This window comes from Chelativorans sp. M5D2P16, from assembly GCF_034427935.1.
Lineage (GTDB): Bacteria > Pseudomonadota > Alphaproteobacteria > Rhizobiales > Rhizobiaceae > Chelativorans.
On the sequence record NZ_JAXQNM010000038.1, the window covers coordinates 331,965 to 384,413 of the forward strand.

A 52,449-nucleotide genomic window follows, 5' to 3' on the forward strand; every position below is an offset into this window, starting at 1 on the left:
CCTACACCCACCAGCACCTGGTCTCTCCCAGTGAATGGCGCAGCGTGACTGGAGAGTTTCTGTTGCAGTGATCCCGACCGCCGCACCGCGGCGGCCGAGGCTCGTCCGGGCGTCAGACGGCGGCGGGATTGAGGCGCGCGAAGCCCTCCTGGCGCCGGTACGGGAAATAGGGATAGGGCGCGGCGGCCCGGCTCGCCTCATCGAGCCGCGCCACCTGCTCCGGCGTCAATGCCCATCCTGAGGCCCCGAGGTTCTGGCGCAGCTGTTCCTCGTTGCGCGCGCCGATGATGACGGAGGAAACCGTCGGGCGGCGGGTAAGCCAGTTCAGCGCCACCTGGGGGACGGTCTTTTCGACCTCCTCCGCCACGGTTTCGAGAGCGTCGACGACGTGGAAGAGATACTCGTCCTCGACCGGCGGGCCGAACTGCGCCGTATCGTGCAGGCGGCTTTTCTCCGGCAGGGGCGCACCGCGGCGGATCTTGCCGGTCAGCCGGCCCCAGCCGAGCGGGCTCCATACGAGAGCGCCCACGCCCTGGTCGAGGCCGAGCGGCATCAGCTCCCACTCGTAGTCGCGGCCGATCAGCGAATAATAAACCTGATGTGCGACATAGCGCGGCCAGCCGTGCCGTTCAGCGACCGACAAGGACTTCATCAACTGCCAGCCGGAAAAGTTTGACACGCCGACATAGCGCAGCTTGCCGGCGCGCACGAGCGCGTCGAGCGTGGCGAGCACCTCCTCGACCGGCGTTCCGGCGTCGAAGGCGTGAAGCTGCAGAAGATCGATATAGTCGGTCTTCAGGCGGCGCAGCGAATCCTCCACCGCCCGGACGAGGCGCCAGCGGGAAGAACCGGCATCGTTCGGTCCCTCGCCCATGGGCAGCGTCGTCTTGGTGGAGATCAGCACGTCCTGGCGGCGCCCCTCGAGCGCTTCCCCGAGCACCGCTTCCGAGGCACCGTCCGAATAGACGTCGGCCGTGTCGAAGAGGTTGACGCCGGACTCCAGGCAGATGTCGATGAGACGCCGCGCCTCCGCAACGCCGGTGTTGCCCCAGGCGCCGAAGAGTGGGCCGGTTCCGCCGAACGTTCCGGTGCCGAAACTGAGAAGGGGAACGTTCAGGCCGGAAGCGCCGAGACGTCGATATTCCATGTCGTTTCTCCATTTGTGCATCTGTTGGCGCGAAGAATTCATGCGCAGCCGCGGGGTGCCAGGACGGCGGCACGTTCACGGCGAATGCTCGCCACGGCGACGGCAAGGGCGGCGAGCGGCACCAGCCCCGCAACCAGCGGCAGGGCGGAAAGCCCTGGCCCGTGGTCGATGACGACGCCGCCGAACCAGGCGCCGATGGCGTTACCAAGGTTGAAGGCGGCAATGTTGAAGCTGGAGGCGAGCCCCTGGCCCGCGCCCTCGGCCTTCTCCAGCACCCACATCTGCAGGGGCGGAACCGTGGAAAAGGCGGCCGCGCCGAAGAGCCCGACGGCAATGACGAGAAGGATGCGGTCATGCACCGCGAAACCGAGAAGGAAGAGGGCGGCCGAAAGCGCGACGAGCGTGCCGAGCACCGCAGGAACCAGCCGCCGGTCGGCGAAGCGCCCACCCAGGAGATTGCCGGCGATGAGACCGCCGCCGAAGACGAGCAGGACGGGCGAGACCGCGGCCTCGGGAAAGCCCGCGACCTGCGTCAGGATCGGCGCGACATAGGTGAAGGCGGCGAACACGCCGATCCAGCTCAGGACGGTCGTCAGAAGGCCCAGCAGGACCTGCGGGCGGGCGAGAACCGAGAGGCCGTTTCCGGCGGCGGACTCGCCGGGCCCGGCCTTTTCCTCGCGCGGCACGAGCACGGCGATGACGGCGAATGCGGCAAGCCCGATGAGCGTGACCGCCCAGAAGGTCGCGCGCCAGCCGAAGGCTTGGCCAAGCCAGGTGCCGAAGGGAACCCCCAGAATGTTGGCGACGGTGAGCCCGGTGAACATGATGGCGATCGCCGAGGCCTTGCGGTGCGGCGCGACGAGGCCGGTCGCCACCACGGAGCCGATGCCGAAGAAGGAGGCGTGCGCGAAGGCGGTGAGCACCCGGGCGGCCATCAGCGTCCAGTAATCCGGGGCGAGCGCGCAGGCGAGATTGCCGAGCGTGAAGACGACCATCAACGCCATGAGCAGCGTCTTGCGCGGCCACCGACCGGTTAAGGCGCCGAGCAGCGGCGCGCCGGCCACGACACCGAGCGCGTAGCCGGTGATCAGCAGGCCCGCAGCCGAAATCGACACACCGAGATCGGCACCGACCTCCAGCAGCAGCCCCATGATGACGAATTCGGTGACGCCGATGCCGAAGGCGCCGGCGGTGAGCGCATAAAGGGCAAGTGGCATGCGGTATTCCCTCGCTTGGATGGGTGGAACGCACCGCGCCGACAGCACGCGGCGGTGAGTGGCCCATAGATGGACGACGGGGAATTGTTGATGTAGACCGCTTGAAGGAAAATGATTTGTGACCTGGTTTCACGAATGGCGCGAAACGAGACCAACCGGCTGCGGGAAATCGAGGTGTTCGTTGCTGTGGTGGAGGCGGAGAGCTTCTCCGCGGCCGCGCGCCGCCTGCGGATGACCCCGTCGGCCGTCAGCAAGCTGATCGCCCGGCTGGAGGAGCGGCTGGGCATCCCCCTCATCCGCCGCTCGACGCGGCGCCTGCAGATCACGGCCGAGGGTGCGGCCTTCTACGAATCCGGCGTGCGTATCCTGGGCGAGGTCGCCGCCGCCGAGCGGGAAGCTGCGGCCGGTGCCGTCCCGCGTGGACGCCTGCGCGTCAACAGCAACGTCCCGTTCGGCCATCACTGGCTGATTCCCCTCCTGCCGAAATTCCAGGCGCTCTATCCGGAGGTGGCCGTCGACGTGGTGCTGACGGATCACGTGGTCGACCTGATCGAGGAGCGCGCTGACCTGGCCATCCGCACCGGACCGCTCAAGGCGCCCAACCTGATCGCGCGTAAGCTCATCCAGACCCGGATGGTCGTCGTGGCCGCACCCTCCTATCTCCGGACGCACGGGACGCCGAAAACGCCCGCCGATCTGGAAGGGCACCGGATGTTGGGCTTCTGCTTTCCGCGCTTCTTCGAGGGCTGGCCCTTTGTCGACGAGTCGGGAAAGCCGATCATCATCCGGCCGAGTGGCGGCTCGCTGATCAACGACGGCGAGAGCATGCGCCTGGCCGCGCTCGCCGGCGCGGGGATCGCACGCCTTTCCCATTGGCACCTGCGGGCCGATATCGAAGCGGGGCGGCTCGTTCCGCTGCTGCAGGACCACAATCCGGGCGACGAGGAGACGTTCTATGCGGTCTATGTCGGCCAGGGCAAATACTTGCCCGCCCGCGTTCGCGCGTTGTTGGATTTTCTGGTGGCGAACGTGAAGACGGGCTGAGGCGGAATGCGGTGCAGGAGAGGCCGCCGGCTCAATCGCGCGCGCCGAAAATGGCCGAGCCCACACGAACGCTGGTGGCGCCAAAAGCGATGGCCGTCTCGAAATCCGCCGACATGCCCATGGAGAGCTTCGCCACGCCCGCCTCGCGCGCGATCTTTTCCAGGAGCGCGAAATGCGGGCCGGGGTTCTCGTCGAGCGGCGGAATGCACATCAGCCCCTCGATCCCGAGCCCGTGCGTCTCCCGACAGCGGGCGACGAAGCTGGCGGCCTCGCGCGGATCGATGCCGGCCTTCTGCCCCTCCAACCCGGTATTGACTTGGACATAGAGCCGCGGACGCCGGCCCTGCTTGGCCATCTCCGCGGCGAGCGCGCCGGCGATCTTTTCCCGGTCCACCGTCTGCATGACGTCGAAGAGCGCGACCGCGTCCTTCGCTTTGTTGGATTGCAGCGGGCCGATCAGGTGCAGTTCGATATCCGGATGCTCTTCCTTGAGCGCCGGCCACTTGGCCTGCGCCTCCTGGACGCGGTTTTCCCCGAAGACCCGCTGGCCGGCCTTGATCACGGGCCGGATCGCCTCGGCGTCGAAGGTCTTGGAAACCGCGACCAGTCCTATATCTTCCGCAGCGCGGCCGTTCTCGCGCGCGGCTTCGGCGATCCTGTCCCTGACGGCTTTCAGATTGCGGGCGGCATCAAGCATGGGTCGGTGCAATCTCCTCTAAATCGCGTTCCTGCCGCCGGGAATGGCGGCACGGAGTTGACGGTTCCCGCAAACCATGGTGAAGGTCCGCCGGAAATTTCTCGTTCTTTGTATGTGAAAAAGCGGTCATGGCAACCGAACGTTACAATCCACGCACATCCGAACCCCGCTGGCAGAAGGCGTGGGAGGAGGCGCGCCTCTACGAGACCTCCAATGAGGACGGGCGGCCCACATATTATGTGCTGGAGATGTTTCCCTACCCCTCCGGCCGCATCCATATCGGCCACACGCGCAACTACACCATGGGCGACGTCGTCGCCCGCTACAAGCGCGCCAGGGGGTTCAACGTGCTGCATCCGATGGGCTGGGACGCCTTCGGCATGCCGGCCGAGAACGCGGCCATGCAGAACAAGGTCCACCCCAAGGAGTGGACCTACCAGAACATCGCCACCATGCGCGCCCAGTTGAAGATGATGGGCCTGTCGCTCGATTGGAGCCGCGAGTTCGCCACCTGCGACGTGGACTATTATCATCGCCAGCAGATGCTGTTCCTCGACTTCCACGAGAAGGGGCTGGTGACGCGGAAGACGTCCAAGGTCAACTGGGACCCGGTGGACCAGACAGTGCTCGCCAACGAGCAGGTGATCGACGGCCGCGGCTGGCGCTCCGGCGCGCCGGTGGAACAGCGGGAGCTGGCGCAGTGGTTCTTTAAAATCACCGACTATTCCGAGGATCTGCTCAAGGCCATCGACGAACTTGACGAATGGCCGGAGAAGGTGCGGCTCATGCAGCGCAACTGGATCGGCCGTTCCGAGGGCCTGTCGATCCGCTGGGCGCTGGTGGAGGACACCGCCCCCGAGGGCGCGGACGAGCTGGAGGTCTACACCACGCGTCCCGACACCATCTTCGGCGCCTCCTTCATGGCGATCTCGGCCGACCACCCGCTGGCACGCAAGGCCGCCGCGGACAATCCGCAAATTGCCGCCTTCATCGAGGAATGCCGGCGCATGGGAACCTCCGCCGCCGCGCTCGAAACGGCGGAGAAGAAGGGCCTCGACACCGGCATCCGCGTGCGCCACCCCTTCGATCCCGACTGGACGCTGCCGGTTTACGTCGCCAACTTCGTGCTGATGGAGTACGGCACGGGCGCCATCTTCGGCTGTCCGTCGGGCGACCAGCGCGACCTCGACTTCGCCAACAAATACGGCCTGCCGGTGATCCCGGTCGTGATGCCGGAAGACGCCGATGCGGCCACCTTCCAGGTCACGGAAGAGTCCTATTCGGACGACGGGATCATGATCAACTCGCGCTTCCTGGACGGCATGACGAACCGGGAAGCCTTCGAGGAGGTCGCCCGCCGGCTGGAGAAGGAAGCGCTGACGGGCCGCCCCGTGGCCGAGCGCCAGGTGAATTTCCGCCTGCGCGACTGGGGCATCTCGCGCCAGCGTTACTGGGGCTGCCCGATCCCCATGATCCATTGCGATGCCTGCGGCGTTGTTCCCGTTCCGAAACAAGACCTCCCGGTGGAACTGCCGGAGGACATCGATTTCGATAAGCCCGGCAACCCGCTGGACCGGCATCCCACCTGGCGCCACGTTCAATGTCCGAAGTGCGGTGGCGATGCGCGGCGCGAGACCGACACGATGGACACCTTCGTCGATTCCTCGTGGTATTTCATCCGTTTCGCCACACCCGATGCCGAAACGCCGACGGTGCGTGACATCGCCAACCGCTGGCTGCCCGTGGACCAGTATATCGGCGGCATCGAGCATGCGATCCTGCACCTGCTCTACTCGCGCTTCTTTACCCGCGCCATGCGCGATACCGGCCACCTGGATTTCGACGAGCCGTTCAAGGGCCTGTTCACCCAGGGCATGGTCGTGCACGAGACCTATCGTGCGCAGGACGGGCGCTGGCTCGCACCGAGCGAGGTGCGTGTGGAAGGCTCGGACGGGGGACGCAACGCCATCGAGATCGCCACGGGCAACGGCGCTGTGATCGGTCCACTTGAAAAGATGTCGAAATCGAAAAAGAACACGGTGAGCCCCGAAGACATCACCGAATCCTTCGGGGCCGACACGGCGCGCTGGTTCATGCTGTCCGATTCGCCGCCCGAGCGCGACGTGGAGTGGACCGACGAGGGTGCGGCCGGCGCGCATCGCTTCGTCCAGCGCGTCTGGCGCCTCATCTGCGAGGCCGCACCCGCCATCGAGGCAGCACAGCCGCGCTCTGCAAAGGAGGGTGAATACGCTGCGATCTCGAAGCCGGCGCACAAGGCGCTGAAGGCCGTGGGTGAGGACATCGAGCGCTTGGCCTTCAACCGCGCCATCGCCCGCATCCACGAACTCGTCAACGAGTTACAGGGGCCGCTCGGCGCGTTGGATGTCGATGCCGCGCAGAGCGCCCGGGCGGCGGCCCGCGAGGCCGTCGAATTCGTCATCCAGATGATCGCACCCTTCATGCCGCACCTGGCCGAGGAGTGCTGGGCACGGATCGGCGGCGAGGGCTTCGTCGCCGCCAGGGCGTGGCCGGACTTCGATCCCGACCTCGTTGTGGATAACGAAATCGTGCTGCCGGTCCAGATCAACGGCAAGAAGCGCGGGGATTTGACAATCGCGCGCGATGCGGATCAAGCTACGGTTGAAAAGGCGGTTCTCGGGCTCGATTTCGTGCAGAAGGCGCTGAACGGTGCCGCTCCGCGCAAGATAATCGTCGTCCCGCAGCGAATCGTCAACGTCGTCGCCTAGGGCCCTAAGCTGTCAGGGAGCACCCGTGAACGCCATTCTCAGAGCTTCGGCCCTTGCCGGCCTGATCGTCATGCTGTTTTCCGCCGCTGGCTGCACGGTCCGCCCCATGCTGGCGAGCCAGCCGGGATTGGCCGGCGAAGAAAAGGCGGCACTCTCGGCGATTTCCGTCGACCCCGTTTCCACCCGGCACGCGCAGGAGGTGCGTAACCACCTGATCTTCCTTCTGAACGGCGGCGCCGGCCAGCCCGAAAATCCGCGCTACCGGCTCGGCCTGACGGTTACGACCGCAGCCCTCGACGCCGCCCAGATACAACAGGGCAGCGAGAGCGAGCCGTCCGCGGGCATCGTCACAGTCACCGCACAATACCGGCTGATCGACAGCCAGACCGGCAATGTCGTCGCCGGCGGCCAGGAGCAGGCGAGCGCCTCCTTCGACCGGCCACTCCAGGAGTTCGCGGTGATGCGCGCCGAACGCGATGCCGAGGACCGGGCTGCGCGCGAGGCCGCCGAGTTCATCCGCCTGGCGGTCGCCCAGGACCTGGTGCGTCTGGACACGCGCTAGGCAGGCTGTGATATTGTGCAACATCGTTTTTTCGCTTCAGGAACAAAGCCTGCCTGCTGCCTCTTGAGTAGTGTCGTCATTGCGTCGTCATAGTTTTCGGTGAAACAGCCGCTAACGGAGTGCTTCGCTCATGGATCTTCATACGACGCTGATGTCGGTTGCTGGAGTGCTTGGGGGGCGCGTGCTCAGGCGCGAGGCGACCCCGGCCCATGAAGCGCCGCATATCGTCGATCAGCTGATTGCGGAGCGGACCTTCCATCTTTCCCGGCACCCCCTATGGCCGGTGGCGCGGCCGTTGCTTTACCGCTATTTCCATTATCGGCAGGCGCTCGTCATGGCCGACGAGATCGCCGAGCTGTCGGGTCATGATGCCTTCGCCTATATAAGCGCGCTGTTGTCGCTGAACGTCTCCAGCGAGGGCATACGGAACATCCCCGACAAGGGTGGCTTCATCCTTGCCCCCACACACCCGACCGGAATCGCCGATGGGATCGCCATCTACGACCTCATGAAGGAACTGCGCCCGGATTTGGCCATTTTCGCCAACCGCGATGCACTGCGCGTCAATCCCAATTTCCGCGATCTCATCATTCCGGTCGAGTGGCGGCCGGGCGAGAAATCGCACGCCAAGAGCCGCGACACGCTGGAGAAGACCGCCAAGGCCTTCACCGAGAACAAGGCCGTCGTCCTGTTTCCCGCCGGCCGCATCGCCTACTGGAACGACGACAAGCTGACGGAGCGCCCCTGGCAACCGTCGGTGGTGGCCCTGGCGCGGCGTTACGAGGTGCCGGTGATCCCGGTCAACATCACGGCGCGCAATTCGGGTCTGTTCTATCTCCTGTCGAAATATTCGACGGAGCTGCGCGACATGACGCTCTTCCACGAGCTCCTGAACAAGAAAGGCCGGGGCTTCGACATGAAGATCGGCAAGCCGATCGCCCCGGAAAGGCTCATAGGAGAGCCGGTGGAGATCGCTGCACAACTGCAGGAGCACGCGGTGTCGCGACTGCGCGAGGATCCCGAGGCGGAGTTTGCGTGCACGCCGGTTCCGGCCTGAGTTCACCCCCCTGCAGCCAGCACTCCCGAAGCCGGAGTGTATGAGCGCGGGTTTCGTTTCCTAACGCCTCCAAGTGGGCACGTTTGCGGCAAAGCTGCGATATGCCGGCCGCCGGAGGGCGCGAATCGGCCAAACTATCGGAAAGCACGCGAGAGACTTCACACCTCATGCAGGTCCGCCCGCGAGCCTTATCTCACGCGTGCCCGTTGCCGCACCCCTCGCGCAGTTCGAGGCGGCGATAGAAATCGGCAAGCTGCTTTCCACGCTCCGGCTTGAAGCTGTGGCCGGCCTCCTCCATCAGCACGATGCGGTCGATGCGGAAGGCGCGGAAGTCGTTGCGCAGCTCGCACCAGGCGACCAGGGTCCACACCTTCCCCCAAAACCACAGGCCAAGCGGCCGCACATCGCGCTGGGTCGTGCGGCCCGCCTCATCGCGATAATCGAGCCTCAGCACCCGGCGCTTCTCCACCGCGCGATCGAGAACGTCGATGGTCATGCGCTCGGCATCGCTGATCACCCAGTCGGGCGTATGGATCTCCGTGCGCGAGATGCGTTCGCGCTCGTTCTCCGGCAGTACGGTGCCGATCTTGACCAGCGCCTCCTCGGCCGCCCGCGCCATGGTCACACCGCCAAAGGCGCGCACCATGCGTGCGCCCGTCACCAGTGCGACGATCTCGTCACGGGTGAACATCAACGGCGGCAGTTCGAACCCTTCGCGCATGAGGTAACCGACGCCGGCCTCGCCGTCGATCGGCACACCCGTCGACTGCAGGTCCGCGATGTCGCGATAGATCGTCCGCTCCGAGACCTCGAGCCGCTCCGAAAGGATGCGGGCGGTGACCAGGCGGCCGCCACGCAAGTGCTGAACGATTTGGAAAAGTCGATCTGCGCGACGCATGAAGACCGCTCCTCACGCAAGCGATCCGGGATGAGGATCTTCGGAGCCGGAAGGATACACAAAACGATCGGCGAAAATAGTCACGGCCATCAAATCTGCCCTCTGTGTCGTCATCCGGCACACTGCCACAGCCCTCCTGACAACATTGCGTCAGGAGGGTGTCAGGGCGGGAGTCGCTTGTTCGGCCGAACGGCATCATCGTGTTTTGCGCGAGAAGTGAGCGGAATCCATTCCGCGGTATTGACCGTTCGGAACGGTTCCCGCGCACGGCTATGGCTTTCCTGGACGGTTCCTGGTTCGCTCACGTGAATGCCTAAACCCGCCGCGGCGGCCTTGTGGGTTCCCAGCCGATATCCCTTTGCAGGCTGGGAGGCAGGTCGTTCATGATCCGCTCGCCGATTCGGCGGCGCCGGCGCTGCCTGAGGAATTCGGCAAAGCGAACCATGACTCGCAGTACTGGCTGACCGACGATTGCCATGGCTTCTCATCCTCCAGCTGAAATGCCGCCGAAGGATCGCACAGCCATGGTGACAACGTTTGGTCAGGAGACCCCGGGCAGGACCGGTGCGAACATTCCTGCCTGACAGCAGGGCCGCCCGCTGCCGCCAGGTCGCGAAAAGGTGCGACGGTTCGGCAGCGGGGAAGTCGATTGTCGGAAGGGGCGACCCTTCAGGGACGGACCGCAGTCACTTCAATCTCGACCAGAAAGCCCGGATTGGCGAGCCCGGCGACCTGGACAACGGACCGAGACGGCAGGTTCGGCTGTTCTTCCGTACCAAAGAATTGCGTGTAACCTTCCATGAAGCCGTCGAAATCCATCCGGCCGCCGTTTTCGGGATCGCCCACCAGGAAAACCTGCATTTTCACAACGTCGCCCATCGTCAGGTCGAGGCGCTCGAGTGTCTTTTCAATGGACTCCAGCACGGAAACGGTCTGGGTTGTCGTATCTCCAAAGGCAGCCACGCTGGACCTGTCGGCCTGCTCGTCGACCACCGAGGGGATCGCGCCGCTCAAATAAACCGTGGTCTTGCCGGCCGGGATTTCGACCGCCTGGGCAATCGGGAAATCCGAGTTAGGGATCTTGTGGCGCACGATGTCCTGAGCCATCGCACTTCCGGCCACGAGCATGCCAGCCATCAGCATGGCAGCACCGATCCGCACTTGAATCATACGCTTTCTCCTCTTTTGCAGATGGATCGGGGCGACAACGAAGGTCCGCGCCGCCCCCAGGCACTTTACCGGCTGGCGGCCACGTCTTCGGGTTTTACCGCATCCTGGTAATCGTTGCCGAAGTGGGTACGCACGTAATTGACCACGGCGGCCACCTGCTCGTCGCTCATCATCTGGCCGACGGCCGGCATGTTCTTGAAGCCGTGCAGCACCACATAGACGGGATAGCTGCCCGCCGCCAGGTTCTCGTTTCCGGCAAGGGCCGGATAATTGCCGGCGCCGGTCGCGCCCTGCCCCTGGTCCATATGGCAGGCGGCGCAGACGCTGGCGTAGAGTTCTTCCCCGCTCTTTTCACCGAACTTGTCACCTTCACTCAGCGTTATACCTGCCGAATCGGCGAGCGCGGCCGGTCCCGCGAGCGCGGTTGCGAAGAGGGAAGCGGCGAGGAGGCCGAAAGACCGTAAGGATTTTTCTGTCATGGTGGCACGCCCTTCAGTTGAAGAGGAAAAAAGGACCGACATGATCACCCCGCCACGACGCGCTGGTGGAGCCGTGTGATCGCATCCAGGGACGACAGGATCGCCCCCTCCATCCAGGCGGGGATATAGGATGCGTGCTCGCCGGCAAGCACGATGCGGCCATCGATCTTGCAGAGATTCTCGTAGTGCTCCTTGCGCATCTCTTCCGTCCAATCGCCGGCGCAACCGAGCGTGAACGGCGAACGGTGCCAGGCCCACGAGACGCCGTTCTCGAACTCCTCCTTGTATTGCGGGTGGATCTGCGCGCCGTATTCGACGGCCCGCTTGACCCGTTCGTCGGGCGCCATGGAGGTGAACTCATAGGAGTTCGGCCCCTGCCAGGTGTAGCACCCCAGAAGAACGCCCTTGCCCTTGGTGTTGAAGTCAGTGCTCGGGTAGGAAATCTGGGAGATCGGCAGGTCGGTGTAGCTGACGCCGCCGAAGATCAGGTCGTCCTCCTCCCAGAAGCGGCGCTTGAACTGAAGACCGACCTTGACCGAGGAGGCATAGGGCACGGCTTCGATCGCCGCCTGCATATCGGCGCCGACATTGATGTCGATCTGGCTGAGGATCGTCAGGGGAATGGTGCACACGCACCAGTCGGCGCTCGCCTGCTGGGTGGTTCCGGGATTCTCGCTGTCCTCGTAATAGGCCGTGACCCCGTTGTCGCCCTGCTCGATCTTGGTGACCTTGGCATTGTAGGTGATCAGGTCGCCGACTTCCCTGACAAAGGCCTGGGCGATCATGTCGATGCCGCCGACCGGCTGGAACATGGTCGTCTGGAATTCGTAGAGCGCGAAGTTGGCAAGGTTGCCCCAAAGACCCGAATTAAGAATCGCGGAAAGACCGAGCGGTTTTCCAGGCGTGGGTGCCGCGCCGAGGCCTCCACCCGGATCTTGTTCGAAGCCGCGGTACTCGCTGGTATGGATGCTCTCCTTGTAGGCGTAGTTCTCGTCGAGCACGCCCCAGGAGCGAAGAGCCTCCAAAAGCATCTCCTGGTCTTCCTTGGTGACATCGCCTTCAAGTGCGCCCTTCTGGGTGACCTTGGCCAGCAGTTCCGATGTATGTCCCCGAAGATCGGTCTTGATGTGGCGCACGCGCTGCGGCTTGCCGCCGAATGCGTCCTTGGAGTGCAGGAAGGCGTTGTGGTTGAGCTGCTGGAAGGGCTCCAAGGTCACACCGAGGCGCTTGCAGTAGTCAAGCAGACCGTGGTGATGATAGGGAATCCGCCACGGGCCGGGATTGAGGTAGTGCCCCTCGTCGAATTCGCATTTCTGAGTGGCACCGCCCAGCTCCGTCACCGTGTCGCCACCGCGTATGGTCCAGTTACGGCCGCCGGCCCGGTTGTTGTATTCCAGTATCTGCACGCTGTAGCCGGCCTGACGCAGCTCGAGCGCGGCCGTCAGGCCGGCCAATCCCGCGCCGAGGATCAGGACGGAAGCGCCCTTCGGATCGCCTTCGAGCTTGATGGGGCCCTTGTAGCCGGACTCAGCCGCCAGTCCGAGGGTGGTCATGGCATGGTACATGGCCGCGCTGCCCGCGGACATGCCGATCAAGGAAAGGAGATTGCGCCGGGTCAAGCCGGTAACGAGCTGATGGTCCTGCATTTTTTGATCCTTCTGAGCGACGGTCTGCCGAACGGCAGCGCAATGCCCGATGAGAACTCCCTCTCGTGACGCAGGTCACGAAGGCAGCCTATGCCTGCCACCAACCAAGTCAACCGAAGCAGTCGCGATGGAACAATAGTCCGTTAAACTCTGGCGCAAGGAGAAAAGTTTCCGCCGCAAGTCTTGCGCGTAAGGAAAGTTCGAGAATGGATCACGCGGCATTCGCTCGCGCAGATGATCCTGCGCGATGCGGTTATCCGGAAAAGTTCCGCCGAAAGCGGTTCACTCTCGGCCACCGGCTTCCCGCCCCTATTCCTCTTCCCGCACGGGAACCGTGTAGTTGAGCGGCAGACGCCCGCCATCCGCGTAGATGGTCTGGCCGGTGATGTAGCTCGCGTCGTCTGAGGCCAGGAAGGCGGCGATTCCGGCGATTTCGTGCGGATCGCCGATGCGGCCGAGCGGCGTGCGCGATAGGATCCGGTCGCGGGCGGCAGAGTCGGCGTTCACGCTGGCCAGGATGTCGGTCATGATGGAGCCGGGGCCGATGGCGTTGACGCGGATGCCGTGCGGCGCCAGCGACAGCGCCATCACCTTGGTGAGCTGGTTCACGCCGCCCTTCGAAACGGAATAGGGTACCTGGTTGGCGATGGCGAAAACGGCGTTCACCGACGACATGTTGATGATCGCGCCCGCCGCGCCGCCGCCCTTCACCTTGTCGACCATATAGCGGGCGACGGCCTGGCCGACGAGGAAGGTGCCCTTGAGATTGACCGCCAGCACGCGGTCGAAGTCTTCCTCCTTGAGGTCGAGGAAATCCGCCCCGTGCACGATGCCGGCATTGTTGACCAGGATATCGATATCGCCCAGCGACTCGACGCTGGAGGCGACCAGGTTGTGCACGTCCAGGCTTTTGCCCACATCGGTCTTGACGAACCGCGCCTCGCCCAGCTTCTCGAGATCCTTCAGCGCCCGCTCGCCCTTTTCAGAGTCGATATCGGCAATGACGACGCGCACACCCTCGCGCAGGAAGCGCTCGGCTATGGCATAGCCGATGCCGCCGGCCGCTCCCGTCACGATCGCCGTTTTTCCGTCCAGAGCCATGATCTCACCTCGTCAGTATCCTGCGCCGGAAACTGAGCCGCCCGCGCTGCAAGGTCAAGCTGCATCTCGCCGACTCCCGGCCACCTTTTGACAGCGCGGCGCAAAGAAGGGCACAAGGAGGAACACTCATTCACCGGTTTGCCCGCGCAATGACCAAAATCCTCTCGCTGCTGATCATGGCCATGATGGTCCTGCACCTCATCAGGCCACTGGGCCTTCCCGGCCTGAAGAGGCGGCAGGACTTCTGGAAGCTCGCCGTGGCCGCCCTGGCCGCGATCATGGTGACTGTCGGCATCAGCCATAGTTGGTAACCGTCGGGAGCCGCCGCCTCAGGCGACCAGCCGTCCCGGCCGGTGGGTCTGTTTCTCTTCCTGCATATAGGCCAGAAGATGCTCGGCCCAGGCACGGTAACCGTCGGCCGAGGCGTGAAACCCGTCATCGGAGAATCCGGCTTCGGGATCTTCGATCGGCAACCGCTCGGCCGGCACAGCGCCGCGTTCCAGGCACAGCGCCGTGCCCATCCGGTTGATGAGCGAGGCGCGGATTTCCAGGATCTGGCCGAGCGCCGGCGGCAGGGCCGGCACGCTGCGCATGTCGACCACCGGCGACCAGACGATCAGCGCCTCCGGCCACCTGGCCCTGAGTGCATAGAGAAGGCCGCCGAACTCACGCTTGAAGCGGCGCACCGTATGGAAGTTTTTTACATCGTTGGTGCCGACGGCCAGAACGATGTGCGTCCATTCCTCGGCCGCCAGATTGGGCACCACGTGATCGCGGATCTCGCCCGCCGTGGCGGAGTTGAAGCCGGCCGCCCGCCAGACCACCGCGCGCTCGTGGCGCAGCGCGATGAGACGGGCGAGCTGCGCCGGCAGCCCAACGTCGGTATCGGCGATGCCGACGCCGGCAACCGAGGAATCGCCCACCACCAGGAGGCGCACCGTCGGCTCGGCCCCGTCGATGCGGTGGCGTACCCAGCCGGTTGGCGGCAGCATGCGGCGCACACGCAGGCGAACGCCGATGCCCTGCCAGGCATAGACGGGAAAGGCGAGCCAGGACAAAAGCGCGGCGAAAAAGCCCATCCCCTCCTATATCTCAGCTTTGCGACGGGCGGCAACGCGGGCCAACGCCGCGCCGGATGGCTTCAGGCGGCCTTCTCCAGATCCGCATTCCATTCGCCGCGTGCGGCGAGCGCGTTCATCCGGGCACGGTGCGCGAAGGCGCGCTGGCCGGCAGCCACATTCTCGTCCCGGCCGCTCCACGCCTTCAGGGCCGGCGCCTGCAGGGCCCGGCCGTAGGAGAAGGTGAGCGTCCAGGGAAGGTCGTGACCGGCGTTCATGATCGACAGGTGCGCCGTCGCCTCCTCGTCGGACTGGCCGCCGGAGAGAAAGGCAATCCCGGGAACGCTCGCCGGCACGGTGGCCTTGAGACAGCGCACGGTCTTCTCCGCCACTTCCTCCCGCGAGGCCTTGCGCAGCTTCTGGCCGTCGATGACCATATTCGGCTTCAGCACCATGCCTTCGAGCACAACGCGTGCATCGTAGAGTTCCTGGAAGACCGTCTTCAGAACCCACTCGCTGACGTCGTAGCAGCGGTCGATCGTGTGACCGCCGGGTGTGCCGTCCATCAGCACCTCCGGCTCGACGATCGGCACGATGCCGGCCTCCTGGCAAAGGGCGGCATAGCGCGCCAGCACCTGGGCGTTCTGCTTGACCGCACCCCATGACGGCAGGCCCTCGGAAATGGAGATGACGGCGCGCCATTTGGCAAAGCGCGCGCCGAGCCCGTGATACTCTTCGAGCCGCTCGCGCAGTCCGTCGAGCCCTTCGGTGATCTTCTCTTCGGGGAAGCCGGCCAGCGGCTTGGCGCCCTTGTCCACCTTGATGCCGGGCACCGCGCCCGCGCGCGCGATCAGGTCCACCAGCGGTGTGCCGTCCCGCGCCTGCTGGCGGATCGTCTCGTCATAGAGGATGACGCCGGAGATATAGGTCTGCATCGCCTCCTCGGCGCTGAACAGCATCTCCCTATAGTCCCGCCGCGTATCGGCCGTCGAGTCGACGCCAACCGAATCGAGGCGCTTCTTGATCGTGCCGGTGCTCTCGTCCGCGGCCAGAATGCCCTTGCCCGGGGCCAGCATCCGGGCTGCGATGTCCTCAAGGCGTTCACTCATCTTACCTGCCTCCTGCATACTATCTAGAAGCCGTTACCAGATGAAAGGACAAAACGGAATGCGGACAGGATTCCCCTAATCGATTGAAATGAAAAGATGTTCCTTTATTTCGCCAGAGCCGCCACACCGGGCAGGACCTTGCCTTCCATCCACTCCAGGAAAGCCCCGCCAGCCGTCGACACATAGGTGAAATCGTCCGCCACACCGGCCTTGTTGAGCGCCGAGACCGTGTCTCCGCCGCCGGCGACGGAGACCAGTAGGCATTCCCGCGTGCGAGCAGCCGCATGGCGCGCTGCGGCGACCGTCGCCCGGTCGAAGGGCTCGATCTCGAAAGCTCCGAGCGGCCCGTTCCAGACCACGGTATCGGCCCGGTCGAGCCATTCCTTCACCGTCTCGATACTCTTTGCTCCGACATCCAGGATCATGGAGTCTTCGGGGACCGCCGAGACGTCGACCACCTCGCTTTCCGCGCCGGCCTTGAATTCCCGCGCCACGACGACGTCGACGGGCAGGACGATGGCGCAGCCGGCGCTCGCCGCGTCGACCATGATCTGCTTGGCGGTTTCGCCGAGGTCGTGCTCGCACAGCGACTTGCCGACACCCGTGCCGCGTGCGGCGAGGAACGTGTTAGCCATGCCGCCGCCGATCACCAGGGCATCCACCCTCTTGACCAGGTTGAGCAGGAGATCGATCTTGGTCGACACCTTGGCACCGCCGACGATCGCCAGGACCGGGCGCTTCGGATTGCCGAGTCCCTTCTCCAGCGCCTCGAGCTCGGCCTGCATGGTGCGCCCGGCATAGGCGGGCAGGAGATGCGCCAGCCCCTCGGTCGAGGCGTGCGCCCGGTGGGCCGCGGAAAAGGCGTCGTTCACATAGATGTCGCCGTTTTCGGCGATGGCCCTTGCGAATTCGGGATCGTTCCCTTCCTCGCCTGCGTGGAAGCGCGTGTTCTCGAGAAGCAGGATATCGCCCGATGTCATGTCGTCGACCGCCGCCTTCGCGGCCTCGTCCACGCAATCCGCGGCGAAAAGGACCCGCCTGTCGAGCGTGGTCTCCACCGCCCTGGCGATCGGCTCAAGCGAGGCTTCCGGGTCACGCTTGCCCTTCGGCCGTCCGAAATGGGCGAGCAGGATCACCTTGGCCCCTTTGTCCGCAAGTTCGACGATGCCCGGCGCCACGCGCTCGATACGTGTCGTATCGGTTACCGAACCGTCTCGCACCGGTACGTTCAGGTCGACACGCATGAGCACGCGCTTGTCCCGCACGTCGCCCAGATCGTCCAGGGTTTTGAAATCGGCCATCGATGCGTTATCTCCTCGCTTTGCCGGTGCCCGGGAGGAACATACAACCCGCGGCGCGGGAGGCAAGACCGTCGCTAGTCGCTGCTCGCATCGGTCGCAGCCGCCCCGCCGCGCTTGCGGCGCGCGATCCACCACCGGCGAAGGAAGGCCCACAGCCGACTCAAGGCCTCACCGGCACTGATGAAGACCGGCACCGGCGCGGGCGGCGGCGGTGGCTCCACGGAAAGGCCGATGCTGATGATCCGCCCGTTCTCGTCGACGTCGCGCACGATGAGTTCGATGCTGCCGAGCGGCAGGCGGTCGCCATATTCGGCCCGCCCGCCGAGACGCTTGCGCACGAAGTCGGCGATTGGCAGCGCCTGATCCTCTTCGCTCAGGCCGAGCGCATAGGCCGCCTCGATATCCTCGGCGGGCCGCTCGGGATCGACCGCGAAGGCGCCGAAGAATTCCGTATCCTCCGAATCCACCTCCGCGGGGCTGGCGAAGAGCCGGTCGAGCAGGCGGGGATAGCGGTCGGGCACGAAGATGTAGACCCGGTCACCGGCCATGAGCCGGCCGGCATACTGGTAGGTCATGGAGCGCCCCTCGCGCACGACGAGAGACGGGCGTGCCCAGCGCGGGATGCGCTCGCCCCGCTCCACCGGACTGCCGGCGACGACGCGATAGGCCAAGAGCTCGTGCCGGACCGAGCCGGGCAGTTCCAATTCCACCTTGTCGACCGGTCCCGAGCGCGGCGGCACGATCATGCCGAGCCTGCGCGCCACCGGGCCGATGCTCCAACCCTGCACCATCAGCGAGACGAGCACGATGAGAAAGGCGATATTGAAGATGTTGCGGCCGTTCTCCAACTCGTCGATGAGCGGCAGGAGCGCAAGCAGGATCGACACGGCGCCCCGCAGACCCACCCAGGAGATGAACGCGGTCTCCGCGCGCGAATACCGGAATGGCGCCAGGCACACCGCCACCGCCACCGGTCTGGCCACGAAGATCAGGAACAGGCCGATAAGCAGGGCGGGTAGCGCTATGGTCGGAAACTGCGACGGAGTCGCGAAGAGTCCCAGCACCAGAAACATGATGATCTGCGCCAGCCAGGTGACCCCGTCCTGGAAGCGCTTCAACATGGCCGTGGAACGCATCTGCACATTGCCCGCCACGAGCCCGGCGACATAGACCGCCAGGAAGCCCGACCCGCCGACGGAACCGGCAAGCGCGAAGACAAGCAGCGAGAGCGCCAGCACGAAGATCGGCAGAAGCCCCTGCTCGAGGCGCAGCCGCGTCACCAGCCGCACGATGAGATAGCCGCCGGCCAGCCCGGCGACGAGCCCGATGCCCATCTGCTGCAGGAAACCGAGCGCCACTTCCCGCGCCAGCGCGCCCCCGTCGATCTGCACGCCGGCGGCAATGACACTGACCAGAGATATGGTGAGGAAGATGGCCATCGGATCGTTGGAGCCCGACTCCACTTCCAGGGTGGAGCGCACCCGGTCGCGCACAGAGATATTGCCGACCCGCAGCAGGAAAAACACCGCCGCGGCGTCCGTGGAGGCCACGGTGGCACCGATCAGGAAGCCTTCCAGCCAGTCGAACCCCGCGAAGTAGCGCGCGGCAAGTCCAACCAAAGCGGCGGTGAGGACGACGCCCAGCGTTGCAAGCACGATTGCCGGCGCGGCGGCCGCGCGAAAGCTGGCTAACTTCGTGCCGAAACCGGAGTCGAAAAGGATGACGGCAAGTGCCAGCGAGCCGATGAAGAAGGCCACCGAGGCATTGTCGAAATCGAGCCCCAGCCCGTCGGTTCCGGCAGCAAGGCCGATGCCGAGGAAGACGAGCAGAAGGGGGGTGCCGAAGCGGAAAGCGATCAGGCTTGAAAACGCGGCAAACAGCACGAGTGCCGTGGCTATCAAGATAATCAGATAGACTGCCTGATCCATGGTCCTCTCTGAAGCGAGTCAACCGCCGCTAAGGTGCGGCGAATGCTCCGCTCGTGCAAGCGGGCGGTACAAACAAAAATACCCGGCACCATGGCCGGGTATTTCCGTCCAAAGCTTTTTCCGAAATCAGCCGAGCGTCTTGCCGATCACCACCGCCACATCGGCCATGCGGTTGGAGAAGCCCCACTCGTTGTCGTACCAGGACATCACCCTGACCAGATCTCCCTCGATGACCTTCGTCTGGTCGAGCGCGAAGGTGGAAGAGGCGGGGTTGTGGGAGAGATCGATGGAAACGAGCGGCTCATCCGTATAATCGAGGATGCCCTTGAGCGGACCTTCCCTGGTGGCTGCAACCAGCGCCTGGTTCACTTCCTCGACGGTCACCTTCCGCTTCGGCACGAACTTGAAGTCGATGACCGACACATTGGGAACCGGCACGCGGATCGACACGCCGTCGAGCTTGCCTTTCAGTTCCGGCAGCACCAGGCCGACGGCGCGCGCGGCCCCCGTCGACGTCGGGATCATCGACATGGCGGCGGCCCGGGCGCGGTAGAGGTCCTTGTGCATGGTGTCCAGCGTCGGCTGGTCGCCCGTATAGGCGTGCACCGTCGTCATGAAGCCCTTGTCGATGCCGAAGGCATCGTGGAGCACCTTGGCGACCGGCGCCAAGCAGTTGGTCGTGCAGGAGGCGTTGGAGATGACCTCGTGCTCGGCGGTGATCTTGTCGTGGTTGACGCCGTAGACCACCGTCAGGTCGGCACCGTCGGACGGCGCCGAAACGAGCACGCGCTTGGCGCCGGCGGTAAGATGCGCCGAGGCTTTCTCCTTGGAGGTGAAGATGCCGGTGCACTCCAGCACGACATCCACGCCAAGCTCGCCCCAGGGCAGATTGGACGGATCGCGCTCGGCCAGAACCTTGAAGGAATCGGAGCCGACGACAATCGAGTCGCCCTCGACCTTGATCTCACCGGGAAAACGGCCGTGCACGCTGTCGTAGCGCATGAGATGCGCGTTCGTTTCCACCGGGCCCAGATCGTTGACGGCGACGACATCGATGTCCTTGCGGCCGGACTCATAAATGGCGCGTACGACATTGCGCCCGATGCGGCCAAATCCGTTGACGGCTACTTTGACAGTCATGAACTACCTCCGGCGTGCATGGTGCCGCGCCCATGCGCGGCGGAATGATTGTTCTTGGCGGCGCCCATTACAACAATACAGAACTTGCAGGCGCCGCGGCCAGTGATCAAACGCCGCACCTCAATCAGCGGCCGGCATGAAGTCGCGCCTCGACCGCCCGCACGGCGGCCTCCGCGGTGATGCCGAAATGCTTGTAGAGTTCCGGCGCCGGCGCGCTGGCGCCGAAGCCGCTCATGCCGATGAAGATTCCATCGATTCCGATGAAGGAATCCCAGGCTTGGCGGACGCCGGCCTCGATCGCGACTCGGATGGGGGCTTCGCCGAGGATAGCCTCGCGATAATCCTCCGGCTGGCCCTCAAACAGCTCGAAACAGGGCACCGAGACCACCCGGGTCGGGTGGCCGCGCTCCTCGAGCATGGCCTTTGCCTGAACGGCGATTTCCACTTCGGAACCGCTGGCGAAGATCGTCACCTCCGGCGCGTCGCTCGCGGGAGCCAGTTCGTAAGCGCCGCGGGCGCAAAGATTGTCGTCTTCGAATTCGCGCCGCACTGGCTCCAGCTTCTGGCGCGTCAGCGCCATCGTGGAGGGCGTCTTCCGGGAATTCAGGGCGAGTTCCCAGCATTCGGTCGTCTCCACCGCGTCCGCTGGACGGAAGACCTGATGGTTCGGGATCGCCCTGAGCGCCGCCAGATGCTCGACCGGCTGATGCGTCGGGCCGTCCTCGCCGAGTCCGATGGAATCATGCGTCATGACGAAGATCGAACGGATGCCCATCAGCGAGGCGAGCCGCATTGCCGGACGCGCATAATCGGAGAAGGTGAGGAAGGTGCCCCCATAGGGGATAAGCCCGCCATGCAGCGCAATCCCGTTCATGGCCGCCGCCATGGCGTGTTCGCGAATGCCGTAATGGATGTAGCGGCCAGTGAAGTCGTCGGGAGTGACGGAAGCGGTCTGGCTCGTCTTCGTATTATTGGAGCCGGTGAGGTCGGCCGAACCGGCAATGGTCTCGATCACGCAGTCATTGATGACCTCGAGCGCCATTTCCGAGGCGTTACGTGTGGCGACCTTCGAATTCTCCTGCGCCAGCTTCTTCTTGTACTCGAGGATTGCCGATGGCAGCGCCTCGGGCAGGTCGCCGCGCATACGTCGCTCGAATTCGCCGCGCGTCTCCGGATCGGCCGCGGCAAGCCGCGTCTTCCAAGCGCCGCGCTCCTTGGCCGAACGCAGGCCGGCAAGCCGCCAGTCATCCAGAATGTCCGAGGGCACGACGAACGGGTCAGCCTCCCAGCCAAGCGCTTTGCGCGTGGCGGCGATCTCCTCCGCACCGAGCGGCGAGCCATGCGCCTTGTTTGTGCCGGCCCGTGTCGGGGCGCCGTGCCCGATAACCGTGCGGAAGGCGATCATCGTCGGCCGGTCGGACTGGCGCGCTTCCTCGATCGCTGCGGCGATGGCATCGGGGTCGTGCCCGTCGACCCGAATGGTCGACCAGCCCGAAGCGGCGAAGCGCGCGCACTGGTCGGTCGAATCAGCCAGCGACACCGGGCCGTCGATGGAGATCTGGTTGTCGTCGAAAAGCACGATCAGCTTGGAAAGCCGCAGATGGCCGGCAAGCGCCAGCGCCTCCTGGCTGATGCCTTCCATCAGGCACCCGTCGCCCACGAGGGCGTAAGTGTGGTGATTGACGAGATCGTCGCCGAAGCGGGCGTTCAGGAGCCGCTCGGCGATCGCCATACCCACGGCGTTGCCGAGACCCTGGCCGAGCGGACCGGTCGTGGTCTCGATGCCGGCGGCATGACCGTATTCCGGGTGGCCGGCCGTGCGCGAGCCGAGCTGGCGGAAATTCTTGATCTCCTCGAGCGTGATGTCCTCATAGCCGAGAAGATAAAGCAGCGAGTAGAGCAGCATCGAGCCGTGCCCGGCCGACAGCACGAACCGGTCGCGGTCCGCCCACTGGGGGTTCTTCGGATCGTGCTTCATGAAGCGCGTGAACAGCACGGTGGCAATGTCGGCGGCGCCCATCGGCAGGCCGGGGTGGCCCGATTTGGCTTTTTCGACGGCGTCCATGGACAGGAAGCGGATCGCGTTCGCCATCCGGTCGTGTTTCTCGCGTGAAATCATCTCTGCTCGCTGAATCGGCTGCCGGTTGTTTTCAGGCAAAGGGCGCTCTCGCTCACCCAGGAAAGCAGGCGACACATAGCAGCTAGGCGGCCCAAGTCAATAAACGGCGACAGCGTTGGAAGGTTCATGCCCGCAGCGTCACGAAAGGCGGCAATTTGCGCAAAGCGGGGGATAGCCGCCAATCGAGTTGACGGCCCCTTAACCCGCCGCGTAATCTTTCGGTTATAAAATCTTATGATTGCGCGCGATTCGCAGGCGGGTGGGCCGGGAATGGGTTGCAATGTCTGGCGATACCACACTCAAAGATGCAATCGGCCGCCTTGGAAAAGCCGTTGAGGCGCTGGAAGCTGCCGCCGAGGATCGGCTGGAGAAGGAAAGGGACTTCGCGGAGGCCGAGGCGGAGGTCCAGCGCATGGGCGCCGACCGGGCGCGCCTCGCCCAGGAAATCGACAAAACCGAAGCAAGAGCGGAGCGCCTGGCGGAAGTGAACCGCGAGGTCTCACGGCGATTGGTCGCCGCAATGGAGACGATCCGCGCCGTGCTTGATCGCTAGAGCATTTGCAGGCGAGTGGCCTCGCTTGCCGTTGCACAAATGCAGCAGAACAAACAGATAGAGCGAAGGTGTAGCGAGAGCGAGCGCATCACGCTTCAGGCCCCGGGTGGAAGGAATGGCACAGGTAACTGTCACGATCGATGGAAAAGCCTACCGCATGGCCTGCGACGAGGGCCAGGAGGAGCATCTGTTCAACCTCGCCCAGCGCTTCGACCGCTATGTAGGACATTTGAAGGACTCGTTTGGCGAAATCGGCGACCAACGCATCACCGTGATGGCCGGAATCATGGTCATGGATGAGCTGGTGGAGCTGCAGAGGCGCATGCAGGCCCTGGAAACCGAAATCGGCGCATTGCGCAAGACCCGTGACGAGGCACTTTTGAAGGTCGATGAGAACGACGTCACGCTGAGCAGCACGCTGGCCGAACTGACCGAGCGCATCGAGGCGGTGGCCTCCAAGCTCGCCAGCTCTTGAGTGATCTTCGCAGGAAGCCAGAGCGGAATGGCGCGCCTCGGCGCGCGGGGAAACGGCGACAGGATGACCAGACCGCGCAACCCGGTTCAGCTTGCCATCGTGGGGGCCGCCCACGGCATACGCGGGGAGGTGCGGGTGAAGCCGTTCACCGAGGACCCCCTGGCGCTCGCCGATTACGGCCCGCTCTACACAGGCGACGGCCAGCCGCTCACGATAACCGCCATCCGGCCCGCGAAAGACGTGGTGATCGTCCGTTTCGACGGAATTGCAGATCGTAACGCGGCCGAAACATTGACTGGAGAAGCCCTTTTCGTCGACCGTTCGGCCCTGCCCGCGGAATTGGAGGAGGAAGAATTCTACCACGCCGATCTGGTCGGCCTGAGGGTCTTCGACGAAGCGGATGCTGAACACGGGACGGTGGTCGCCATCCACAATTTCGGCGCCGGCGACATTCTGGAAATCCGTCCCGCCTCCGGCCCGACACGGATGATTCCCTTCACTCGCGCGGCGGTGCCCGCGATCGATTTCGGCAACGGCACGATCCGCATCGACAGGGAAGCGGCGGGGTTTGACATCGAGGAGCGGCAACCCGGCGAGATCATGCAACCGACCGCGCGCGGACGGAAAACCGGGAGCGGCCGTTGAACTTCCGTGCCACCATCCTCACGCTCTATCCGGATATGTTCCCTGGTCCGCTGGCCCTTTCGCTCGCCGGCCGCGCACAGGAGGCCGGCACGTGGGCCCTGGAGACGGTACAGATCCGCGACTTCGCCACCGACAGGCACCGCAGCGTCGACGACACGCCCGCCGGCGGCGGCGCCGGCATGGTGATGCGGGCGGACGTGCTTGCCAGCGCCATCGATCATGCCGCGCCGCCGGGCGATCCCCGCCCAAAGCTCTTGATGAGCCCGCGCGGCCGGCCACTCACCCAGGCGCGCGTGCGCGAACTGGCCGCCGGCCCCGGCGCCGTCATCGTCTGCGGGCGCTTCGAAGGCGTGGACCAGCGCATCATCGAGGCGCGGGCCCTAGAGGAGGTCTCGGTTGGCGACTACATCCTGTCCGGCGGCGAACCGGCTGCGCTGGTGCTTCTGGATGCCGTCGTGCGGCTTCTGCCCGGCGTCATGGGCAACCAGGCCTCGGGCGCGGAGGAGAGCTTCGAAAGCGGGCTCCTCGAACATCCGCATTACACCCGGCCCTCCAACTTCGAAGGCCACGCGATCCCGGATGTCTTGCTGTCGGGCAATCACGCCAGGATCGGGGCATGGCGCCACGCCGAGGCCGAACGACTGACGAAGGAGCGGCGGCCGGATCTTTGGAAGGTCTACAAGGATCCGAAATAAACGCTTTCGGCCACCGATCGGAGGCACGGGGTATGCGACAGATCAAGATCAAGCGCCTTTACGACGCGCCCGCTCCCGAGGACGGGTTTCGCGTCCTTGTCGATCGCCTCTGGCCACGCGGTATCGCGAAGGAGAAGGCGGAGATCCACCACTGGGCGAAGGAGGCCGCCCCGTCCACGGAACTGCGCAAATGGTTCCATCACGACCCGGAGCGGTGGAACGAGTTTGAACGCCGCTACCGCGCCGAACTCGCGACGCGAACGGATCTGCTCCGCGAGATCGTGGCGTTGGGCGGTGACCGGCCGCTGACCCTTCTCTATTCCGCAAAGGATCGCACCCATAACCAGGCGGTCGTCCTGAAGGATGTGCTGGAACGGATCTGAACCGGCACAAGGCCCGTGCCGGCGCGGCCAGCGGTCGCCACCCGCAGGCCCTTTCGGAACCTTCCACGGACATGCGCCGTTCGATGCGCTCGTAAACGGATCGCAAGGCGTAGCTCACGGATGTCCGGAATCTCTTCGAGCAGAACCGTCTACACGCACGGATGCGTGCAGGATGGGCACGAGGCGGCAACGCACGACTTGCTGGCCCGGCGGCTTGCCGGCCTGCTCGGCTTCGCCTTCGGTGGCGCCTGCGAAAATTTCGGGATCGACGAGACCTCCTATCTCATTCCGCGCACCTCCCTCAGTGGCGCCGAGACAGCATCCCGCTACCGGATTGGCCACGAGGGCGATTTGCTCGGCGGCTGGGTGCCGGAGGCCTACATGGCGACAAAAGCGATCCTGCACCCACTCGTCTCGCCAAGGGCGGCAGCCCCGCCGGGATGGCCGGAACGGCTGACACGGGCGGCCAGCGACGTGACGCTGCCCGGCTTCACCGCCTTTTCGCTCGATGATGCCCGCGCGGCAGGTGAGATCCTCCGCCCGCACGGACCCGTCCGGGCCAAGCCGGTCCACGGCACGGGCGGGCATGGCCAGGCGGTCGCCGCCACCGCCTTGGAACTGGAGGACGCGCTCGCCCACCTTGCCGCACAATACCCGCCGGGCGATGGCCTTGTTCTGGAGGCCGACCTTTCACAGGTGATCACCTATTCCGTCGGCCAGCTGCGTCTCCCGCATCTAACCGTCAGCTATTGCGGCACGCAGTTTCTGACGACGGACAATACGGGCCATGCGGCCTATGGCGGCTCGGAGCTTACCGCCGCCGTGGGCGGGTATGAGAACCTGCCGGCCGAGATCCTGCCGGCCGCAATGGCGCGGGCGGCCGCTTGTGCCGCACGTTTCGACGGGCTGGCGGACCGGCATCTGTCCGGCCTGATCGCCTCCAGGCGCAATTACGACGTCGCCGCTGGCCGACTGGCCGGCGGCGCGCCGGCAATGGGGGTCATCGACCAGTCCTGGCGTGTCGGCGGAGCGACCGGGGCGGAGATCGTTGCCATCGAGGCGCTTTCACGCAACCCCGACGCCCGGGCCGTGCGTGCGCGGTCCACCGAGGTTTACGGAGCCGGACAAATACCTCCGGAGGGCGCCCTGGTCTGCTATCATGGTGAGGACCCCGCGGTCGGACCACTGCTCAAATACGCTTTCGTGGAGGATGTCCTTGCGCGTTAGCCCACTGAAAGTCCCCGTCGCACAGGATCTGCTCTCGGGCCAACTCGTCGAGCCGCAGACCGGGCTGCCCGGCGTTCTCTTCATCCATGGCTGGAACGGCAGCCAGGAAAGGGACCGCATAAGGGCACGGGCCCTTTCGCAGTTCGGCTTTGTCAGCCTCACCTTCGATCTGCGCGGCCACGGCGCATCGACCAACGACATTCACGCCATGACCCGGGAAGACCATCTCCAGGACATCTGCGCAGCCTATGACACGCTCGCAAGGCAGCCGCAGGTGGACCGGTCCTCCATCGCCGTGGTGGGCAGCAGCTATGGCGCCTATCTCGCCACCGTGGCAACCGCGCGGCGGCCCGTCCGATGGCTGGTGCTGCGCGTGCCCGCCCTATACCGGGACGAAGACTGGGACCGGCCGAAAGCGCAGCTCGACAGGGAGGATCTTGCCAGCTATCGGCGCTTCCTTGTTTCATCTGACACCAACGTGGCGCTTCGCGAATGCAGCCGCTTTACGGGAGACGTGCTTATCGTCGAATCGGAACACGACGAGATCGTTCCCCATCCGGCGATCGCCAGCTATCTCACGTCCTTCGTCCAGGCCTGCTCCGTCACCTACCGCATCATCGCGGGCGCCGATCATGCACTTTCGGACGAGGCGAGCCGCAGGGCGTACGATCAGTTGCTGTCGCACTGGCTGCGCGAGATGATCTTCGGCGCCCGCTGACCGTCATCGTTCCGAATAAGCGATCGCGGACAGCAACGCGTTCTCCGCCTGGCGACTGTCAAGCCGCGTGTGCTGAACGGCGATCGGCTCGTCCGAGGTGATCACGCTCGCACTCCGCCTGGACATCCGCCGCGGTTGATTCCCCACTCCACATGGTGTATGTGCCCGGCACATTAAGGCTGCCATGGAGGTCCATGGCCGGATATTCAAGCAAAGAAACGTGCATCCGCTCCTGCGCTTCCTTGAAGCGCACTCTTCAGACGGTCGAAGGACTGTCGTCGGGACGAGCGCTCTGGCGTCACAGAACAAGAGGACAGGACGATGGACCTTATCCGTCAGCTCGAGGCCGAGCAGGCCGAAAAGATTACCGCGCAGCGCACCCTTCCCGATTTCTCGCCCGGCGACACGGTGCGCGTTCAGGTGCGTGTCACGGAAGGCACCCGCACCCGCGTTCAGGCCTATGAGGGCGTCTGCATCGCACGCTCGGGTTCCGGGCTCAACGAGAACTTCACCGTTCGCAAGATCTCCTACGGTGAGGGCGTGGAGCGCGTGTTCCCCGTATATTCGCCGCTGGTCGAGGGCGTCGAGGTCGTGCGCCGCGGCAAGGTGCGGCGCGCCAAGCTCTATTACCTGCGCGACCGCCGCGGCAAGTCCGCCCGCATCAGCGAGAACACCGGCGCCCGTGCCCGCAAGCTGAACGAGGCCGAGCGCCGGGCCGTCGCCGACGAGAAGGCGCGGATCGAGGCCGAGAAAGTCGCCGCCGCCGAGGCGCTTGCCGCCGAAAAGGCTGCGGAGGAGGCCGCCAACAATGAAGCGGCCAACCAGGAGGCCGCGCCGGCCGAGAACAAGGGCGAGTAGTCGCTCCTCGTTGTTTTGAAGTCTTCAAGGAGCGCCTTCGGGGCGCTCCTTTCGTTTTGCCGGCCGTCTTTACTACGAGGCGTGGCCGCCGATCGGGCAAGAGGAAGGGACCCCGCGGCGTCTCCATACGGCACCTGAAATCACGCTGTCCGGAGTCGCGGCAAACACGCCAAAGTGGAACCGCGCGCGCTTCGTCGCGTTCACCGCCGCATGGACGTTCTTCTCCAGGAATTCACGCCGCAGACGACACTGCCCTGGCAGGTGATCGCCGTGCGTCTTGTGTTGTCGATCCTCCTCGGCGGCATTCTGGGATTCGAGCGCGAGCTCGCGGAACGTCCCGCCGGGCTGCGCACGCACATGCTCGTCTGCCTCGCCTCAACCACCTTCGCCATCGTATCGGTGGAAATCGTCTCCTTGCCCGTCTTCGACGAAGAGCATGTACGGGCGGATCCCATCCGCCTCGTCGAAGCGATCACGGCGGGCGTGGCCTTCCTGGCAGCCGGCTTCATCATCTTCAAGCGCGGTCACGTGCGCGGCCTGACCACCGGGGCCGGCATGTGGCTCGCCGCGGCGATCGGCCTTGCCGCCGGCCTGGGCCTGTGGCTCGTCGCCGCCCTCTCCTGCCTTCTTGGAGCGCTGGTCCTTGCCGTCCTCCGGCAGGTTGAGGTCCGCCTTGCGCTCAAGGACGCGTCCGAGGAATAGGCCCATCGCGTTTCAATTGCCCAAGCTGCCAAACGCTGGTATGACACCGGCCATGGAAAGAGCCTTTGGACAGTCGGCTTGCAAGAATGTCGTTCTGCAGGATGTGAAGCGCCTGCCGGGCCGTTTCTTCGCGCGCATTTCCGGCGCGCTCCTGTGCCGACTTCCCTGAGCGGCGACTCCGCCCGGCTTCCGGGCAACTCCGTTTCTCCGCATTCAAGGTTTTCGCAAAATGACCAAACCCCGCACGCTCTATGACAAGGTTTTCGACGATCACGTGGTCGACCGGCAGGAGGACGGCACCTGCCTGCTCTATATCGACCGGCATCTGGTGCACGAGGTGACCAGCCCGCAGGCTTTCGAGGGCCTGCGTCTGGCTTCCCGCGCGGTGCGCCACCCCGATAAGACGCTGGCCGTCGTCGATCACAATGTGCCGACTTCGCCGGACCGCAAGTTCGGCATCAAGAACGAGGAAAGCCGCATCCAGGTCGAGGCGCTGGCCAGGAACGCCGCCGACTTCGGCATCGAGTACTATAACGAGGCCGACAGCCGTCAGGGCATCGTCCACATCGTCGGGCCGGAACAGGGCTTCACCCTGCCCGGCATGACCATCGTCTGCGGCGACAGCCACACTTCCACCCACGGCGCCTTCGGTGCGCTCGCCCACGGCATCGGCACCTCGGAGGTCGAGCACGTCCTGGCCACCCAGACGCTCATCCAGCGCAAGGCCAGGAACATGCTGATCCAGGTGGACGGCAAGCTGCCGGAAGGGGTGACCGCCAAGGACATCATCCTGTCCATCATCGGCGAGATCGGCACCGCCGGCGGCACCGGCCATGTGATGGAATATGCCGGCGAGGCGATCCGCGCGCTCTCCATGGAGGGCCGCATGACCATCTGCAACATGTCCATCGAGGGCGGCGCGCGCGCCGGCATGATCGCCCCGGACGAGACCACTTATCGCTATATCAAGGACCGCCCGCGCGCACCCAAGGGCGAAGCCTGGGAGATGGCGCGCGCCTATTGGGAGACGCTGCGCTCCGACGAAGGTGCGCATTTCGACCGGGTGGTGAAGCTCGACGCGGCCAACCTGCCGCCGATCGTCACCTGGGGGTCCTCGCCCGAGGACGTGGTATCGGTCACCGGCGCTGTACCGGACCCGGACGAGATCCCGGACGAGAACAAGCGCCAGTCGAAGAAGCGCGCGCTGGAATATATGGGCCTGACCCCGGGCACAAAGATCACCGACATCGCCCTCGATCGGGTGTTCATCGGCTCTTGCACGAACGGCCGCATCGAGGACCTGCGCGAAGTGGCGAAGATCGCCGAAGGTCGCAAGGTCAACGATCGCGTCAATGCGATGATCGTTCCGGGCTCCGGGCTGGTGAAGGCCCAGGCCGAAGCCGAGGGGCTGGACAAGATCTTCACCGCGGCCGGCTTCGAATGGCGCGAGCCCGGCTGCTCCATGTGCCTGGCCATGAACGACGACCGGCTGAAGCCGGGCGAACGTTGCGCCTCGACCTCGAACCGCAATTTCGAGGGCCGGCAGGGCTTCAAGGGCCGCACGCACCTGGTCTCCCCCGCCATGGCCGCTGCCGCCGCCATCGCCGGCCATTTCGTCGATATTCGCGAATGGCAGTAAGCTGAGGCGCCGCCGTGTCTCCCTTCCCCTGTGGGAGGGGAGGCTAGAACAGGGTGCGCTCACATTCGTTCGTTTGGCTGCTCTATCTGTTTGTTTCGCCGCATTTGTGCCACGCCAAGTGATTCCACTTGGCTGCAAAATGCTCTATGGCGCGAGGTGACGAAACGTCTTTATCACATCCTCATAGACCTGCCGCTTGAACGGCACGATCAGGCCCGGCAATTCGTCCATCGGTTTCCAGGCCCAGGCGTCGAACTCGGCCGCGTGGCCATCCGGAGGCGGATTGATGGCGATCTCGCTGTCGTCCCCGTCGAAACGGAAGGCGAACCACTTCTGCTTCTGCCCGCGATAGCGCCCCTTGAGTGCCACGCCGACCAGATGAGCGGGCAATTCGTAGGTGATCCAGCCTGGCGTCTCGGCAAGCAGCGAGATGCTGCGGATGCCCGTTTCCTCGTAGAGTTCGCGCCGCGCCGCCTGCAGCGGATCCTCACCCTCGTCGATGCCGCCCTGGGGCATCTGCCAGAGCATCGCGGCCCCGTCCATCTCGCCCTTGGCCTCGGCGATGCGCCGTCCGACCCACACCGCGCCTTCCGGGTTGAGCACCATCACGCCCACGCAGGGGCGATAGGGCAAGTCCTCCGCTTTCACTTTCGTCTTCTCCATTCCACCTCTCCAGAGCGATTCCAGGACGGACGCCCCAACAGCCTCTAGGACAAGATCGTCTCACCGGGACGAAGCGGTCTAATCTTCTTCCGGATCGTCCGCCAGGGCCGAGACCGGAACTAGTTCAATCCCCCTCTTGCGGACCTCAGCCGCCCAGGCCGCAACAGTATCCACCGTCACGTCGAGCGCCGAGCCGCTGCCGATCGCGAAACCGCCGGCCCGGGCGGTCCGCTCGAGTGCATCCAGCTTGTCCAGAATGGCGTCCCGCGTGCGTTCGCCGTCGATGACCGTGTCAGCAGCCGCAAAGGGCACGCCCTTCTCGCGCGCCATTTCCTCCGCCAGGCTGCGCGCCGACGTCCCGTCGTCGAGATAGGCAAGGCCCCGCTGCCGCAACTCCTCCATCAGCAGCGCCATCGCACCCTCATCCCCCGTAAAGCGCGCACCCATGTAATTGACCACCCCGGTATAGTTGGTGATTCGCCCCAGATTCCAGTGCAGCTCGCGCAGAACCTCTCCTGCCGGGGCCTCCGCACGGAGCATGTGCCGCCCAGACCCACCGGCGGAATCGTCGAAGGGCTCCAGCGGCACCTGCAGCATGATCTCATGCCCCTCGCGCCGGGCGGTCTGCATCCAGCGTGTCAGGCTGTTGCCCAAGGGAGCGAAGGCCAGCGTGATCTCCGGCGGCAGCTTCCGGATCGCCTCCTGCGTGCCCGTTTGCGAGATGCCCAACCCGCCGATGAGAATGGCGATGCGCGCGCCGCGCGCGCCTGACCACGGCCGGGCATAGTGGTCGAACGGCCGCCGGCCCGCGGCATCCCGCACGGGCAGCGGTCCGAATTCCGTTTCCTCGACCAGCTCGGGATCGGGCAGATGCGCGAGCAGCGTGCTCTGCCCGAGCGCCGACGGGTCGCGTACGATGACGACGCTTTCGCCCGGAGATCCTGCAGCGGGGTTGAGGCGGGTGATGGAAGGGGTCGCATCTCGTGGCGCGGACGAGCGCTCCGGTTGCGGCGCAGCATGCGGCTCGGACACCGCAACCGGTACAGGCTGCCGATATGGCCGCTCACGCAAGGCAATGGCGCCGGATGCGGCGAACACCGCGACGGCACAGAGGGTCAGAAGGATGTCCCGCCAGCCGGGGCGCCGGTCCCGCGGACCTTGAGGCGCATTCCGGCCCAGCGGCCGGTCGATATCGCTGCGAACCGGTTGCATGCCCCCGCGATCACCCCGAACGCTGCCGCACGGGCAGGCGGCGCACCCCTGTCGTGAAGGGGTGCGCCGGCCCCATTACTGGTTCATGACCGCCTTGTCCGGATTGGGCGGGAAGGCGGGATCGCTTTTGACCCCGCGCAGAAGATCCAGCGCGTAGCCGAGTTGGAGGTCTTCCTCCGGATCCTGCGGCACATAGGCAACGGAGCCGGAACCTTCCTCGCTTTCGGCCTCGCCGCGGATGTGTCCGCGCAGCTCGGACTCGCCGCTCGTCACGTCCATCCCGGCGAGATCCTCCGGCAGGGGCTGCTCGACCTCGATGTCGGGCACGATACCCGTGCCCTGGATCGAGGTCCCGGAAGGCGTGTAGTAGAGCGCCGTCGTCAGGCGCAGCGCCCCGTTCTCGCCGAGCGGAATGATCGTCTGCACCGAACCCTTGCCGAAGGACTTGGTGCCGACCACCGTAGCGCGGCGATGGTCCTGAAGCGCACCGGCGACGATCTCCGAGGCGCTGGCCGAACCGCCATTGATGAGAACGACCAGCGGCTTGCCGTCGATGAGGTCGCCCGGCTGGGATGCGAAGCGGGCGATGTCATCAGCCTCGCGGCCCCGCGTGGAGACGATCTCGCCCTGGTCCAGGAACGCGTCGGAGACGTTGACCGCCTGATCGAGCAGTCCGCCGGGGTTGAGCCGCAGATCGAGCACATAGCCCTTCAACTCGTCTTCCGGAATGTCACTCTGGATGGCGTTGATGGCCTCGCGCAGGTCGTCGGTCGTCTTCTCGGTGAAGGAGGTGACCTTCATATAGCCGATGTCGTCCTCGAGGCGATATTTGACCGCCTTCACCTTGATGATGTCGCGGATGATGGTGATCTTCAGCGGCTTCGTCTGGCCCTCGCGCAGGACGGAGAGCTCGATCGGCGTGTTTGCCGGGCCGCGCATCATGTCGACGGCATCGCTGAGCGATATACCGCGCACGTTCTCGCCATCGATCTTCTCGATCAGGTCGCCCGCCAGGATGCCGGCGCGTGCGGCCGGTGTGTCGTCGATCGGCGAGACCACTTTCACGAGTTCGTTCTCCATCGTCACCTCGATGCCGAGGCCGCCGAACTCGCCCTTGGTCTGCACCCGCATATCCTTCGCCGCATCGGCGTTGAGATAGGATGAATGCGGATCGAGGGAGGTGAGCATGCCGTTGATGGCGCTCTCCACCAGCTCCTTCTCGTCCGGCGGCGTCACATACTGCGCCCGAACCCGCTCGAAGATGTCGCCGAAGATGGCGAGCTGGCGATAAGTGTCCGAATCCGCCGCGTTGGCGGCCGTGCCATTCGTCCCGTAAACGAGGCTAACGGCGGATGCGCCCATGAGCGCGCCGGCGAACAGCAGCGACAATTTACGTACCATTTCCCGTCCTTCCAGATAACTCCCGAGCCCACCAAGGCTTCGGATTGATCGGTTTCCCGTCTTTCCTGAACTCAATATAAAGCTCCGGCATCGCTTCGCCTACCGTTGGGACGGCAATACTTGCCAACCGTGCCTCGCCCATCATGCCAATCGGTTCTCCCGCCAGCACGGATTGCCCGAGAGAGACGTTCAACCGATCCATTCCCGCCAGCACGACATGATACCCGTCGCCAGCGTTCAGTATCAATAGCTGGCCATATGACCGGAAAGGCCCCGCATAGAGCACCGTTCCATCCGCCGGCGCGGTAACGATTGCGCCCGATTGTGTTCTTAGAATGTCGCCTTGCAGCCGCCCTCCCGTGCCGTCGTCGTCACCGAAAAGGGCGCCGAAGCTTCCCGCCACCGGCAGTGGCACGAGGCCTCTCCGCTCCGCGAAGGGCAGGGTCTCGGACAAGCTGTCCTCACCCGTCCCCGCGCGGTGCTGCTCGATCGCCTCGTGCAGGGTGGCGATCTCCTTTTCGAGCGAAGCGATCAGCTCCTGCAGGCTTTGGGCGCGGCCGGCGAGCTCTTCGGCCCGGGCGCGCTCGTCCTCCATGCGCGCCACGGCCTCCGCCTGGACGCGCCGCTTCTCCCGCAGGAGCAGCGTAAGGCGCTCTTTCTCTTCCGCCTGCGCCATCTTCTTTGCCTCCAGGCGCTCCCGCTCGGTGCGGATGGAGGTCGTCACGCGGCCGAGATCGGTAAGATCCGCGACGAGCATTTCCGTCTCGGCACGGATTTCGGGCACCACCGCGCCCAGCAGAATTGCGCTGCGGATGGAGGCGAGCGCATCCTCGGGGCGCACCAGAATGGCCGGCGGCGGGTTCAATCCCATCCGCTGAAGCGCGCCCAGAACCTCGGCCAGCGTCCCGCGCCGGTTTCTGAGCGACTTGCGCAGGCTTTCTTCCTGGCTGCTCAGGTCCTCCAGCCGATTTTCGATATCGTCGATATCCTCCCCGAGCTTGCGCTCGGTCTTCACCGCCTGGATCAGCGCCGCCGTCAGCGCCGCGCTGTCGTCCTTGATCGCGGCAATCTCGGCTTCTAGCGCCGCCTGGCGCTTCTCCGACAGCACAAGCGCGCGCGACAGGCGCCGATACTCCTCGACGCTCTCGCTCTGCTTCTGTTCAAGCCCGTCCAGCCCTTGCGCGCCGGAGCGGCCGCCCGGCACGGCCAGGAAAAGGGCTGCCGCGAACATGGCAACCTTCCATCCGGCATGGCTGAATCCTGGGTTTGTCATCTGTCTTCGCCGCGGATCTCCTGAACCTCAGTGTAGCCGAAATTTCGTTAAGGAAGCATCAACCATGACATTTACGCTGTAGCACAACCCATGGTAGATGAATCACATCGAGATACAAGCGTCTTTGACGCAATTATCAGACGCGATGATACGGGTGACCGGCCAGAATGGTCGCAGCACGATAGAGCTGCTCCGCCAGCATCACCCGCACCAGCTGATGCGGCCAGGTCTGCGCCCCGAAGGACAGGCGCAGCGCCGCCCTGTCCCGTAGCGCCTCATCGTGACCGTCCGGCCCGCCGATGGCAAGTGTCAGCCGCCGCTCGCCCGCATCGCGAAAGGCCGCCAGCCGCTCGCTTATCTCAATTGAAGTAAGATTCCTGCCGCGCTCGTCCAGAAGGATCAACGTGCCGTCGCCAATGAATTCCGCAAGGCGGTCGGCTTCCTCGCGCTTGCGCGCGGTCGTTGCGCGGGCGCGGCTCTCCGGTATCTCCCTGACGCCCGCATATTCGAGCCCCACCGCCGGACCGGCTTTTGCCAAGCGCTCGAAGTAGCGCTCGGCAAGCTCCTTTTCGGCTCCGGCCTTCATACGGCCAACGGCATGGACGTCTATACGAATTACTCGACCTCGCCTTGGCGCTCCGCGCCGGAACACAAATCCGCCCCGATGTCCGGGAAACCCTTCCCGGAAGCAAAAGTCATCCCGATGCGCACCCCGCGGAGCGCTTGGTGCACCGCCAGTGCGCCATCTCCGGCGCGGGCTGCTAGTGCAGCGTCTCGTCCTCCAGATCCGGGGCCTGCCACATCTTTTCGATGTTGTAGAATTCCCGGACTTCCGGGCGAAACACGTGAACGATGATATCGCCCGAATCGATCAACACCCAGTCGGCCCCCGCAAGGCCTTCCACCCGCGCGGAGCCGAAGCCGGCGTCCTTGAGCGCGCGGATCAGGCGTTCCGCCACAGCCCCGACATGCCGGTGCGACCGGCCGGAGGCGACGATCATGTAGTCCGCCAGCGGAGACTTGCCCTGAATGTCGATGGAAACGATGTCTTCGGCCTTGGAGTCTTCCAGACTCGCCAGCGCGGTTTTTACGGCGCGAGACAGGCTGTCATCAGGTGCCCCGGCCGGCGAAGGCATAATGTCTGCCTTCTTCTGTAGTGCTGTTCTCAGTGTCTTTCCTTTCCAATAAGAACAACGAAACCGCACGGCACCCTGCCATGCGATACCCAATAGATAGGCAGACATGCTTGTCAGTTTCAAGACAAGACCTGTTGTGCATCGCAGCGCCCCACGCGCGGGCGCCGTCAGTTCCCGCGGCCGCTCTCCCGCAACAATCTTTCCGCGTCCCGCAGTGCGGTCGAGGAGAGCGAGGAGCGTGGGCCGTGAATGAACGTCCACACAGGCGGCGCCATGCGCGCCAGCCGCGGCGCGTCGCTCTCGTCGAGACGCGCGTGGTCGAAAGTCTTGGCCATGGTCGAGGAGAGAAAGGAAAGCGTGGCCCCCGGACGGTCGAAAACGGCGATCGGCACGCTGCGCACGATCTTGCGCCAGCGCTCCCAGCGGTGAAAGCTGCGCAAGCTGTCGGCGCCCATCAGCCAGACGAAATCGACGCCCCGGTTGCGTTCCTTGACGAGCTCGATCGTATCGGCGGTAAAGCGAACACGATGACCGGCCTCGAAGGCCGTCACCTTGATGCGTGGGTCCTTGGCGCAGGCTTCGGAGAGCGCAATGCGATTTGCCAGCGGCGCCAGCCCGCTATTGTCCTTCAGCGGATTGCCCGGGGTGACGATCCACCAGAGCTGGTCGAGCCGCAGGCGGCGCAGGGCCGTCTCGGCGACCAGCGCATGCCCGGCATGGGGCGGATTGAAGGACCCGCCGAACAGTCCGACGGCCATGCCCTTCTCCACGTGGGGCATGCGCAGATAGCGCTCCTGAATAGCCTCCCGCGGCGGATTCATGGGATCACGGCCGGGTCTGGCCTGAGCCGCGAACACGGTATTTGAAGGAGGTGAGCTGCTCCACCCCGACCGGGCCGCGCGCATGCATCTTGCCCGTGGCGATGCCGATCTCGGCCCCCATGCCGAACTCGCCGCCATCGGCAAACTGGGTGGAGGCGTTGTGCAGGAGGATCGCCGAATCGATCTCGTTGAAGAACCGTTCCACCGCTAGCGCATCGTCGGCGACGATGGCTTCGGTGTGATGGGAGGAATAGGTCTCGATGTGATCGATGGCCCCGGCCACACCGTCCACCAGCCGGACGGAAATGATGGCGTCCAGATACTCCGTGCGCCAGTCTTCTTCCGTCGCGGGCCCGGCCGCCGGGAAGCACGCCCGCACCTCTTCTTCGCCGCGGATCTCGCAGCCGGCCGCCGAGAGCGCGTCGAGCACCGGCCGGAGATGTGTATCGGCCGCCGCGCGGTCCACCAGCAGCGTTTCGGCCGCGCCGCAGATGCCGGTGCGGCGCATCTTGGCGTTCACCGCGATCGAGACCGCCATGTCGCGATCGGCGGATTTGTCGATATAGAGATGGCAGATGCCTTCCAGATGCGCGAACACCGGCACGCGCGCCTCGTTTTGCACCCGCTCGACCAGGCTGCGGCCGCCGCGCGGCACGATCACGTCAAGATTGCCGCTGAGCCCCTTCAGCATTTCCCCGACGGCAGCCCGGTCCGTCACCGGCACGCGCTGGATCGCGTCCACCGGCAAGCCGGCCTTTTCCAAGCCCTCGACCAGACAGGCGTGAATGGCCGCGGAAGAATTGGCCGAATCCGAGCCGCCGCGCAGGATCGCCGCATTGCCGGCCTTCAGGCACAGCGCACCGGCATCCGCCGTCACATTCGGCCGGCTCTCATAGATCACACCGATGACGCCAAGCGGCGTGCGCACGCGCTCGATCTGAAGCCCGTTCGGCCGCTCCCATGCGGCGATCATCTGGCCCACCGGATCGGCGAGCGCAGCGATCTCGCGCAGCCCCTGCGCCATGGCGGCGATGCGTTTCTCGTCGAGCTGCAGCCGATCGAGAACGGCCGCCGTCAGCCCCGCGGAACGGCCGCGTTCCATGTCGACGGCGTTCTCGGCGAGGATGTCCTTCGTACGCGCCTCCAGCGCCTCGGCCATAGCGAGGAGGGCTGCGTTCTTCCGATCCGGTGCGGCAATCGCTAGCGGCCGCGCGGCGGCACGGGCGCGCGCGCCGACATCCGCCATCAGCCGGGCGACGTCTTCGTCCGAATGATCATGCGTCTTGAGCATTCTGTCCCTCCACCTCGCGCTTGCCGGGATGACGTGCCGACAACACCAGATCGTCACGATGCACCATTGCCGCTCGCGCCTCGTATCCAAGCACGTCGGCGATGTCGCTCGTCTTCAGCCCGGCGATCTTTACGGCATCGGCCGCGTCATAGGCAACCAGCCCGCGCCCGGCCTCCTGCCCGTCGGGACCGATGATGGCGACCGTATCGCCACGCGAGAAGGCACCGGAAACGGCTTTCACGCCGGCCGGGAGCAGGCTCTTGCCGGAGCGCAACGCCTTCAGAGCCCCCTCGTCGACGCCGATCCGGCCCGCCGGCTCGAGCTGCCCGGCGATCCAGGTCTTGTAGGCGCGCACCGGCGTCGGGCTTGGCCGGAATAAAGTGGCACGGGCGCCGCGCTCGATGGCCGAGAGCGGGTTCATCTCCTTGCCGGAGGCGATGATCATGGCCGCGCCTGCCCCGGTGGCGATCCGCCCCGCATCGAGCTTTGTGCGCATGCCGCCACGCGAAAGCTCCGAGGACGCATCGCCCGCCATGGCCATGATCTCCGGCGTGATCGTGTCCACCACCGGGATGAAGTGCGCATTCGCATCGCGTTCCGGCGGTGCCGTATAGAGGCCGTCCACATCGGACAGAAGGATGAGCAGGTCGCAGCCGACCATCGTCGCCACGCGCGCGGCGAGGCGGTCATTGTCGCCATAGCGGATTTCGGTGGTGGCGACCGTGTCGTTCTCGTTGATGACGGGCACGGCACCCATCTTGAGCAGCGTGGAGATGGTGGCACGCACATTGAGATAGCGGCGCCGCTCCTCGGTATCGCCCAGCGTGACCAGCACCTGGCCCGAGGTGAGACCGTGGCGGCCGAGCTCGCCCGCCCAGGCGCCCGCCAGCGCGATCTGCCCCACCGAGGCCGCCGCCTGGCTCTCCTCCAGCCGCAAGGTGCGCCGGCCGAGGCCGAGAATGGTGCGCCCCAGCGCGATCGCGCCGGAGGAGACGACCAGCACTTCCGTGCCGGCCGCCGAGAGGCGCGCCACGTCATCGACGAGTGCGGCGAGCCATTCACGCCTCAAGCCGCTCGTCCGGTCGACCAGCAGCGCGGAGCCGATCTTCACCGTGATACGGCGGTAGGAGGAGAGGGCGATGCGGTTCATCGGGCGGCTTCCCTGCCGCCATATGCATGTCGCCCGTCCCGCGCGTCATCCAGGCGAAGAAACCCTTGCAACCGCGTGCCGGGATCCATTCCGCGCCTCTGCCACGTTCCGAAACGGGTTCCGGACAGCCGCCGCGTCGCAGGGGCTTCCGGGACGAGGGAGCTCATCACCAGGGTCATTTCCGCCACCGTTCGTCCACTGTCTCTTCCGCGGCATCCTCTTGGCGCGCCTCCTCCACCACGCGCATCAACGCCCGTAGCACATCCTGCACGCCCTCGCCCGTGACAGACGACAGGAGGAACGGTTCCTTGCCCGCGGCCTCTTGCAACGCCGCCAGCTTCGCCGAACGCGCCTCCTCGTCCAGCAGGTCGGCCTGGCTCAACGCCACGATCTCCGGCTTCTCCGTAAGCCCGCGGCCATAGGCTTGCAGTTCGCCGCGCACGGTCCTGTAGGCGGCGGCGGCATCCTCTTCCTGCGCCGAGACGAGGTGCAGGAGGACGCGCGTGCGCTCCACATGGCCGAGAAAACGGTCGCCGACACCCACCCCCATATGTGCGCCCTCGATGAGCCCCGGAATATCGGCCAGCACGAATTCGCGTGCGTCGACGCGCACGACCCCCAGATTGGGATGCAGCGTGGTGAAGGGGTAATCGGCGATCTTCGGCTTGGCCGCCGACACCGTTGCGAGAAAGGTCGACTTGCCGGCATTGGGCAGGCCGGCAAGCCCGGCATCGGCGATCAGCTTCAGCCGCAGCCAGATCCACCGCTCCTCCCCCGGCAGGCCGGGATTGGCCCGGCGCGGCGCCTGGTTGGTCGACGATTTGAAATGCTGGTTGCCGAAGCCGCCATTGCCGCCCGCCGCCAGGCGATAACGCTGGCCCACCGCCGTCAGGTCGCAGATCAGGGTCTCGTTGTCTTCCTCATAGACCTGTGTGCCAACCGGCACTTTCAGGACGACATCCGTGCCCTTGGCGCCGGTGCGGTTGCGGCCCATGCCGTGGCCGCCCGTCCGGGCCTTGAAATGCTGCTGGTAACGGTAGTCGATGAGCGTGTTAAGCCCTTCCACGGCCTCGATCCACACATCGCCGCCGCGGCCGCCGTCACCGCCGTCCGGGCCGCCGAACTCGATATACTTCTCGCGCCGGAACGAGACGGAGCCCGCACCGCCGTCTCCGGAGCGAATGAACACCTTGGCCTGGTCGAGAAATTTCATGGGCGCGCGGCAGCCTTTCCTTGTCAACGCTCCATCTAACGCATCGCGTCACACGGGCAAACCGGAAAGCGCGGACTTCACGCCCGCGCTTTCCGCCGCTTAACTCCCGGTGCCCCAACTCCTCAGGCTCACCCAGGTCTTGCGGTCAAGCTGGTAGCGTTCCACCGGCACCTTGCCGGCCACCACCGAATCCATCATGCCCTGGCCGACATACTGAAAGCCGCACTTGTGAATGACACGGCGCGAGGCGCTGTTGATCACCCGGCACGAGACATGCAGGCGGTCGATATCGGTGGCACGGAAGGCGAGATCGACCAGCGCGTGCGCCACCTCCGTGGCGTAGCCGAGTCCCCAATAGGGCTCGCCGATCCAGTAGCCGAGCTCCAGGCCGTATTGCCGCATGTCGATTCCCGCGCAGCCGACAAAGGCACCGCTGTCGGCAAGCGCCACGGCATAATGGCAGCCCGAGCGGAACTCCGACCGGCTGCCCCGCACGAAGACCTCGGCGTCCGCCTCGCTGTAGGGATAAGGCATGCGCGACAGCATCTCGGCGACGCGGCGGTTGTTCGCAAGCTCAACCAGCTCGGGAACATCGTCCTCGTGCGGCGGTCGCAGGACCAACCGCTCGGTGACGAGCACGGGGCACTCGATACCTATACTCTCACTCTCGACCTCTTCGGTTTCGGCAATCATGGCTCTTTCCTCCGGACAAAAATTAAGGGGAGATGGCGACCCATCTCCCCTGAAACCTTTTCCGGATTTTCCGGACACCGGCTCCCAAGATGGGTCGCCGGTGTTTTGGTGCGGAACCGGCTACTCCGCTGCGTCCATCATCGGGTTTACCGACACATAGGTTCGCCCGTTGGCTTTCTTGGCGAAGGACACGGCACCCGCCTCGAGGGCGAAAAGCGTATGATCCTTGCCCATGCCGACATTGGCGCCGGGATGCCACTTGGTCCCGCGCTGACGGATGATGATGTTGCCGGCGAGCACCTTCTCGCCGCCGAATTTCTTCACGCCAAGGCGCTTGGACTCGGACTCGCGACCATTGCGCGACGAACCGCCAGCCTTCTTGTGTGCCATGATTCTGCTCCTTTGCGTTCCTGGAACGCTTCGATTCCCTTTATGGGCACTCGCGCGCCCGAATGCAAATCCGTTTCCTGGGGCCAGAGCCCCGAATTATTACGCCAGCGCCTTCGCCTGCTCGCGCCAGTCCTTGATCTGGTCGGCGCTGAAGGGCATCGCCTCGTCGATGCGCGCCACGTCCTCGTCGGACAGGGCGGCGATCTGGGCGAAGGTGATGAGCCCCTGCTCCTTGAGCTGGCCGGCCGCCACAGGGCCGATGCCCTTGATCTTGGTAAGATCGTCGGCCTCGCCGCCCGGTGCGCTGAACAGCGGCGCGGCGGCCGCTTCCTTCGCTTCGGCCTTCTCGGGCTCGGCCTTCGGCTTTTCCGCAGCCGCCTTCTTCTCGGCCTTGGCGGGCTTTTCCTCAGCCTTCGCAGGGGCGGGCTTGGCGGCCGCCTTCTTGGAGGGCTTCGCCCCGTCGAGAAGGATCTCCGAGATGCGCACGGTGGTCAGAAGCTGGCGATGGCCGCGCTTACGGCGCGAATTCTGCCGGCGGCGCTTCTTGAAGGCAATGACCTTCTTGCCCCGGCCCTGCTCGACGACTTCCGCCGCCACGCTGGCGCCATCGACGAAGGGGGTGCCGATCTTCACGTCACCGCCCTCGCCCACTGCGAGCACATTGCCGAGCTGGACGATCTCGCCCGGTTCGCCGGGAATACGTTCGACCTTGAGCAGGTCGTCGGCGGCGACACGGTATTGCTTGCCGCCGGTTTTGAGGACTGCGAACATCTTTCTTGCCTTTCGGTGTCCGGTCCGGCTTGGGCCGCTGCGGCGGCCTGCCGTCTTTTTGTCAGTCGTTGAACAAGGGCCGCGAGGCCTCACGAAACAAGCGGCGCGGAGGATGCTCCACGCCGCAGATCGCCGGTCCTTAGCCGAAACCGCCCGACAGGTCAAGACGAGCCGGTCCATCGCCCAGATTTGGCCTTGTATCGGACCGGCTTCACCGCTATTTAAGCGCCGCTGCATCTGGGCGCCACCCGAGCGTCCGTGCGGAGAGGTGGCTGAGTGGTTGAAAGCACCGCACTCGAAATGCGGCATACGGGCAACCGTATCGGGGGTTCGAATCCCTCCCTCTCCGCCATTTGCCGCCGATTGCCGCACAATTTGATCGATTATTTATCAATAAAATAGCACGTTTCTCGGCAGTTGACCGAGGGGGAGTGGTTCTCGCGCCCCCAACTAGGCAGCATAGCCCTTCGCTACACCTGTCGATTACTCGCTACGGCCTCTCCGCTTCAATTGACGAACAGGCTCGGGCATGACCGAATTGAGGCCGAAGCACAAACCCGCTCCGCAGGAGGGTTCCTGGCGGTGATGGTGAGATGGAACTATGTGCGATGTGCCGCCTATCATCATAAGCACGCCGACCATCAATATCGAGGCCACCGTCGGACCAACCGGCGTCGTTGCTGCTGTTTCCCGTCGTGTTTCCACTATCGTTTGCCCTCTTCGCTGCTGATGAAGCCTCCACGCGCCATTACGCTTGACAGCGCGGTCGCGCCTCATTACTTGCACAATATGCAAATAATGCAGAATGAGAAAATGAGTAGCCTTCGTGAACGGCGTCGGGTCGAGACCACCCAGGAGATTCAAGAAGCGGCGCTTCGTCTGGCTGCTGAGCTCGGCGTCGACAACGTCACCGTCGAGGTGATCTGCAACGAAGTCGGCATCAGCCCGCGCACGTTCTTCAACTACTTCCCGGCCAGGGATGCGGCCTTTGCCATGTCTCCGCCGCCCTTCGGTTCGGCAGCGGAAGAGGCATTTGTCGAGGGGAAGGGTACTCTTCTCGATGACTTCATCGAGCTTTTTGCCTGTCAGTTGGAACGCCTGAACGCCAATCCGAGGATTCCAAGGCTTATGCGTGAGATTGCTATGAGCAGTCCGCGCATGTTCGCGATGCAGTTGAGCAAGCTTCATGAGCGGGAGAAAGAAGTCGCAGGCTTGGTCGCACGCAGGCTGGGCCTCATGGAGCCGGATATCATGTGCATCGTTCTGGCAGGCGCAATGCTTGGCGCCGTGCGGGCCGTGATCCTCACCTGGACAGAGAACCCGCAGGAAGACGTTCGCGATGTCCTCAGACGGGATCTCGCGCACTTAAAACTGTTGAATCGAAACGACTAATCCATCTGGCCCGCAGCTAACCAATCCGGGGCGGCGTTTCCACCCGATATCTCGGACATTGCAAATCGCCAGAGCTTTCAAAGGTATTCACGATGAGACTTCCCGTCCGTCTCGGCGCTGCTTGCGGACTTATGATGCTCACTCTGATGGGCTGCAGTGACAGCAACAATCAGGCAGGCGGTGCGGCGGCGGCGGGAGGAAGGCCCGTCCAGGTCGGCTACATCACGCTCAAGCAGCAAGACGTACCGCGTGTGAGCGAACTCCCCGGCCGTGTCTTGGCATCCGCTGTTGCTGAAATTCGCCCACGGGTGAACGGCATCATTCGCGAGCGCGTCTTCAAGGAGGCTTCGGAAATCAAGGAAGGCGACGTCCTCTACCGGCTCGATGCCGAGGAGTTCGAGGCCGCGCGTGCTGCGGCCGATGCCGCCGTTGCGCGTGCCGAAGCCGAAGTCGAAAGTGCCCGTTCCCGGTACGAGCGGCAGGAACGTCTGGCTCAGACGAATGCGGTCAGTGAGCAAAGCCTGGAGGATGCTCGCACTCAGATGCTCCAGGCCGAGGCCGACCTGGCGTCTGCCAGGGCAAACCTGCAGGCGGCTGAAATCGACCTGAACAACACGACGATTCGCGCACCGATTTCCGGCCTCATCGGCACTTCGCAAATGAGCGTTGGCTCGCTGGTGACAGCCAATCAGACAGATCCGCTTGCGATCATCCGCCAGATCGAACCGGTGCATGTCGATCTGGTGGACTCCAGCGCCAATCTGCTCCGCCTACGCAGCCAGTTTGCAAGCGGGCAACTTGGCCTGAGCGAAGAGCGTAACGTCAGCCTGATCCTCGAAAACGGACAGGAGTATGGGGAGACGGGTTCGGTCTCGCCCATGGAATTCGCAGTCAGCGAGAGCACGAGCACCATCACTGCACGCGCCGAGTTCCCTAACCCGGAGCGACTGCTGGTTCCAGGCATGTTTGTGCGCGCTCAGGTCGAGATCGGTGCATTCAGGAACGCTGTCCTTGTGCCGCAGCGAGCGACGCAGCGAAACTCCGAGGGAGAACCGATCGCTTATGTCGCCTCGGCGAAAGACAAGGCTGAGCAGAGGATCCTGACCGTGGCCGGTTCTTCCGGGAACAACTGGATCGTCACGGGGGGCGTTGCCGACGGCGAGAGGCTGATCGTCGATGGATTCCAGAAATTCTCCGAAGGCGCAGAGCTTGAGCCTGTGGAAGTGGCGATCGACGAGAACGGCGTGGTGCGTCAGGACGCCTCTTCGCAAGATGCAGCGACGCAGCCAGCTCAGACGGAGACCGAGCAATGAACGCGGGCAAAGTGGAACGTCAGGCCGTGGCGGGCGGAAACGCGATCGCCAACTTCTTCATCGACCGTCCTATCTTTGCGATCGTGCTGGCTATCGCCACCATGCTTGCCGGCGTGATCAGCATCTATTCGCTGCCGATCTCCCAATATCCCGACGTCGCTCCCGTCACGGTGCGCATCAACGCAACCTATCCAGGCGCTACAGCGGAAGCCGTCCAGAACTCGGTCACAAGCAAGATCGAAGGTGAGCTGACGGGCTTGGAAGGCCTTCTCTATGTGGAGTCGACCTCAAGTACGGGGTCGGGCACGATAACGCTAACATTCGACACCGGCATCGACCCGGAACTGGCTCAGGTGGAGGTGCAGAACAGGGTCGCGCGTGTCGAATCGCAGCTTCCCGAAAGCGTCCAGCGAAATGGCATCAGGGTGATGCGGTCGGCGTCGGGCTTCCTGATGATCGGCAACATCTACTCCAGGGACGGCCGCTATTCGACCAGCGAGTTGAACGACATCATGACCACGCAGATCGAAGAGCGCATCCAGCGCATCGAAGGCGTGGGCTCCATCCAGTCCTTCGGTTCCGGCTATGCCATGCGGATATGGCTCGATCCGATGGCGCTTGCGCAGTACCAGCTGACACCTTCGGATGTGGTGAGCGCGATTAGCGCGCAGAACGTGCAGGTTTCTGCAGGCTCGATCGGCTCCACACCCTCTATTCAGGGTCAGCAGCTACGGGCCAACATCGTCGCCCAGAGCCAGCTGCGGACAGTTGAGGAGTTCGAGCAGATCATCCTGAAGAGCGCCCCTGACGGATCGCTGGTTCAGCTCTCCGACGTTGCTCGGATAGTACTCGGCCAGCAATCCTACGATATGCGCTCGGAGTATAACGGGTCGCCTTCAGCGGGCTTCGGCGTGCAGCTTGCCAGCGGCGCAAATGCGATTGCGACGGCGGAGGCCGTCAAGGCCGAATTCGAAAGCCTGGCCGCAGGCCTGCCCGAGGGCGTGGAGATCGCTTATTCCTACGAGACAACGCCCTTCGTGGAGCGCTCCATCGAGAAGGTGGTGCACACGCTGGTCGAGGCGATCCTTCTCGTTTTCGTCGTGTTGCTTCTCTTCCTGCAGAATTTCCGTGCCACGTTCATCCCCATGGTCGCGGTGCCGGTAGTGCTGCTCGGCACGTTCGGCGTCCTCGCCGTCTTCGGCTATTCGATCAACATGCTCACCATGTTCGCGATGGTGCTCGCCATCGGACTGTTGGTCGACGATGCCATCGTAGTGGTGGAGAATGTCGAACGCATCATGACCGAGGAGGGTCTGTCGGCGCGCGAGGCCACCCGCAAATCTATGGGCGAGATCACAGGCGCGCTCATCGGCATTGCTATGGTGTTGACGGCAGTCTTCATTCCGATGGCCCTTTTCGCCGGGTCGACCGGCGTGATCTACCGGCAGTTCTCCATCACCATCGCCACGGCCATGCTGCTTTCGGTGCTGGTGGCCATCATTCTCACGCCCGCGCTCTGCGCCTCTATGCTGAAACCGTCGCATGAGGGCCGGGCCGCCCGGTGGTTCGGCTGGTTCAACCGCGGCTTCAACGCGACCACTTGGGGCTACGTGTGGTCCGTCGGACATCTTGCCATCCGGCCCATCCGCGTTCTCGTTATATTCGCGGCGGTCCTGGCCGGGATTTATCTGATCTACCGCGATCTTCCATCATCGTTCCTGCCGCAGGAGGATCAGGGCGTGCTCATGGCGGTGATCACCCTTCCCGAGGGTGCAAGCACAGCGCGCACGCAGGCCGTCGTTGATGAAGTCGAGAGCTATCTGCTCGAAGAGGAAAAGGAGTCGGTCGAGAGCGCATTCATGATCCTCGGCTACGGATCCGGGTCCAGCGGCCCGAACACGGCCATGGGTTTCATCCGCCTGAAGGACTTCGACGAGCGGACAGCACCCGAGCAATCTGCGCAGGCTGTCAGCATGCGTGCGATGCAGAAGTTCGCCGCGATCCGTGATGCGCAGGCCTATGTCGTGTCTCCTCCCGCCATTCAGGGTCTCGGAGAATCGGGCGGCTTCACGATGTACCTGGAGGATCTCGGAAACAATGGCCGTGATGCTCTACAGGAAGCTGCCAATCAGCTCGCCGATCTCGCCGCACAAAACCCAACTGTGACCAGTGTGCGTGGCAATAGCCGTGGTGTTGAAGCGCAGCTCGAGATCGAGGTTGACCAGCACAAGGCGGGCGCTCTGGGCGTCGATCTTTCCGCCGCCAATGCCCTCATCAGCACGGTCTTTGCCGGAAGCTACGTCAATGACTTCGTGCATGAGGGCGAGATCAAGCGCGTCTACGTGCAGGCGGACGCACCCTTCCGCATGCAGCCGGACGACATCAACCGCTGGTATGCCAAGAACGATCAGGGTGAGATGGTGCCGTTCTCGGCATTCACCAACATCAGTTGGACCGAGGGCCTTCCCTCGCTCTCGCGCTTCAACGGAACGCCGGCGCTCATGATCCAGGGCTCGGCTGCCGAAGGCGTCAGCTCAGGTGAGGCGATGGTCGCGATGGAAGACATGGTGGCCCAGCTGGAGGGCGGCTACGGTGCTTCGTGGTCAGGCATTTCCTACCAGGAGCGCGTCGCCGGAAACCAGGAGATGATGCTTTACGGCATTTCCGTGCTCGTCGTCTTCCTGTGTCTCGCGGCGCTCTATGAAAGCTGGTCCATCCCGTTCTCGGTACTGCTCGCTGTGCCCGTCGGCGTGTTGGGTGCGCTGCTTGCCGCATGGCTGTTCGGGCAGCCGAACGACGTCTATTTCAAGGTGGGCCTGCTGACCACCGTCGGCCTCTCGGCAAAGAACGCGATCCTGATCGTCGAGTTCGCCCGCGATCTCTACGAGCGCGGAGTAGGCTTGATCCAAGCGGTCACCGAGGCCGCGCGCATGCGCCTTCGCCCGATCGTCATGACGTCTCTTGCCTTCGCTCTGGGCGTGACGCCGCTGGCGATCGCGAGCGGAGCCGGGTCAGCAGCACAGAATGCCATCGGCATCGGCGTTCTGGGCGGCATGATCTCTGCGACCATCCTAGGCGTCTTCTTCGTGCCTGTTTTCTTCGTCATCGTGGTGCGGCTGTTTCGTCGTGGCTCGGTTGCCGATGAGGAGCCAACACGTGCAGAGCCAAAAGAAGTGCCAACGGCTTGAAACACATATCTGTCAACTGTGGTGGATGCTTCTATCCCCTCTCTTCAATGGCCCAGTCCACGGCCTGTCTCCTCGAACCGGGCGTCAGAAGTTTTTTACCAGCATCTCGCGCAGCATCGACACATCCATCATCGATTCCGCCAGAAGCTTCGTCAGGCGCGCATTCTCCTCCTCCAGCGCCTTCAGCCGCTTGGCTTCCGACACCTCCATGCCGCCGTACTTCTTGCGCCAGGTGTAAAAGGTTGCGTCGCTGATCCCGTATTTGCGGCACAGCTCCGTCACCGAAAGCCCGGCCTGGTGCTCCTTCAAAATGCCGATGATCTGCTCGTTGGAAAAGCGCGATCGCTTCATCATCAGTCTCCTCTTTCCAAGGGCAGACTAACCGCAAAGCGAGGACATTTCAGGGGAGCACGTCAGACCGCTTGTGGCTCGGGGAAGGACACAATCTATCGGCGATTTCCTTCGAAGGTCGCCTTGTTCGAAGGAGTCGTGGAACATGCGCGTTCTCGCGCGATGGAGAGAACGAGTTCGGCCATGCCGAAGGAGATACGCTGACTCAGTTGAAGGATCTGCTGCGTTCGTTTCTGGCAATCATGGAGCAAGATCTCATCGCCTTGAAACGCATAGCTTTCAGCGAGGCGGTGGTGTTCGGAAAAAGCGGCCCGATCCCATCACGCCCCGATCCTCTTATGGACAAGCTTGTAAGGGCCGTAGAGATCGCCCAAGCTGGTAGGTTCCTGCGCGCCGGAGATAAATCGTCAGTGGCTGCTCATCTCATTCACAGCCTTGTCTCCATGCCTACCACACATGCGATGCTGGGCGGTACCTAATATGGCACCCCCCGAAGCTCTCGATGCTCACTTTGCTGCTGTCTCGGCCCTGGCTGATGGAAGGTGTCATCAGCCGCTGAACTCGTACGATCTCATGAACCGCTGACAATGGATTGAATGCACCAAAGCGGTGAATTTCTGTTGGATATCCGCTATCCGCCACCAAAATCCGCTCGGAAAGTCCGAGAGGGATCAACTCGTGTGATAGCCCGAAAAAGCCCGAACAGGCGGAACGAGTCGTAAGTGTAAATTGGGCCAATGTGCAAATCTCCGCAATGCCGCCCTTCGGCATGCTGGCTGCGGATTTCCGCCTTGCGCCCTTGCGACCACCCAGTACCGGCGCAGGTACTTGTCGAAGCCGACGATTGGACCGCCAGATCGCCGATATCCGCGCACACGTCTCATTATGAAAAATGGACATATTGAAAAGTTCCCGGATTAGCAGGCAACGACTCAAGCCGCCTATCTTGCTACTGACTGCATCGACTTGAAACGGCTTATGCTAAGTTTCGCGCCCTTAAATGAACGCAAGGTCCATTTTGGCGGAACCGGCAGGGACCATTACCGGGTGCGTAGCCGAGCACCCTGGATGAAACATCGAACTGGAGGAAGACATGGGCAGGTTGGGGCTAATTGCGGCCGGAATGGCGATCTCAGGATTGTTTATGACTTCGGCATGGGCGGATGCGGAGAGCGATTATCTTCGCGAGACTGCACTCAAGGCCAAGGCAGGAGTGCCAATGTCGTCCGAACAGCTTGATACGCTTTATGCGGGGCGTTCCTGGAACTGGGGAAACGGTGCGGGCTATTTCTCCAAGGATGGACGGCGCTTTTCTGGCTGGTCCCAGAAGGGCGCCTACTGGAGCTATGCCAAAGGCCGTTGGTACACAACGGACAGTGGAAAAGTTTGTATGCGTGCACTGTGGTTTACGAAGATGAACGCTGCGCCGGATACGACCTGCTTTTTGCATCGGGAGAAGGACGGCGTCATCTACCAAAAACCTTCTCTCGGCGGTAAATGGTATGTATTCAAAAACAACCCATCCCGCGCCGACGATGAAGCAAGAAAACTACGGCGTGGTGATCTCGTCCAGAACCATCTGCAGCGGCTGGAAGCGCTACGCTGATTGCCATAAGCCCTGATTGCTCGCAGGCATTTCCATCTCTCAAGCATGGCCGGATAGCCCTCTGGCGAACGTCAGCAGCGCGGCTCTCTCCGGAGGTGGGTGCCAACACGGACGGATGTGCCGCAAGCAGCAGGAATTCACGCGATGAGACCGGGGTGAAAAGCTGGTCCGTCGCGTTGAACTGATAGGGTCGGGGCCAAAATGCACACGGGACGGGCAAATGGGAATGATGATAAAGCCCCGGTTACAGGGATTTGGCCGAACCGCAACACGGTGATTGCAAGCTCAAGGTGACGCTATGTCCTCTGTTCGGTATCCCAATTTTGACACGCTCAGGATTGTTGCGGCCTCGTCGGTCGTGTTCTCGCATGCATTCTTGATCGCGACCGGATCGGAAGAAACCGAACCGCTACACGGAACCGGCCTGATTGCCGGCGTATATGGCGTGTTCGTATTCTTCATACTCAGCGGCTTTCTGGTAACCGAAAGTGCCAAGCGCTCGGCAGGATTGGCCGACTATTTCCGGAAGCGGTTCCTGAGGATCGCTCCGGCACTGGTTGTCAGTACGCTGCTCATAACCTACGTGATCTGCCCACCTTTTGCGCTTGATGGCGCGACGGCATTTGTCCTCGATCCAAAAGTCATGAGCGTGGCAATGCAGGCGATCTTTCTGCATAGCGATGGCCTGTATTTCTCCAACATCGGGTTTTATCCGCCACCAGATGGAGCGGACTATCTGCCCGGCATTGCAAATGGGGTTTTGTGGACGATCCGGTTGGAGGTGATCGGTTACGCGTTGATTGCCCTGTTGATGGCAATGTCCCTGTTCAAAGGAAGTCGACAAATCATAGCGACATTGATCGCATTCGGCCTGATCGGGTTCTCAGTTGCCTATGGCAAGGTGGTTTCAATTGAATGGGTGGCGGCGCTGCTCTTTGTCCTGCCGTCGTTCTGCTGCGGTATTATTATGAATTGGCTGGTGCAGTTCCATAAACCGCGGGGATGGCTCGCCGCACTGTTTGCGCTAGGGTTCATCCCGGCCGTTCATTTTCAGATCCTGCCGGAGACTTTCTGCTATATTGCCGCTTATCCGCTCATCTGGATTGGCGCAGCTGACTTCAAGGCTTTTGGTTGGTTCAATACCCGCAGTGATATTTCCTACGGTGTTTATCTCTACGGCTGGCCAGTCACTCAAGTTATCCGGGCGATGGTCGGAGATGGGCTGTCGGGATATGAAATGGCAGCCCTGGCGCTGCCTGTGACCGCGCTGATTGCCTATCTATCATGGCATTTGGTAGAAAAGCCTGCTCTCCGGCTCAAAACGGCAACACCGAAACCAGCTTATAGGGCCGCGTGAGCTTCGACCTTCTTGGTGTGTGTGGGGGATCGGCAGACAACTGACCTGTCGGCACCCATCGGCGCGCACCCCGGATCGGCGCCCAGTTTTCCTGAGCGGACATTGTTGGCGTCGCCATGGGTAGGCAATGTTGAGGGCTCGCCCCCCAGAATGACGGTTGCGGCTCCTATGATCTAACCCGCCGCTCTTGGTTTGACCCGGGACCAGGAAGCCGAATGCCGCAGCGATGATCGGCTCGGCCATTACCGTGAGAGCAGCCGTGCGCCTCTTCGATCGTGCTTGACATGTAAAACGATCGTTTTACATGTGTGCCATGACCGATCACGCTGCCATCATCGCATCCGCCGAGGCCTTGCTCGACAGGGAGGGCTTCTCCGCCACCGGCATGGACCGGCTCACCAGGGCCGCCGGCGTCTCCAGCCGCACGCTCTACAAACATGTCGGCGGCCGTGCCGCGCTGATCGTCGGTACACTCGACGCTCGGAGCGAGCGCTTCCTTGCCGCCATGCCGTGCGATGGGGTGGACGGCCTGTTCCGCGCCCTCGGCGAATGGGTCGAGGCCCAGGGCGCCCATGGATGCTTCTTCCTCCGGGCGCTGGGCGAGGCCGGCGCGGGAGATCCGGCGATCGGCGATCGGGTCGCCGCCCACAAGGAGGCCATGGCGGCTCTGATCGCCAACTGCGTCGCCGCCGATCTCGGTGAAGCAGATATAGTGCTCGCCGACCAGATCCTCATGCTTTTCGAGGGCGCGACCCACGCCGCCGTCTATCGCGGAACGAACGCCGTGGAGGCTGCCCGCCAGGCGGCCACAACCCTCGTAGAAGCGGCACGACATTCGGCGGAACGGACCGATGGATAGGCGCGCTTTTGGGCTGACAGCGAGCGGCTTCGGCCTGATTGCCGTGTGCTACGG

51 protein-coding genes, 1 tRNA gene and 1 pseudogene (1 of these 53 cut by a window edge) are annotated in these 52,449 nt (G+C 64.0%); 24 read left to right on the forward strand and 29 right to left on the reverse strand.

Annotated elements, in window-relative coordinates:
• On the forward strand, positions 1-71 hold the final stretch of the coding sequence (locus SIN08_RS19375) for an usg protein (RefSeq protein ID WP_322453312.1). Its footprint begins 202 nt before the window's first position; only the last 71 of its 273 coding nucleotides appear in the window; the start codon falls outside the window, past its left edge; the stop codon is at positions 69-71.
• Positions 72-112: 41 nt separating this feature from the next.
• Here SIN08_RS19375 and SIN08_RS19380 read toward each other — a convergent pair whose 3' ends face one another.
• Together SIN08_RS19380 and SIN08_RS19385 are read right to left on the reverse strand one after the other, a co-directional pair.
• Positions 113-1,147, reverse strand: coding sequence for an aldo/keto reductase (locus SIN08_RS19380; protein ID WP_322453240.1), 1,035 nt, complete (start codon positions 1,145-1,147; stop codon positions 113-115).
• 38 nt (positions 1,148-1,185) lie between these two features.
• Complete coding sequence (locus SIN08_RS19385) at positions 1,186-2,364, reverse strand: MFS transporter (RefSeq protein ID WP_322453241.1); 1,179 nt, start codon at positions 2,362-2,364, stop codon at positions 1,186-1,188.
• A 135-nt stretch (positions 2,365-2,499) separates the two neighbouring features.
• Between SIN08_RS19385 and SIN08_RS19390 the strand changes: the two genes are divergently transcribed.
• Positions 2,500-3,408 (forward strand): LysR family transcriptional regulator, encoded by a 909-nt coding sequence (locus tag SIN08_RS19390; protein ID WP_322453242.1) that lies wholly within the window; start codon positions 2,500-2,502, stop codon positions 3,406-3,408.
• A 31-nt stretch (positions 3,409-3,439) separates the two neighbouring features.
• On the opposite strand, the gene SIN08_RS19395 is transcribed toward SIN08_RS19390, so the two are convergent.
• Complete coding sequence (locus SIN08_RS19395) at positions 3,440-4,105, reverse strand: YggS family pyridoxal phosphate-dependent enzyme (RefSeq protein WP_322453243.1); 666 nt, start codon at positions 4,103-4,105, stop codon at positions 3,440-3,442.
• Positions 4,106-4,233: 128 nt separating this feature from the next.
• On the opposite strand from SIN08_RS19395, the gene leuS reads away from it, so the two are divergent.
• From leuS to SIN08_RS19410, 3 genes are all read left to right on the forward strand, one after another.
• Positions 4,234-6,852, forward strand: a complete 2,619-nt coding sequence (gene leuS, locus SIN08_RS19400) for a leucine--tRNA ligase (protein WP_322453244.1) — start codon at positions 4,234-4,236, stop codon at positions 6,850-6,852.
• A 25-nt stretch (positions 6,853-6,877) separates the two neighbouring features.
• On the forward strand, positions 6,878-7,414 hold the full coding sequence (gene lptE / locus SIN08_RS19405) for an LPS assembly lipoprotein LptE (RefSeq protein WP_322453245.1): 537 nt from the start codon (positions 6,878-6,880) through the stop codon (positions 7,412-7,414).
• Positions 7,415-7,544: 130 nt separating this feature from the next.
• Entirely contained in the window at positions 7,545-8,471 is a 927-nt protein-coding gene (locus tag SIN08_RS19410; RefSeq protein WP_322453246.1) for a GNAT family N-acetyltransferase, read from the forward strand.
• 193 nt (positions 8,472-8,664) lie between these two features.
• On the opposite strand, the gene SIN08_RS19415 is transcribed toward SIN08_RS19410, so the two are convergent.
• From SIN08_RS19415 to SIN08_RS19435, 5 genes are all read right to left on the reverse strand, one after another.
• Complete coding sequence (locus SIN08_RS19415; RefSeq protein WP_322453247.1) at positions 8,665-9,369, reverse strand: YafY family protein; 705 nt, start codon at positions 9,367-9,369, stop codon at positions 8,665-8,667.
• Between the two features lie 669 nt (positions 9,370-10,038).
• Positions 10,039-10,539, reverse strand: coding sequence for a RidA family protein (locus SIN08_RS19420; protein ID WP_322453248.1), 501 nt, complete (start codon positions 10,537-10,539; stop codon positions 10,039-10,041).
• 65 nt (positions 10,540-10,604) lie between these two features.
• Positions 10,605-11,018, reverse strand: a complete 414-nt coding sequence (locus SIN08_RS19425; RefSeq protein WP_322453249.1) for a cytochrome c — start codon at positions 11,016-11,018, stop codon at positions 10,605-10,607.
• Between the two features lie 44 nt (positions 11,019-11,062).
• Complete coding sequence (locus SIN08_RS19430; RefSeq protein ID WP_322453250.1) at positions 11,063-12,664, reverse strand: flavin monoamine oxidase family protein; 1,602 nt, start codon at positions 12,662-12,664, stop codon at positions 11,063-11,065.
• A 309-nt stretch (positions 12,665-12,973) separates the two neighbouring features.
• The gene (locus SIN08_RS19435) at positions 12,974-13,765 is read right to left on the reverse strand and encodes a 3-oxoacyl-ACP reductase family protein (RefSeq protein ID WP_322453251.1); all 792 of its coding nucleotides are present in this window, start codon (positions 13,763-13,765) and stop codon (positions 12,974-12,976) included.
• A 149-nt stretch (positions 13,766-13,914) separates the two neighbouring features.
• Here SIN08_RS19435 and SIN08_RS19440 point away from each other — a divergent pair, with 149 nt between their 5' ends.
• The gene (locus SIN08_RS19440) at positions 13,915-14,076 is read left to right on the forward strand and encodes a hypothetical protein (protein WP_322453252.1); all 162 of its coding nucleotides are present in this window, start codon (positions 13,915-13,917) and stop codon (positions 14,074-14,076) included.
• 18 nt (positions 14,077-14,094) lie between these two features.
• Here the strand turns inward: SIN08_RS19440 and SIN08_RS19445 are convergent, their stop codons facing one another.
• The 6 genes from SIN08_RS19445 to tkt all read right to left on the reverse strand — a co-directional run bounded on the left by SIN08_RS19445 (position 14,095) and on the right by tkt (position 22,420).
• Positions 14,095-14,844: an SGNH/GDSL hydrolase family protein gene (locus tag SIN08_RS19445; protein ID WP_322453253.1), complete on the reverse strand. Its 750-nt coding sequence runs from the start codon at positions 14,842-14,844 to the stop codon at positions 14,095-14,097.
• Positions 14,845-14,906: 62 nt separating this feature from the next.
• A complete protein-coding gene (locus SIN08_RS19450; protein WP_322453254.1) occupies positions 14,907-15,932 on the reverse strand; it encodes a class I fructose-bisphosphate aldolase in 1,026 nt (341 codons plus the stop codon).
• 104 nt (positions 15,933-16,036) lie between these two features.
• Positions 16,037-17,233 carry a phosphoglycerate kinase gene (locus tag SIN08_RS19455; RefSeq protein ID WP_322453255.1) on the reverse strand — a complete coding sequence of 399 codons (1,197 nt, stop codon included), beginning with the start codon at positions 17,231-17,233 and terminating at the stop codon, positions 16,037-16,039.
• Positions 17,234-17,307: 74 nt separating this feature from the next.
• A complete protein-coding gene (locus tag SIN08_RS19460) occupies positions 17,308-19,161 on the reverse strand; it encodes a potassium/proton antiporter (RefSeq protein ID WP_322453256.1) in 1,854 nt (617 codons plus the stop codon).
• A gap of 126 nt (positions 19,162-19,287) precedes the next feature.
• Positions 19,288-20,301: a type I glyceraldehyde-3-phosphate dehydrogenase gene (gene gap / locus SIN08_RS19465; RefSeq protein ID WP_322453257.1), complete on the reverse strand. Its 1,014-nt coding sequence runs from the start codon at positions 20,299-20,301 to the stop codon at positions 19,288-19,290.
• Positions 20,302-20,425: 124 nt separating this feature from the next.
• Entirely contained in the window at positions 20,426-22,420 is a 1,995-nt protein-coding gene (gene tkt / locus SIN08_RS19470) for a transketolase (protein WP_322453258.1), read from the reverse strand.
• 280 nt (positions 22,421-22,700) lie between these two features.
• Here tkt and SIN08_RS19475 point away from each other — a divergent pair, with 280 nt between their 5' ends.
• From SIN08_RS19475 to SIN08_RS19505, 7 genes are all read left to right on the forward strand, one after another.
• Positions 22,701-22,973 carry a DUF4164 domain-containing protein gene (locus SIN08_RS19475; RefSeq protein ID WP_322453259.1) on the forward strand — a complete coding sequence of 91 codons (273 nt, stop codon included), beginning with the start codon at positions 22,701-22,703 and terminating at the stop codon, positions 22,971-22,973.
• A 115-nt stretch (positions 22,974-23,088) separates the two neighbouring features.
• Complete coding sequence (locus SIN08_RS19480) at positions 23,089-23,448, forward strand: cell division protein ZapA (protein ID WP_322453260.1); 360 nt, start codon at positions 23,089-23,091, stop codon at positions 23,446-23,448.
• 63 nt (positions 23,449-23,511) lie between these two features.
• Complete coding sequence (rimM, locus tag SIN08_RS19485; RefSeq protein ID WP_322453261.1) at positions 23,512-24,093, forward strand: ribosome maturation factor RimM; 582 nt, start codon at positions 23,512-23,514, stop codon at positions 24,091-24,093.
• On the forward strand, positions 24,090-24,788 hold the full coding sequence (trmD, locus tag SIN08_RS19490) for a tRNA (guanosine(37)-N1)-methyltransferase TrmD (RefSeq protein WP_322453262.1): 699 nt from the start codon (positions 24,090-24,092) through the stop codon (positions 24,786-24,788). The genes rimM and trmD overlap by 4 nt, the downstream gene beginning before the upstream one ends.
• A gap of 32 nt (positions 24,789-24,820) precedes the next feature.
• Positions 24,821-25,171: a DUF488 domain-containing protein gene (locus SIN08_RS19495; RefSeq protein ID WP_322453263.1), complete on the forward strand. Its 351-nt coding sequence runs from the start codon at positions 24,821-24,823 to the stop codon at positions 25,169-25,171.
• Between the two features lie 120 nt (positions 25,172-25,291).
• A complete protein-coding gene (locus SIN08_RS19500) occupies positions 25,292-26,398 on the forward strand; it encodes a DUF3182 family protein (protein ID WP_322453264.1) in 1,107 nt (368 codons plus the stop codon).
• A complete protein-coding gene (locus SIN08_RS19505) occupies positions 26,382-27,116 on the forward strand; it encodes an alpha/beta hydrolase family protein (protein WP_416208103.1) in 735 nt (244 codons plus the stop codon). The genes SIN08_RS19500 and SIN08_RS19505 overlap by 17 nt, the downstream gene beginning before the upstream one ends.
• A 3-nt stretch (positions 27,117-27,119) precedes the next feature.
• On the opposite strand, the gene SIN08_RS19510 is transcribed toward SIN08_RS19505, so the two are convergent.
• Positions 27,120-27,302 carry a sensory rhodopsin transducer gene (locus tag SIN08_RS19510; protein ID WP_322453266.1) on the reverse strand — a complete coding sequence of 61 codons (183 nt, stop codon included), beginning with the start codon at positions 27,300-27,302 and terminating at the stop codon, positions 27,120-27,122.
• Between the two features lie 135 nt (positions 27,303-27,437).
• On the opposite strand from SIN08_RS19510, the gene rplS reads away from it, so the two are divergent.
• The 3 genes from rplS (at position 27,438) to leuC (ending at position 30,315) form a co-directional block, all read left to right on the forward strand.
• On the forward strand, positions 27,438-27,974 hold the full coding sequence (gene rplS / locus SIN08_RS19515; protein ID WP_322453267.1) for a 50S ribosomal protein L19: 537 nt from the start codon (positions 27,438-27,440) through the stop codon (positions 27,972-27,974).
• Between the two features lie 210 nt (positions 27,975-28,184).
• Positions 28,185-28,676, forward strand: a complete 492-nt coding sequence (locus tag SIN08_RS19520) for an MgtC/SapB family protein (RefSeq protein ID WP_322453268.1) — start codon at positions 28,185-28,187, stop codon at positions 28,674-28,676.
• 229 nt (positions 28,677-28,905) lie between these two features.
• Positions 28,906-30,315: a 3-isopropylmalate dehydratase large subunit gene (gene leuC, locus SIN08_RS19525; protein ID WP_322453269.1), complete on the forward strand. Its 1,410-nt coding sequence runs from the start codon at positions 28,906-28,908 to the stop codon at positions 30,313-30,315.
• A gap of 144 nt (positions 30,316-30,459) precedes the next feature.
• On the opposite strand, the gene SIN08_RS19530 is transcribed toward leuC, so the two are convergent.
• The 13 genes from SIN08_RS19530 to SIN08_RS19590 all read right to left on the reverse strand — a co-directional run bounded on the left by SIN08_RS19530 (position 30,460) and on the right by SIN08_RS19590 (position 42,329).
• Positions 30,460-30,978, reverse strand: coding sequence for an RNA pyrophosphohydrolase (locus SIN08_RS19530; RefSeq protein ID WP_322453270.1), 519 nt, complete (start codon positions 30,976-30,978; stop codon positions 30,460-30,462).
• A gap of 78 nt (positions 30,979-31,056) precedes the next feature.
• Positions 31,057-32,190, reverse strand: a complete 1,134-nt coding sequence (locus SIN08_RS19535) for a divergent polysaccharide deacetylase family protein (RefSeq protein ID WP_322453271.1) — start codon at positions 32,188-32,190, stop codon at positions 31,057-31,059.
• A 75-nt stretch (positions 32,191-32,265) separates the two neighbouring features.
• Positions 32,266-33,591 (reverse strand): S41 family peptidase, encoded by a 1,326-nt coding sequence (locus SIN08_RS19540; protein WP_322453272.1) that lies wholly within the window; start codon positions 33,589-33,591, stop codon positions 32,266-32,268.
• The gene (locus tag SIN08_RS19545; protein ID WP_322453273.1) at positions 33,581-34,822 is read right to left on the reverse strand and encodes a murein hydrolase activator EnvC; all 1,242 of its coding nucleotides are present in this window, start codon (positions 34,820-34,822) and stop codon (positions 33,581-33,583) included. Before SIN08_RS19545 ends, SIN08_RS19540 begins: the two co-directional genes overlap by 11 nt.
• Before the next feature lie 178 nt (positions 34,823-35,000).
• The gene (gene rlmH, locus SIN08_RS19550; RefSeq protein ID WP_322453313.1) at positions 35,001-35,480 is read right to left on the reverse strand and encodes a 23S rRNA (pseudouridine(1915)-N(3))-methyltransferase RlmH; all 480 of its coding nucleotides are present in this window, start codon (positions 35,478-35,480) and stop codon (positions 35,001-35,003) included.
• A 145-nt stretch (positions 35,481-35,625) separates the two neighbouring features.
• Positions 35,626-36,000, reverse strand: coding sequence for a ribosome silencing factor (gene rsfS / locus SIN08_RS19555; protein WP_322453314.1), 375 nt, complete (start codon positions 35,998-36,000; stop codon positions 35,626-35,628).
• A gap of 167 nt (positions 36,001-36,167) precedes the next feature.
• Positions 36,168-36,821, reverse strand: a complete 654-nt coding sequence (locus SIN08_RS19560) for a nicotinate-nucleotide adenylyltransferase (RefSeq protein ID WP_322453274.1) — start codon at positions 36,819-36,821, stop codon at positions 36,168-36,170.
• 4 nt (positions 36,822-36,825) lie between these two features.
• Positions 36,826-38,112, reverse strand: coding sequence for a glutamate-5-semialdehyde dehydrogenase (locus tag SIN08_RS19565; protein ID WP_322453275.1), 1,287 nt, complete (start codon positions 38,110-38,112; stop codon positions 36,826-36,828).
• On the reverse strand, positions 38,096-39,262 hold the full coding sequence (proB, locus tag SIN08_RS19570; RefSeq protein ID WP_322453276.1) for a glutamate 5-kinase: 1,167 nt from the start codon (positions 39,260-39,262) through the stop codon (positions 38,096-38,098). The genes SIN08_RS19565 and proB overlap by 17 nt, the downstream gene beginning before the upstream one ends.
• A gap of 175 nt (positions 39,263-39,437) precedes the next feature.
• Positions 39,438-40,475 (reverse strand): GTPase ObgE, encoded by a 1,038-nt coding sequence (obgE, locus tag SIN08_RS19575; RefSeq protein WP_322453277.1) that lies wholly within the window; start codon positions 40,473-40,475, stop codon positions 39,438-39,440.
• A 99-nt stretch (positions 40,476-40,574) separates the two neighbouring features.
• The gene (locus tag SIN08_RS19580; protein WP_322453278.1) at positions 40,575-41,168 is read right to left on the reverse strand and encodes a GNAT family N-acetyltransferase; all 594 of its coding nucleotides are present in this window, start codon (positions 41,166-41,168) and stop codon (positions 40,575-40,577) included.
• Between the two features lie 120 nt (positions 41,169-41,288).
• A complete protein-coding gene (gene rpmA / locus SIN08_RS19585; RefSeq protein ID WP_322453279.1) occupies positions 41,289-41,558 on the reverse strand; it encodes a 50S ribosomal protein L27 in 270 nt (89 codons plus the stop codon).
• A gap of 99 nt (positions 41,559-41,657) precedes the next feature.
• Positions 41,658-42,329, reverse strand: a complete 672-nt coding sequence (locus SIN08_RS19590; RefSeq protein ID WP_322453280.1) for a 50S ribosomal protein L21 — start codon at positions 42,327-42,329, stop codon at positions 41,658-41,660.
• A 262-nt stretch (positions 42,330-42,591) separates the two neighbouring features.
• On the opposite strand from SIN08_RS19590, the gene SIN08_RS19595 reads away from it, so the two are divergent.
• The 4 genes from SIN08_RS19595 (at position 42,592) to SIN08_RS19610 (ending at position 48,222) form a co-directional block, all read left to right on the forward strand.
• Positions 42,592-42,681 (forward strand) — tRNA-Ser (locus SIN08_RS19595).
• A gap of 461 nt (positions 42,682-43,142) precedes the next feature.
• Positions 43,143-43,721: a TetR family transcriptional regulator gene (locus SIN08_RS19600; RefSeq protein WP_322453281.1), complete on the forward strand. Its 579-nt coding sequence runs from the start codon at positions 43,143-43,145 to the stop codon at positions 43,719-43,721.
• Between the two features lie 131 nt (positions 43,722-43,852).
• Positions 43,853-45,034: an efflux RND transporter periplasmic adaptor subunit gene (locus tag SIN08_RS19605; protein ID WP_322453282.1), complete on the forward strand. Its 1,182-nt coding sequence runs from the start codon at positions 43,853-43,855 to the stop codon at positions 45,032-45,034.
• Positions 45,035-45,078: 44 nt separating this feature from the next.
• Positions 45,079-48,222 carry an efflux RND transporter permease subunit gene (locus SIN08_RS19610; protein ID WP_322453315.1) on the forward strand — a complete coding sequence of 1,048 codons (3,144 nt, stop codon included), beginning with the start codon at positions 45,079-45,081 and terminating at the stop codon, positions 48,220-48,222.
• A gap of 37 nt (positions 48,223-48,259) precedes the next feature.
• Here the strand turns inward: SIN08_RS19610 and SIN08_RS19615 are convergent.
• Positions 48,260-48,573 (reverse strand): annotated as a pseudogene (locus SIN08_RS19615) (transposase); the annotation flags it as partial.
• A gap of 209 nt (positions 48,574-48,782) precedes the next feature.
• Here SIN08_RS19615 and SIN08_RS19620 point away from each other — a divergent pair.
• From SIN08_RS19620 to SIN08_RS19635, 4 genes are all read left to right on the forward strand, one after another.
• Positions 48,783-49,052 carry a hypothetical protein gene (locus SIN08_RS19620; protein WP_322453283.1) on the forward strand — a complete coding sequence of 90 codons (270 nt, stop codon included), beginning with the start codon at positions 48,783-48,785 and terminating at the stop codon, positions 49,050-49,052.
• 614 nt (positions 49,053-49,666) lie between these two features.
• Positions 49,667-50,179, forward strand: coding sequence for a DUF995 domain-containing protein (locus tag SIN08_RS19625; protein WP_322453284.1), 513 nt, complete (start codon positions 49,667-49,669; stop codon positions 50,177-50,179).
• A gap of 298 nt (positions 50,180-50,477) precedes the next feature.
• Complete coding sequence (locus SIN08_RS19630) at positions 50,478-51,536, forward strand: acyltransferase (protein ID WP_322453285.1); 1,059 nt, start codon at positions 50,478-50,480, stop codon at positions 51,534-51,536.
• 313 nt (positions 51,537-51,849) lie between these two features.
• A complete protein-coding gene (locus tag SIN08_RS19635) occupies positions 51,850-52,395 on the forward strand; it encodes a helix-turn-helix domain-containing protein (protein ID WP_322449881.1) in 546 nt (181 codons plus the stop codon).
• Positions 52,396-52,449: the final 54 nt, after the last annotated feature.

Excerpts from the sequence above, each read along its gene's own strand:
- SIN08_RS19380 (WP_322453240.1), bottom strand. The coding sequence starts at position 1,147 with ATGGAATATCGACGTCTCGGCGCTTCCGGCCTGAACGTTCCCCTTCTC.
- SIN08_RS19385 (WP_322453241.1), bottom strand. The coding sequence starts at position 2,364 with ATGCCACTTGCCCTTTATGCGCTCACCGCCGGCGCCTTCGGCATCGGC.
- SIN08_RS19390 (WP_322453242.1), top strand. The coding sequence starts at position 2,500 with ATGGCGCGAAACGAGACCAACCGGCTGCGGGAAATCGAGGTGTTCGTT.
- SIN08_RS19395 (WP_322453243.1), bottom strand. The coding sequence starts at position 4,105 with ATGCTTGATGCCGCCCGCAATCTGAAAGCCGTCAGGGACAGGATCGCC.
- leuS (WP_322453244.1), top strand. The coding sequence starts at position 4,234 with ATGGCAACCGAACGTTACAATCCACGCACATCCGAACCCCGCTGGCAG.
- SIN08_RS19410 (WP_322453246.1), top strand. The coding sequence starts at position 7,545 with ATGGATCTTCATACGACGCTGATGTCGGTTGCTGGAGTGCTTGGGGGG.
- SIN08_RS19415 (WP_322453247.1), bottom strand. The coding sequence starts at position 9,369 with ATGCGTCGCGCAGATCGACTTTTCCAAATCGTTCAGCACTTGCGTGGC.
- SIN08_RS19420 (WP_322453248.1), bottom strand. The coding sequence starts at position 10,539 with ATGATTCAAGTGCGGATCGGTGCTGCCATGCTGATGGCTGGCATGCTC.
- SIN08_RS19425 (WP_322453249.1), bottom strand. The coding sequence starts at position 11,018 with ATGACAGAAAAATCCTTACGGTCTTTCGGCCTCCTCGCCGCTTCCCTC.
- SIN08_RS19430 (WP_322453250.1), bottom strand. The coding sequence starts at position 12,664 with ATGCAGGACCATCAGCTCGTTACCGGCTTGACCCGGCGCAATCTCCTT.
- SIN08_RS19435 (WP_322453251.1), bottom strand. The coding sequence starts at position 13,765 with ATGGCTCTGGACGGAAAAACGGCGATCGTGACGGGAGCGGCCGGCGGC.
- SIN08_RS19440 (WP_322453252.1), top strand. The coding sequence starts at position 13,915 with ATGACCAAAATCCTCTCGCTGCTGATCATGGCCATGATGGTCCTGCAC.
- SIN08_RS19445 (WP_322453253.1), bottom strand. The coding sequence starts at position 14,844 with ATGGGCTTTTTCGCCGCGCTTTTGTCCTGGCTCGCCTTTCCCGTCTAT.
- SIN08_RS19450 (WP_322453254.1), bottom strand. The coding sequence starts at position 15,932 with ATGAGTGAACGCCTTGAGGACATCGCAGCCCGGATGCTGGCCCCGGGC.
- SIN08_RS19455 (WP_322453255.1), bottom strand. The coding sequence starts at position 17,233 with ATGGCCGATTTCAAAACCCTGGACGATCTGGGCGACGTGCGGGACAAG.
- SIN08_RS19460 (WP_322453256.1), bottom strand. The coding sequence starts at position 19,161 with ATGGATCAGGCAGTCTATCTGATTATCTTGATAGCCACGGCACTCGTG.
- gap (WP_322453257.1), bottom strand. The coding sequence starts at position 20,301 with ATGACTGTCAAAGTAGCCGTCAACGGATTTGGCCGCATCGGGCGCAAT.
- tkt (WP_322453258.1), bottom strand. The coding sequence starts at position 22,420 with ATGATTTCACGCGAGAAACACGACCGGATGGCGAACGCGATCCGCTTC.
- SIN08_RS19475 (WP_322453259.1), top strand. The coding sequence starts at position 22,701 with ATGTCTGGCGATACCACACTCAAAGATGCAATCGGCCGCCTTGGAAAA.
- SIN08_RS19480 (WP_322453260.1), top strand. The coding sequence starts at position 23,089 with ATGGCACAGGTAACTGTCACGATCGATGGAAAAGCCTACCGCATGGCC.
- rimM (WP_322453261.1), top strand. The coding sequence starts at position 23,512 with ATGACCAGACCGCGCAACCCGGTTCAGCTTGCCATCGTGGGGGCCGCC.
- SIN08_RS19495 (WP_322453263.1), top strand. The coding sequence starts at position 24,821 with ATGCGACAGATCAAGATCAAGCGCCTTTACGACGCGCCCGCTCCCGAG.
- SIN08_RS19500 (WP_322453264.1), top strand. The coding sequence starts at position 25,292 with ATGTCCGGAATCTCTTCGAGCAGAACCGTCTACACGCACGGATGCGTG.
- SIN08_RS19505 (WP_416208103.1), top strand. The coding sequence starts at position 26,382 with ATGTCCTTGCGCGTTAGCCCACTGAAAGTCCCCGTCGCACAGGATCTG.
- SIN08_RS19510 (WP_322453266.1), bottom strand. The coding sequence starts at position 27,302 with ATGGCAGCCTTAATGTGCCGGGCACATACACCATGTGGAGTGGGGAAT.
- rplS (WP_322453267.1), top strand. The coding sequence starts at position 27,438 with ATGGACCTTATCCGTCAGCTCGAGGCCGAGCAGGCCGAAAAGATTACC.
- SIN08_RS19520 (WP_322453268.1), top strand. The coding sequence starts at position 28,185 with ATGGACGTTCTTCTCCAGGAATTCACGCCGCAGACGACACTGCCCTGG.
- leuC (WP_322453269.1), top strand. The coding sequence starts at position 28,906 with ATGACCAAACCCCGCACGCTCTATGACAAGGTTTTCGACGATCACGTG.
- SIN08_RS19530 (WP_322453270.1), bottom strand. The coding sequence starts at position 30,978 with ATGGAGAAGACGAAAGTGAAAGCGGAGGACTTGCCCTATCGCCCCTGC.
- SIN08_RS19535 (WP_322453271.1), bottom strand. The coding sequence starts at position 32,190 with ATGCAACCGGTTCGCAGCGATATCGACCGGCCGCTGGGCCGGAATGCG.
- SIN08_RS19540 (WP_322453272.1), bottom strand. The coding sequence starts at position 33,591 with ATGGTACGTAAATTGTCGCTGCTGTTCGCCGGCGCGCTCATGGGCGCA.
- SIN08_RS19545 (WP_322453273.1), bottom strand. The coding sequence starts at position 34,822 with ATGTTCGCGGCAGCCCTTTTCCTGGCCGTGCCGGGCGGCCGCTCCGGC.
- rsfS (WP_322453314.1), bottom strand. The coding sequence starts at position 36,000 with ATGCCTTCGCCGGCCGGGGCACCTGATGACAGCCTGTCTCGCGCCGTA.
- SIN08_RS19560 (WP_322453274.1), bottom strand. The coding sequence starts at position 36,821 with ATGAATCCGCCGCGGGAGGCTATTCAGGAGCGCTATCTGCGCATGCCC.
- SIN08_RS19565 (WP_322453275.1), bottom strand. The coding sequence starts at position 38,112 with ATGCTCAAGACGCATGATCATTCGGACGAAGACGTCGCCCGGCTGATG.
- proB (WP_322453276.1), bottom strand. The coding sequence starts at position 39,262 with ATGAACCGCATCGCCCTCTCCTCCTACCGCCGTATCACGGTGAAGATC.
- obgE (WP_322453277.1), bottom strand. The coding sequence starts at position 40,475 with ATGAAATTTCTCGACCAGGCCAAGGTGTTCATTCGCTCCGGAGACGGC.
- SIN08_RS19580 (WP_322453278.1), bottom strand. The coding sequence starts at position 41,168 with ATGATTGCCGAAACCGAAGAGGTCGAGAGTGAGAGTATAGGTATCGAG.
- rpmA (WP_322453279.1), bottom strand. The coding sequence starts at position 41,558 with ATGGCACACAAGAAGGCTGGCGGTTCGTCGCGCAATGGTCGCGAGTCC.
- SIN08_RS19590 (WP_322453280.1), bottom strand. The coding sequence starts at position 42,329 with ATGTTCGCAGTCCTCAAAACCGGCGGCAAGCAATACCGTGTCGCCGCC.
- SIN08_RS19600 (WP_322453281.1), top strand. The coding sequence starts at position 43,143 with ATGAGTAGCCTTCGTGAACGGCGTCGGGTCGAGACCACCCAGGAGATT.
- SIN08_RS19605 (WP_322453282.1), top strand. The coding sequence starts at position 43,853 with ATGATGCTCACTCTGATGGGCTGCAGTGACAGCAACAATCAGGCAGGC.
- SIN08_RS19625 (WP_322453284.1), top strand. The coding sequence starts at position 49,667 with ATGGGCAGGTTGGGGCTAATTGCGGCCGGAATGGCGATCTCAGGATTG.
- SIN08_RS19630 (WP_322453285.1), top strand. The coding sequence starts at position 50,478 with ATGTCCTCTGTTCGGTATCCCAATTTTGACACGCTCAGGATTGTTGCG.
- SIN08_RS19635 (WP_322449881.1), top strand. The coding sequence starts at position 51,850 with ATGACCGATCACGCTGCCATCATCGCATCCGCCGAGGCCTTGCTCGAC.